This window comes from Sphingobium sp. TomMM15 (genome assembly GCF_055397045.1).
On the sequence record NZ_AP027316.1, the window covers coordinates 230041 to 286786 of the forward strand.

Sequence of the window (56746 nt, forward strand, 5' to 3'; positions counted from 1 at the left end):
GGAGGCAGGAACATTCCGGCTCATCCTGGCCGCCTACCTCATGGGCACGGCAGCCCTGTCCGCGGCTTGGACAGTTGAGATGGCCGCACTTGGCTGCTTCCTGATGGGGATCGGCACCGGCCTCTTCTCGCCGTTCTTCGCCAGCCTGCTTATCTCGCGCGCCGAACCCGCATTGCGCGGGCGTGCTATCGGGCTGATGTTCGGCGCGATATTCCTGAGCGAATTTTTAAGTCCGCTCATCGTCCTGCCACTGCGCGCCAGCTTTGGCGTGCATGGCGGCTTTGCGGCACTGGCGGTCACGCTGACGCTTGCGCTCGCCGCCGTTTTCATCCGGCGCCCATTTACGCTGGCGACCGCCGCCCCAGTTCATTGATGACGAAAGCAATAGCACAGGAGACGATGCATGCCTGACGAAACCGCAGCCCGCCGCCTACTTGAAGGCTGCGCATGGGACGACTTCTGCGAGACCATCCGCCTGACAGGGCATGAGATCGCTCGCTGGGGCGATGCAGTCGATGATCTTGATCGTACCGAATGGTTTCGCTACCTCTCGCGCCAAGTGCGCAACGGCCTAGAACGTTTCGTGGAGAATAGCGAACCCGACCACCCCCGCCTTCGCGACATACCGTTCAGGAGCTCTGTGAATGCGACCAGCCCGGATCAGGACCATCTTCTGTCCGAATGGTATGAGCCAGGTTATGAATATCGGATTTGGGGCAATCGCGGAACGGTCCCCTATTTCGTGATGGCCGTGTGGAAGGCCGATCAGGACAGGGACGTCGGATCGCGTGATTGGGCCGAGGCTGGCGTCGATAGCCTGAAGCAGTTCGATCCGGCGATGCTCTACACCACCGACTTTCTGCAAAGCGACGCCATCCACTTCGACGCTGACGGCAATTTCGAGGTCTATTGCACGCGTGAGAAGCCCGGGGGCAAGGACTGGCTGAAGATCGACGAAAACTCTGTCGGCATGCTGATCCGTGTCGTTCACCAGGATCGATCGAAGGAGGTCGACCCGGTCATGCACATCGAACGGCTGGACCGGCCCGCCCAGCGCCCGGTCCGGGCCCACGAGCTTGCCACCAACCTCGCCCGTGCCGCGCAGATGGTGCGCGGTTATGCGGAATTGCCGCGATCCTGGTGGTTCGATAATCTCGGCACCCGGATCAATCAGCTGCAATTCTCGCGCACGGTTTACCTTAGCAATGGGGGTGTCGCCGACCGGCACCACGCCTTTGGCGCGTGGGACAAGCCGCGCGATATGGCACTGGTGTTCCAGTTCGCCGTGCCACCCGCAGAGCATTGGATCTTCCAGCTTCTCAACGTCTTTCAGGAAAATCTGGACACCTACGAGCATCAGGGCGGCCACATCAACATGAACCGTGTGGTTCTGGAACCGGACGGCACCGCGCGCGTGATCATATCCGAGAGCGATCCCGGGATTGGGGGGAACTGGATCGACAGCTTCGATCACGTCCATGGCACGATGAGCCTGCGCTTCATCAAGTGCGAAGTACTGCCGATTGTGACAGCCCACCTTGTGCCGCTGGAGGAGCTTCGCACGCGCGGCGTCGCCGTCCTGACGCCGGAGCGAGCAATCATTTCGGGCGATCTGGTCGCCTGAAGGCGGGACGCTTCTCGCTCCGTTTAACCCTTGTCGATGAGCACGGCGCCCACGTCGCCGTGCTTACACTTGTCAAACCCGAGCCAGATCGAGCTAATTGATCGTGATTGCCGGGGGTGGCCATTCGCGGGAGGAGAAGTCCCGTTAAGATTCAACGATCAGCTTTTCGTATTGGGATATCGGGTCGGAAACGGTGGCTCGCCTCTCAAACGTTTTGAACGGTAGGAGTAATGATGATCTCGTCAATGCGGACACGGGCAGGTTGGCGCGCAACCCAAAGGGCGGCTTCGGCGCAGTCCTCCGGGCGAAGCAGTTGAGCACGGACATCAGGCGAGGGAGGATCAGGCAGGTTGTCGAGCAACGGCGTGTCGATGCCACCGGGCACGATCACAGTCGATCGGATGCCTTCCAGGGCGACCTCCAGATTCAACGCTTCGCTCATTGCCAGCAGACCGGCTTTTGCAGCTGTGTAGGCTGGGCCAGAAAAGGGACGCACGCGGCGGCCCGACCAGGACCCAATGTGGATCAGAACACCTTCGCGTCTAGGACGCATCGCGGCGAGTACGGCTGAACTGGCGTTGAAGGCGCCGGTTAAGTTGGTTGCTATGATGTCACTGGCTTCCTCCGGCTTAAGGTTGGAGAATTGGCGCCGGTTGATATTGTAGCCGGCGGCACCGATGTAGATGTCGATACGGTCCTGCTCTATCAAAATGGTCTGGACAACGTGCGCGACGGCATTCGGGTTCGAGATATCGCATCCAATCGCCTTGCAGCGCCCCCCTTCCTTCCGGATCTTTTCGACAGTATCGTCGAGCTGCCGAGCGCGGCGGCCGCTGACGTAAACATGAACACCCGCGCGCGCCAGAACCTGGGCGACCGCACGCCCCACTCCCGAACCGCCGCCGGTAACCCACGCAACCTTGCCTATCATATCGTGCCCCATCGATAATCCTTTTGTTAGGTCCGGGCTCGCGAAAGTGTGGCGCGCTCTTTGGCCAAACACAATGGATTTCGATAAGGAGCATCTTCGCTTCCACGACCGCCGAAGGCAGCGTTGGTCGCGCTTCGGCCGACATTTGATCGGTTGAAGTGAATGTCGACCAGGTGAGGGTTCCGGCGCGACCTCAGGAGCAGCCAGCTGCTGAAAGTAAACCGCGCAAAATGGTCTCCAGCTCCATCTTTCTGAAGGGGTTACCGATCACCGCGCGGAAGTGGCGGCTTTCAGGATCGACACTTGGCGTCTTCAACGACGGCTAAAGGGCGCGAAGCTGACGAGCCAGTTCACGTCCTAGCGCGTCCGCTATCCCGGTGAGCGATCCTGAAACGCGCCGTTCCGGATTGTCGAAGAGTTTCGGGCGCCGTCAGGCGTACGAAAGCCTGACATGTACGACCCGCGGTGCTGCAGGCGATACGTTATGGGGATTTCGGTTTTCGGTACAGCCTGGATGCCTCTGAGGCGATGACGGGGCATAGCGATCTGCCCATGGTCAGGTCAGTCCGATGGTCGTCAGGGATGGCAAGACGCCGCTTTCTGCCTGGTCGTAATCGTCCTTGCCCGCCGGAGATGGCGATAGGCACAGGGGCGATCCTGTCCCGCGAAGGCGGTCTCGCGGGAGAGATGACGGACGGGTCATGCCGGGTCATGACACAAGCTCCCGGGCAGGCAGAGTCTCCATCGGAGGAGCGCGCGGCTGTCGCCACCGCTCGAAGGTCTCGATGATGACCATGTGGCCGCCGCAGCATGGGCATGGTGGACGAGGATCGACCGGATCTTCGGTGCCGGGATCCTCGGGCACGGCCGCGACGTCGAGCAGCTGGCGGGCGAGAGCGAGGTTGGCCTTGCGGGCGGAACTGGCGAGCAGGCCATAATGCCGAATGCGGTGGAAGCCGCGTGGCAGGACGTGGAGCAGGAACCGGCGGATAAACTCGTCGGCTGGGAGCGTCATGACGCACTGGCGATCGGCGCCATCCTTGCGATAATCCTTGTAGCGCAGAGTGACGCTGTTGCCGTCAAAAGCCAGGAGACGCCGGTTCGATATGGCAACCCGGTGCGTGTAGCGCGACAGATAGGCGAGCACCGCCCCCGGTCCGGCGAAGGGCGGCTTGGCATAGACCACCCAGCGCTTCTTACGGATAGGGGCGATATGGCGCAGGAAGGCTCGCCGTTCGGCGAGCGGGGCAAGTGATCCGAAGAAGGCGAGCCTGCCAGCCTGGTGCAACTGGATCAGCCGAGCGAGGAACAGCCGGCGGAACAGCGCACCCAGAACTCGCACGGGCAGCAGGAACGTGGGGCGCGACGATATCCACCCTGTCCCGTCTGGCGCGATGCCACCACCCGGCACGATCATATGCACATGCGGGTGATGGGTCATCGCTGAGCCCCATGTGTGGAGCACGGCGGTGATGCCGATGCGGGCGCCAAGATGCTTCCGATCGGCCGCGATCGTCAGCATCGTCTCAGACGCCGTACGGAACAGCAGGCCGTAAAGCAGGGCCTTGTTATGGAAGGCGATGTCGGCGATCTCGGCTGGCAACGTGAAGACGACGTGAAAGTAGCCGACGGGCAGCAGATCGGCCTCGCGCTCCGCCAGCCAAGTACGCGCGGCTGCACCCTGGCACTTGGGGCAGTGCCGGTTCCGACAGCTATTATAGGCGATCCGCCAATGCCCGCAGTCCTCGCAGGCTTCGACATGACCGCCTAGGGCAGCTGTGCGGCAGTTCTCGATCGCCGTCATCACCTTGAGCTGGGTAAGACTCAGATGTCCGGCATGGGCGGCACGATAGGCCGGCCCGGCAGCGCGGAAGATGTCGGCGACCTCATGGTCACCGGGCAACGGCTCAGCCGTCCGGCGACACCTGTGGCTGTGGCGCCGGGAGCAAAGCCAGCTTGTCGAGCGGACTGATGACGGCGCGGGCAGTCCGGGTCGCGACCTTGGTATAAAATGCCGTGGTCTCCAGCTTCGCGTGTCCCAGCAAGGCCTGGATGACGCGGATGTTGACACCGTCCTCCAGCAAATGCGTGGCAAAGCTATGCCGCAAAGTGTGGGGGCCGACCTTCTTCGTGATGCCGGCCGAGCGCGCGGCTTCGGCGACGATCCGATGGAGATGGCGCGTACTGATCGGCTTCATCTCATGCTGCCCGGGGAACAGCCAGCCATCGGCATGCATCACGCCCTGCTGCCGTCCGACCCTCCACCACTCGCGCAACAGGATGAGCAGGTCAGCCGGGAGGATCGCATTGCGATATTGCCCGCCTTTGCCGCGTTCTACCCGGAGTAACATCCGCTCGCTGTCGATGTCGCGAACCTTGAGCATCGCCACCTCGGCGACGCGCAGGCCTGCGCCGTAAGCCACCGATAGCGCGGCCTGATGCTTGAGGCAGGTGGTTGCGTCGAGCAGACGTGCAACTTCATCGGGGCTGAGGACGACGGGCAAAGCGCGTGGGTGCTTGACTGTAAAGAGCTTGCGGGAAAGGTCAGGTCGATCGAGCGTATGCGTGAAAAAGAAGCGCAGCGCCGCGACGATGCTGTTCATGGTCGGCACGCCCATGCCCGAAGCCCGCTGATCGATCTGGAACTGCCGCAGGTCTTCGGCTGTCGCGGTGTCTGGCGGCCGCCCCAGATAGGTTGCGAACCGCGCGACATCGCGAACATAGTTGCGCTGTGTCTCCCGCGAATATCGACGCATGTTCATGTCGTCGATCATGCGCTGGCGTAGCGAGTTGGCGGGAACTTGGGAAAGATAGCTGCTCATCGTTCGGCTCCTTGGTTGAAAGGAGTCGCGATGCTCTGCCCAACCCGAGCAGTGCTCAACTGTAGTGCTGTTCTCAGATCATCAGCGGGACTTCAAATCCGGGTGCCCATCCCGCGTCAGCGGGTTCGTACAAGTCCAACAAAGCGGACATGCTGACCGGCCGGAGCGCGGTAATTAGACGTCCGCTGCTTGGGAGCGAAATTTGCCCGTTGAGCGGCGAGGAAGGGTCGATATTGATTAATCGCAGACCGACATGATGCGCGTGCGACTGCATTTTGACGCACCGGACCGTCGTAGCTAGTAGGCGACCATGATCACCCTGTTGTCCCCCGCTAAAACGCTTGATTTTGAGCGCCAACTGCCACCACTTGGGGTTACGACGCCGCATTTCGCCGAGGAAGCGCGCGGCCTGGCCAAATCAGCAGCGAACCTCTCGCAGAAGCGGCTATCAGAGTTGATGCACATCTCACCGCGCCTAGCGAAACTCAATACGGAGCGCTATCGCGATTTCGCCGACCTTCCCGAGCGGCAGGCGCTGTTTGCCTTCGCCGGCGATGTCTATACGGGCTTCGAAGCGTCCACGTTAGACGAAGCGGGCGTCGCCTTCGCTCAAGATCACGTTCGGATATTGTCGGGCCTTTATGGACTGCTCCGCCCGCTAGACGCTATCCGGCCGTACCGATTGGAAATGGGGACGCGCTGGGCGCCGCGGCACAAGAAGCTGACCGACTGGTGGGGCGATCGTATTGCGCAATTGCTGCTCGAGCAGATTGCGGCAGAGGGTTCAGGAGTGGTGCTCAACCTCGCCAGTCAGGAATATTTCGCAGCCGTGGAAGGCAAGCTGGCGGGCGTGCGGGTGATCGACGTCGACTTTCGCGAGCCTGGGCCCAACGGACCGCGCTTTGTGAGTTTCAATGCAAAGCGCGCTCGTGGCATGATGGCGCGCTGGCTGTGCGAGCATCATGTGATCGACGTGGACGCGATGCGCGGCTTCGATAGTGACGGATATCGCTTCGATGCCGATGAGAGCGACGCCGACCGCTGGCGTTTCACTCGAGCATGAGGGGCGCCGGCAACCCGAACTCAAGTTTATCGACGTTTTCATTTGCAAGCTGCGCAAGAAACTGGCGCTGGCCTGCGGCGGCGACAATTATATCGTAACTGTCTGGGGTCGCGGCTATATGCTGCGCGATCCCGAGAGGGAATTGCAGGCCGAGGCCGCATAGCCTCTCCATTTGATGGGAATGTCAGCTGACGCCAGCCGCCTTAGCTGCTAAGTTGATGGCAGCCCGAGCTGCGGTGGCGCTGGCGCCGCGCGCCATGGCTTCCCAAGTTTCAGCGGAACGCTCGTGCATTGCCTTGCGGTTAGGCAGCGTCGTCTTGACGGCAGCGTCACGCTGGGCTTGAGCGTTGGCGAGGTAGGTATCTATCAGGGACATGGGAGGCGCTTACAGCCTGACCGGGAGAAGAGCCAGCTTCGTTCGCGATCAATCGGGCCGGCCTGAGCGCGTCACATGCCAGCTTCGCGCCATACATTGCTCAATTTGACGGCCATGCACCTCACTAAATGCTTGCCCCTTGTGGACGATGGGTGTTTTCGGTGCAGTGACAGCGCAACGGTGCGGCGCAGTTTTGCAGTGGATCTCAAGATGAGACCGGCTGGGCGGTCTAAGCCAGTGAACATTCCGAATGGAACTCCGTCCCCACCACCTTGCGCGCGATAGCGGCGAGGTGGGGATGGTGGGTGAAAAACAGAACCTGGGTGGAGCGTGCCAGCTCGGCTAGCACCTGGAAGCCCGCCTCCGAACGCTGGTCGTCGAAGTTGACGAACAGATCGTCGGCGAGAAATGGCAGCCGGACGCCGGCGGCGACCGACTGCTCCACAGCTGCGAGCCGTAGGGCCAGGAACAGCTGGTCGGTGGTTCCCTCGCTCATCGCCCCGATTTCGATAACGGTCCGCCCGTCGTCGCGCAGGCCCAACAGCCGCGGAGATGCGCTGTCGTTGTCGATCCGCAGCGCTGCGTAGCGACCGGACGTCAGCGTGGAAAATATCTGACCGGCGCGAAGAAGCATCGGATCCTGGTGGCGCTCCCGATACTTCTCGATCGCCCAACGAAGGGTGACTGCTTGAGCCCTCTTGAGGATGAATTGCTCGGAGAGCACGCCAAGCTCCGCCCGGGCCTGCTCGGCGTCGGACGCTGCATCAGCTGCCGGATCCGCATCCGTCTCCAGGCTGGCGAACACCCGCTTTGCGTCTCCGTGCGCGGCCGCCGCGGCCGCCACCCCCTCATTGCGCTCCGATAGCTCGGCGGCCAAGCTTTGCGTCCGGGCGGCCAGACCGTCGACGTCGATATCAGCCATGACATCGAGTAATTCCTCGAGCGTCTTGCCGTCTCCTCCCGCCGTGATGGTCATCTCCGCTTCCGCCACTGCCGCGCGCAGGGCCCGCGCAGCCCGCGAGCGTTCGATAGCGCCGCTGAGTTCGCCAGGATCATCTGAGGCGGTTTCACTCAACAGCGGAAGAAGTGCGTCCATTGCGGCATCGATTTTCGCCGTCTCCGCCGATATTTCGGCCGTTCTGCTCGCGATCGTCTCCTGGAGCGCTTCGGCCACATTGGCGGCGGCCCTTGCCGCCGAGAGGCGCGTGCGCATGAGGCTGAGGCGATCGGCGACATCGCTCGTTGGGGCGATGCCGATTGCGTCAGCGATAGCCGCGACATCATCTTCGAAACCGCCGGCGTCCCGCGCCATGCCGTCAATGCGGCCCTGCAGCTCGGACTGCGCCGCGATCGCCACACGAAGTTCGTCAAGGGCGTCGAGCGTGGCAATTGCGCCGGAGATCTCCAGCTCGATCCCGACTTCGGACAAGAGCCGGCGCCACTGCTCCGCTCTCGCCACAGCTGCGTCGGCAAGCCGCTTCCGGCGGCGCCCGAGCATCTCCGCGTCGCGTTCGATCTGCAAGGCAGCAGCCTTTTCCAGCTCGTTGCGCTGCGCTGCCTTCTCACCCTCGCTGCGGACCCGCTCGGCGATCACGAGGACGGGAGTGAGTTCGGAACCCTCCTTTACCTCGGCCTCCGAACCCAGGCATCTTACCAACTCGGCACGAGCCGCATCGCGTCGCCCGATCGTCGCCTTGGCGTCGTCCGCTGTCGAAATGGCCTCCTTCGCAGCCGCTGCGACCGCATCCCGCTCGGCGAGCCAGCCGAGGAAGCGGGCCGGCTCCATCGCCGGGTAGCCGGAACCGATCAACCTTTCCTGCCAGGCGGTGCGGACCATTTCTCCACGCTCGGTCGCCGCGGCCGACCGAGATTCAGCCTGCTCGGCTTCGAGAAGGAGCCGCGCGCGGCGCTGCGCCATGTCGGTAAGGCGGCTGGACTCGTCCGCCGCCGCGAACCGCAGGTCACTCCTCTCATCCGCCTCAGCGATCTTCGCCTCGAAGGCCGCGACGGATTGTTCGGGGGAGGGGAGGGACGCTCGCGCTAGCACATGGTCGCGCAGCGGCTGCCAGTGCTCACTGCGCGCGGCCCGCGATGCTGCGATCTCGTCTGCAGAAATGGCTGTGCCTGACGACAGCTGTTCCATTTCGAGCGAAAGGATCGCTGCCTCCTGCCGGGCACGCGCGGCTTCTGCGGACTCTCGCCCGACTTCGGTTGCGATGTCGGCTAGCGTGAGGCGTGCGTCCTCCATCTCGGCCTGCGTCACGCTAGGCAATGCGAACAGCGCTTGGGTGTCGCCCGTCCAGGGGGCCAGTCGGGCCAGCGCCTGCTCGAGCGTGGATGCCGCCAGCTCGGCCTTACGTCGCGTCGATGTGCATCGCAGGTCGGCATCGGCACCCAGCGCCCTCGCCGCATCGACCGCCGCGATAATTGCGGAGAGATCGCGGGTCTGCGGCTCATCTTTGGCTTCCGCCGATGCGCGGCGGTGCGAAAGCTCCTCTTCGCTTACTTCGATCTGACGCAGCGCAGACGCGTCCTCCACGTGCTGCAGCGCGAGTTCGCGCAGCTTGGAGCTGGCGATCCTGGTGGGGGGATTGCCGATAGTCCCAGTCTCCTCCCGGAGCCTTGTTACCAAGACCGCTCCAGTTGCCAGCTCCGTTTCCAGACGGATCTTGTCCTGCCGCGCCTTCGACGCTGCACCCGAAGCCGCCAGGAGCCCGTCGATCCGCTCGGCCTGTGCCATAACCAACGGGTCGGCATCCAAGGCGTCAATCTTGTCGCCCGCTTCCGCCACCAGCTTCTCGGCGGCAATCCTGACCCTGCGCGCAGCATCGGCTTCGGCCATGGCCAGTTCCGCCGCCGCCTCGCGCTGGGGCGTGATGTCGATGGTGGTGGAATGTCCTTCGAGTGCCGTGAGGAGGTCAGCCCGCAAGCGAACCGATGGTCCGATCCGGCGGATACGCTCGATGCGGCTGAGCTCGGCGAGCAGCTCGTCCCGGGCGCGCTGCGCCACGGTCAGCTCTTCTTGCTTCGCGGCGACCGCGCTTTTCGCGTCGAGCCACGTCTTCGGCTTCAATGACTGGTCCCGGACTGTGCGGCTATGAGTCTCGAAGTCGCGTTGCGCCATGGTGAAAAACCGTCGGGCAGAGGCGCGCGGCCCCCAGATTGCGTCCGCCTCCGCCTCTAGTTTGGACAGCTCGTCGGACACACCGGTCAATCCAGACCCGGCAGCGAACAGAGCCCGGCCTAGGTCGTTGCGCGCCTCTACCATTGCGCGACCGCCCTCGCGCAGACCTTCTTGGTTCAGGCTGAAGGAAAGGCCGAATGTCTCCCGAGTCTGGCCGCGCAGCATCGCCAGCAGCGTGCCCTCGTCAAGTGGACGGTCGTCGCCATCGAGGAGCGTCGACGCCGTCCCCTTCTTGCGCCGGCATAGCAGCGAATTATCCTCCTCCTCGAGGATGGCGCCGACCCTGAGCAGCGCGTAATCATAGATGAAGTTGTAGGGTGAGCGGGTGGGGAAGCCGAAGAGCAGGTCCGACACCGCGGCCATGGAGGTCGTCTTGCCGGCTTCGTTAGCCCCGTAGATGATGTGCAGGTCGGGCGCGCCTGCGCGGAAGGATAGTTCGCAGTCCTCAAAGTGCCCATAGCGCTCGAGCGAGAGGCTGGCGAAGCGCATCTTACTGATTCCTCGTCAGGCGCGATCGAAGCGCGAGGGTCGCGGTGTTGAGCACCGCGGACCAGTCGCCCTCGCTCGCCGAGCGCCTCAAGTCGCTATCCTCGGCAGGGCCGAGAGACGTCTGCGCAGCGAGCAGGAAGGGCGCAAGGTCCTCGGCCACGATGGCCGCCAGCGTCGGATCTTTGCCGGCCTGGTCGATCAGCGTGGTAAGGTCGTCGCCAATCACGATGCCGCTGGACTGCCGGGGCGCGCTCACCTCGACTCTCACCTTCTCGATAAACAGATCTGGCGAGATGCTGCTCGCTATCGCGCGGGCGTCGTCGCGCAGCGTCGTTGCGCGGTCGTGCATCTCCCCTGCATCCTGGGTCAGTCCAACCAGAGTGACCCGCGCCACCAACGGCAGGCCAGCCGAATTGTCCTGCCACTTTGCCGTCAAGGAGGCGCGCAGGAGGTTTGACACGTCGTTCGCCGATTTGTCGGTACAGTCGACCTCGACCCTCGCCCAGCGCAGCACGTCGAGTTCGATCTGCTCGACCGAGGCGACCTGCAGATCCTCCACCGTGACGATGACGGCGCCTTTCGCGCCGGTTTCCCTGATGGAGCGCCCCTGGGTGTTTCCGGGAAAGACGACATACGGATTTTCGCTGACGATCTCATGCTCGTGAACATGGCCCAGCGCCCAGTAATCATAATGCTTCGACTTGAGGTCATCGATACTGCAAGGCGCGTATGCGGCGTGCCCCTGCCGCCCCGCTAGGGCACTGTGCAGCACACCGATGTTGAAGTGGTGGGGGACCGCGTGCGGATAGGCTAGGACAAGGTTGTCGGTTACCGCGGAAGTCGCGAAGCTCTGGCCGCTGACGGCAACGCGGATGTCCGGGACTAAGTGGGTCTGCGGCTTTCTGGTGCCAAAGAGCCGAACATTTGGCGGCCATGGCACGCTGCGGGTGAGGACCGAGGCGGCGTCATGGTTGCCAGCCAGCAGGAAGACCGGAATGCCGGCTTGGTCGAGCCGGCCCATTGCCTTGGCGAAGTACAAGCCCGTGCCCATGTCCTTCCATTCACCGTCGAACAGGTCGCCGGCGATAACGACGAACTCGACCGCTTCTTCAATGGCGCGCTGCACCAGGTTGTCGAAGGCCGCGCGCGTCGCCCCGCGGATCTCGGCGTCAGGCAGGCCCTCGTAGCGAGACAGGCCATGGAGAGGGCTATCCAGATGAATATCGGCAGCGTGCAAGAACCGGAAGCTGGTCATCATTGTCCCCCGACGCGCTGAGGTAGTGAGTTCGGCCAAAAACGCAAACGTGCCGGGTGTCTTTTTCCCGGCTACACCGGCACGATCCGCCAGAATTTTGTCTGAAATGCCAACGACCTTCGCATGTCAGGAGGTACGATTGACCTGTCCCACGCGGCGTGCGTCAGCCCGAGACGCGCACAACATCGCGTGTTGGCGTTCCCTCATGATGTAAGGCGCAATACCCGCCGTAAATGTCTCATGGTCATCACTCTCTTTGCTGGCATCAGCCTCTCCGTCCGTGTTCACAGGACAAGGCTTCTGCTGCAGTTGCTGACCCAAGCAGGTCTCCTAATTGACGCCGCCGACCCGGCCCGCTTGCCACCGGAACGGTGGCCCACTTCGCGTCGGGACGGCGGCCCACTTCCGTCGGAATTCGCACCGTAACGGGGTTGCCTTCGCTTAGGCTAAATTCCGCTATCATTGCCGTCCTCCGTTTCGGTGCTCAAACGCGTTAGGCCGGTTAATGATCCTGCGGGACGGCTGCCCTTTGGATGAGGTCGCCCAACACAGCCCGATGCAGAGGCTCGTGGAAGCTGCACCCTGCCTCGCCCCCCGAACCCAGACAACTTTGGGCCAACGGGCTTCAAGGCTCGCTACGGTGAGCATCCTGATAATGCCCAAAGCTGTTCCGGTGCTGGATGTCGGGCGCATCGGTTACACCGATCGCCTCGTACCACATTGAAAACAAACCTCAAATGTCGTATGGGTAAACGTTCGGAGGTTTGTTCAATGCTTGATCTCGATACCTACCTGACCACCAAGAACACTCCGGCACCGATCATTCGCCTAATTGAAAGCCCTGTCACGTGCGATAACCGTACGGGCGGCGATAAGAACCGCGAGTTCACGATCATCGATGTTATTGCACATGCGCTCGCGCTGCTACTGATTGCCGGCGTTCTTTTATACTTTTACTTCGTAAGGTAATTCACTCGTCCGGAGGACGGGTCTCGAAGAATTTCCGACTTGTCTCCCGGTTGACCCCACTTTGCACGCCCGCACCCGCCTCAATGCTTCCCGATCGCCGGACCTGAGCCGCTGCTTTGCCGGCCGCATAGCTTCTCTGCCCTTCTGCTATGATCTCGACCGCTACACTGGGATCACCCAACGCCGGCCCCTTCAGCAAGCTGCCGACACCGCCAGGATGATAGGATTTCCGCACGTCATCAAAGTCGCCCATCGCCCGATGCGGGACGTCAACCATGTCAGGCTCATGAAGTCGGCCTTGCACCTCAGCACGGATCGAATCTCTCTTCTCACCCATCCAACGATTGATCATGCTGTCACGGACCATCCGTTGATGGTCCGTCAGTTCGGTTGCCCATAGCTCCGGCGCGTCCAGTCCGGGATTGCTTGACTGCTCCTTGCGATACCACTGCGTCAGATCCTGGCTTAGATTTTCGCTCAGTTGCATCCCGTGCGTCTCGGCGTAGCTGGCGTCGCGCGAGAGCTGCTGGGAGAGTTCTTCCAGCTTTTCAGCTGATTCCTGGTAGGAGCGGGCCCGCGCAAGCGAATCTTCCCGTCCTTGCGACGAGGAACTGGTCGTCGATGCCCGGTCAAATGACCCGCCCTTTTCATATGTTCCCTCAGACGCCGAGGCACTGCTTCCGGTCGAATGTTCGTCACGAACGCCGCTGAAGGAACTATTGGATTCGTCGCTGGACCGAGATTCCTTGAAGCCTTGGCTCAACTGATCGTTCTGATTGGCGGTCATTCCCGCGCGTACGTCAAAGCTGCCGCCAAGCCCCCCTCGACCCAGACCAGCAAGATTACCTCCAACATTGCCGCCGATTTGCTCAATCCAATTTGTGGACCAATCGCGACCACGGCTTTCCGACTGGTTGAGGCCGGTTGAAGACCGCTGGTCAATGCCGCTCGAACTACTGCCGGTTTGCCGGGCGCTGTACTCGACCGATGTGCCCGAGCTTCGGCCTACGCTCGTGTCCCATCCGTTTGTTCGCTCGGACGACAGGCTGGACGAACTACGATCGGTATGGGTGGCAGTGAGGATATCGCTCGCCGCGGCCCGATAGGCCTGCGCCTGCCGATGCGCCTCATGCGCCTGCTCCCGCATTTCGGACACGAACCCGGTGTTGGCAGTCGGCGTGAACGCAAGCCGGGAGATGGCATGAGAAGTATCAATCACCTCCTGCCCATTGCCGAAGCTGGACACGACCCCGCCATTTTCATGACGCCAGCTATAAGCAGCCCCACCGGCCTGATAGGAGGCCGCCGTATTCCACTGGTCGCTCTGCCGCATATTGGACGTCTGGTTCGCCCAGCTCACATTCCCATAGGCATAATTGCCGGTGGTCTCCTCCAGCGCCGCCGCCTCCGCCGCGTTCTGAGCCGGTGCCAGCATCGACATGGACTGCCCGGCGATCGACATGGCCCCGCGCGCCAGACCCGCGGCAAGGAAAGGTACGCTCATGAGCATGAACCCCGCGATCGTCGCAGTTTCCGCGTTGACCGCGCCGATCCCGGCATAGGTACCAAGCGTCACGCCGCCCTTGGCAACGCCGGTGGCGGCAACCTCCGCCCGCGTCATGCAGATCATGTGCAAGATTACATAAAGTGGACCCCAGGCAGCGAGATAGAAAAACCCCGTCGCATATCCCTTCAGCGCCGACAGCCCGGTCTGCGGCATCAGGAACAGTGGAAAGATGACCGGGAACATGGCGAAAAACACGACCGTCAGCACGATATTAAGGATCGGCACCCAGGTCATCGCCTGCTGGGCAATGCTGTTATAGGTGTTGCGCGCCTGAATGTCGGCGCGGGTTTGCGCAAAGGCGTCGATCGCGCTCCCGCTCATATTGTTGCGGGCCTGCATAAAGGCATTGATTGCCGTGTTCTGCCGCATCGTTTCGACAAAGCCGGCGGTCGATTGGGTAAAGGCCTGATTGGCGATCGGCAGGTCACTGCGGAGCTTGGCTTGCGCGATCGCTTCCGAGAGCTTGGGATAGAGTTCCAGCCCCCAGATTTTGGAGTTGGACTCGATCATCGAGGCCCATTGGGCATCGAGCATGGAGTAAGCGTCCTTGCACGTCACGATATAGGGCGTGACCGTGCCGCCGCTGCGCTCCAGCCATTCCTGCGACCGGGATTCCGCATCCGACGCGATCGCGCCCCACAGGTTGGTAGCGTTGGCAAGGTCAGTCAGCGATTTTTGGTACAGCATGATGTCGCCGAAGACGCACTGCTTCATATAATGATCGAGATTGGCGGAAAACTCCGCATCACGGATGATGAAATTGCGCGTCGCGTCGAACAGCCGGGCGCCGTAGATGAGGCCATTGCTGCTATAGTTAAGTTCGCTTGGGCTCACGAACACGGTCTCGGCCGTGCGGGTCAGATAGTCGCCAATCTGAGTCGTGAAGCTTGCGAGCACCCCAAGGCCTAACGGCACGTTGGCGACCGTTGCCGGCGCCAGGCTTGGATTGACCCGATCAGTGACCTTGATGTCGACGGTTGGCACCATCAGGCACAGGTAGATCGCGGTGGCCTGAAGGAACCAGTTCAGCCAGGCTTTATAGTTGAGCGTGAACGCCACCACGAGCAGGGAGTAAATGAGGCCCATCACCATGACCACCCGGATCATGGAGCGATAACCGCCACCCCCGGTCCAGGCCGCAACCGCGTTGAACGTGTTGACGAGATATTCCCCGCCGCCGACCGTGAAGACCTCCAGCATCCGGTTCGTCTCTTATCGGATGCCTTGCGCGTTCAGGCCGCGCGAGAAGTTGAGCGCTGCCGCCATGCCCGGCGACATCGTATTTTGCAGTGTGGACTCCAAAAACACGCTTCGGTTGATGACCTGATAGGTGAGCTGCAGCTTGTTATTGAGCTTCACCTCGCGCTGCGCGAACTTCTGCCGGGTGGCAGCGATCTGCGCCTTCCACTGCTCGGCCGTTGCCTGATCGGCCGTCTGATAATGGACCTTGGACTGCTCAACCCGATCGAGCATATTATCGAGCATGGCATTCAATATGTCGACCGCCACGATTTCGGAGAGGGCTTCAATCTCTCCATCGGTCAGCGCGTTATGCGCGAACGCCTGCACCGTCAGGATCTTGTAAAGGGGGATCGTCGCCATGTTGAGCAGCTGCTTCTCGGCAGCCGTCAGCGTGCCGTTGGTGCGGGCCTTCATGCTCATATTGCTGATCATCTGCCGGATGCGGGGACGCAGCGCTGCGGATGCGGGAACCGAAAGGGTGGTTTCCCCCACATCATAGCAATTGCTGTCATTGCATTTGAGCACCTTGACCGCCGGAGCATTCTGCGTCCCGTCAAGCAAGGCGGTGACCACGGCGTCTTCGGCCGGGCCGAACATTACGACATTGCCGCCGGCGTTGGCGCTGGTCGATGGCCGGGTGACGATGGTGCCGACCAGGGTCATGATATATTCCGAGAAATCCTGATCGAAGGCGCCAAATTTTGCGGATTTCTTGAGCGCTTCCCAGGTGTAATTGTGGTTTTCGCCCACCAGCTGGTCCTTCATGGCGGCGTCGCTATTGCCCGCGATCGTGCTGTCACGACTGCCGCCATTGTTGCAGCCTTGCCGGGAGGCGGCCCAGTCGGAGAAGACGCCTTGAGAATTACCCACGGCCTCGCAGATCGTCGCTCGGGTGGTGTCCATGGTCGGCCAGATGCCGCCGACCAGCGCCTGCGCCGTTTCGCAGCTGGAGATGTTCATCTGATTCAAGAGCTGCGCCTTCTGACTAAACTCGTCCATCACCTTGCCGATCTCGGGGGAGACGGAGTCGATCGCGAGCTTGAACGCGAACCCCAGCGCATTATTGGCCGTCGCCTTCAGCATCGCCACGATCTCCGAGGCATTTATAAAGGAGAAGGAGCCTGAGAAGAGATCGATGCCGCCGCAGCCTGCCCGCGCACTGGGAAGCTGGAGGTTGAAGGGCGACACGCTTTTCTGCGGGAACCGCGTCCAGACATTGCCCATGGAATAATAGCCGGCTGACTGGCCCTGGAAGGCAGAGGGGCCAGTGACATTGGCAGCGCCACCCGCTTCGCTGAAGAAATTGTTCATTTCCGAGGCGACATTGGCGTTAGCTACGCCAGTCACAGCGAAATGCGCGGCGGCCATCATCCCGACGGTCGATCCCGCGCTGGTCAGCAAACGGCGAACGCGGCCGGGCTTGCAATCCTGCTCCATCAGAAGTCGCTCCCCACCTTGGTGTTGGTCAGCATGAAGATGCGGTCCATGATCTCGTCGCCCGAAAGGATGCCGAACCCGACCGGTATGGCCCGCTTGGTCGCCGTGTCGAACAGCACCAGCGCCGGCGTTTCGCTGCCGGGTACGCCCATGCGCGCGCGCTGCCCGGTATCGACCACATAGTTGGGGAAATCGCGGCTAGGCCCGCCATCCATCGAAACTGCCATCACCGCCATGCGGTGGCTATCGGCGACCGAGCGCAGGATCGGTGCGAATATGTCGCAGGCACCGCAGCTCTGGGCGTAGAAATAGAAGAGGCCATAGCGCTGCCCAAGATTGGTGAGCACCGCATCGCGGTCGGCCTTGCGGTTGTCGAGCCAGGCGCGCTTGCCCACCGTGCTCACTGGCCGCTGAAGGGTATAGTCGAGGTCGGGATTCTGCCACAGCGCGCGCTGCCAGGTGTCGGAGAAGGTCGAGGCGCGATCGAGCTGCTCGCGTTGGAACCGGACATAGGCGATCACATTGGCCTCTGTCGGTTCCAGGATCGCCTTGGCCTTGAGCTCATCCAGTTCCTTGGTGATCGCAGCCATGCGATCGGCAGCGCTTGCCTTCGGCGCCTCGGATGCCTTGCGTTGTGGGGCCTTGGGCTTGCTGCAATAGAACCAATGGCCGAGCCGGCGCTCACCGCAATAGAAGTCGTCGCCCTGGCCCTGCCTGTCGGCGGCATCAACACCGCCAGCCTCCTGCGCGCGCGCAGGCGCTGCCAGCGGCGCAAGGGCCAGTAGCAGCATCGTCATTCCCATCGCTTTCATGAGCGGTCCTCCGCAACCGGGCTGCCTAGCTGGTCATGGGTCAGCCGCAGGATGGACAACATCAGGGAGACGTCGAGCAGGCGTGTGCCCTGATCCAGCATGCGAATGAGCCCGTTCATCAGCGGCCGGGCGATGGCGCGGCCCTCATTGCTCGCGCGCAACCGAACGCCGCGCTGGAGCAGCCATCCGCGTGCGAGCATATGATCGAGGCAAGCCTTGAGTTCAGCTGGAGCCACCATGTGCTCAAACCAGAGGCTCACTTCCTTGCGCTTTTTGTCGCGCCAGAGCGGCGCGTTGTTGCGATAGATGCAGACAAACACAGCCAGTTCGAAGGCGGTCATATTCCGCCCGAAGGGCTGCGCGCGAGAGCGGAGATCACCGACTATGCAGTTCATAATAGTCCTGTATCTTCTGTTGAATGTCGTTCATCGTCTGGACTTCGTCGGGCATTCGCGCCGCGTCCATGAAGTCGGAATAGACATCGGTGAAGTCCATCACCGAGAGGTCAAGTCGCGAGAACTCCTCGACGGTGAAGCCCTCGCACTGCTCGGCCTTAGGTTTGCCGAACGGCTTGCTGATCTGCGGTCGGCCCTGCTCCTGGAGAATGCGCGAGAGCTTGCTTTCAAAGCAGCAATAGGTCTTCCGCTTCGTCTCGCAGACCCCCAGGATGCTGGAGGAGCAATAGCTGCCAACGAAGGTGCAAAAGCCCATGCGATCCTTGACGTCGAGCATCTTTTCTTCGGTCGAGCATAGGAAGGTGGTGAGAAACTGCGTGGCGACCCCGGCCAGTGCGGCGACATTGCCGCTGATCGCGCCTGCGAGCGCGGCGCCGCCAATCCCCAAGGGCAACATGCCGGACACTTTGCCTGCGCAGCAATTGACGACGCCGAAAATGGGTTTGTGGCAGGTATCGCGGGTGCCCGGGAACACATGCATGTCGTCAGGATCGAAATCCTTGCCCGCCATATCGATCGCGTGCAGCGCGGTGAGCGCGTCCTTAAACTCGCTCGATGCCTCCCGGTTGATCGCCTCGCAATCGCCATTGATGCAGTAGACATCATCGCCGCAGACATATTTGGGCGGTTGCTGGACCGTCCCGCCCGGCACCGGGCAGCGATAGACTTTCTCCATCATCTTGCAGCCGTCGGCCGAGGGGTTGTCGTCAAGGCAATTGTCATATTTCCAGCTGCACTGGGGATTGGCCTGGAGCGCGCCGCAGTCACTTTGCGGATCTTCGGTATAGCAGCTGCCGCCGGGGTTGGTGTTGGATCCTTCCGGACATTGCTGGTGCGAGGAAGCGGGCTGGCTGTGGGTCTGGGAGCAGCTCTGGCCGGATAGGGTGAAATTGGCCGGGCAATAATAGGTGGGCTGCGCGGCGACGGTTGCGGTGCATTGCGATCCCGACAGCACGAACCCAGTCGGGCAAGAATAAATCGGGGAAGCCGCCTGATCTTCGACACGGGTGCAGGTCGTGCCACTTAGTGCATAGCCGGTTGGGCATACATAGACCGGCGTGCCGGGCATGCTGTACGTGCGAGAACAGGCTGTGCCGCTGAGGTCATAGCCAGCAGGGCAAGAATAGCTGACCGATGCTGCGATCTGCTCGTTCACACTGCAGGTCGTGCCCGACAGCGTGTCGCTGCTCGGGCAGCTATAGTGGACGTTGGCCTGGCGGAATTCAGATTTCACGCATGTTTGCCCCGATAACGTATAGTCGGGTGGGCAGACATGAGTGACGGTCGCGCCGGTCACGTTGGTGCGATAGCAGGTCGTGCCCTGTAAGACACCGCCCTGCGGGCAAGTGTAGGTCACGACGCCGTTTTGAACGACGTTCGAGACGCACTGATTATAGGCGGGATCGAAATTCCACAATGCACTCGGACATGTATAGGTGGTCAGCGGCTTGTAGAGGCACCAGCTGTCGCCATATTTCTTCTCTTCGCGCAGAAATTCGATGCTGCCCGGATTGGTGCTGGTAGGGGCGCACTTCCTGTTTGCAAACTCGGCCTTGCGCATGACGCAGTGCGGACCGCCGGCAAAGCCTGATGGATTATAATAATAATAGGGGCAGGCATAAGCGGGCGTTGCCGACGTGGTGTTGGTCGTCACACATTGGCTGCCCTGGACGGTCCCGCCATTGGGGCAGCTATAGGTCGCGGTCGCCGCATAATTCGCGCTTTGCGAGCAGGTCCCATTCTCAAGGCTATAGCCCGGCGGGCAGGAATAGCTTTCAGCAGCCGGCTGCGACACTTGGCGGCTGCAGGTCGTACCGTTCAAAGTCCATCCCGCCTCGCAGCTATAGATTGCCGTGGCCGCGTAGCTGAAGTTGCGGACACACAGCGTGCCCGACAGCGAGAAGTCGGCAGGGCAGGAATAGAACGGGGTTGCGCCGGTGATGACGGTCGTCTGGCAGACCGAGCCGACCAAGTGATAGTCGCTTGGGCAGCTGAAGCCAGTCTGATCGGCGCTCTGCGTGAGGCTCCGGCTGCACCGGCTGCCATTCAATGTCCAACCGGAGGGGCAGCTATAGGCGCTGACGTTGGCTTGCTGGGTCTGCGCGCATTGCGACCCCGTCAAGGTCCAGTCCGCATCGCAGCTATAGCGGATACCGGCGGGGACGGTCTCGACCATCGAGCAGTTCGTGCCGCCCAGCGTCCAACCAGGTGGGCAGCTATAGACGGTCTGCGACGGCACCGAATTGACGACGGCGCCGGTGTCGCATGTCGCGTCATAGAAGATCTGGCTTTCATCGGCGGGCAGGGGTTTGCACTCGCCACTGCCGCCGCTGATGCTCTCGCCGCCCAGCTGCGTGGAGGGATCATTCTCGATGGCTGACGCTTTGGCCGTAACCGCCTTGATCTCCTCAGCTGAGAAGCTGGGGCGGCTTTTGTTGGCGTCGGTCGTGATCTGGTAGACCTCACTCGACCCTTTAAGTGCGGCTGCCTCACTGGCTAGCCTTTGGGGATCGCTGAAATAGTCCGCCTGCGGCAGGTCCGTGCCCTGATAGCCGGGCACGATCGCTGCTTGGCTATCGTCCTTGGGAATCCAAGCTTCATCGCTGCGCATCGCGGTGCCGAGCGCCTTGCCCTCGTCACGCGCTTGCCTGCCGGTCATCTGCGCAGGCGTGGGCACAGCCGCGCCCAACAGGACCAAGGCAAGTAGGGAGGCGAGCCGTTTCATCGCCGGCCACGCTTCATGTTGGCCAGGGCGATCGCGGCGACACGCGCGCCAGGGCCATTGCCATCGACGAAACTGCCCAGCGCATATTGCGCGGTCACATTGCCGGTCATCCGGTCATAGGGCGGAACGGCGCTCACGCAGTGGAAGCCCGAACAGGGATCAAAATCGGATGACACAGCGACATAGGTCGGCACGGCCTGCACATCGAAGGCGCGGAACAGCCGAGGATCGATGCCGATATTGGCGAGGTCGCTCGCGTCGACGACATTGGCCAATGCGGTCGAGAAGGTCTTCATGCTGTTATTGGGGAAGCCCCGGAACACGACGATGCCCCCGGCCTCGGCGACATCGTGGACCATCTGCTTCAATGACGCAGGCGGCATGGAGAGGCTGGCAAAGGCAATGAACTGCGGCGCTTCACCTGGCTTGCCCTCGAGGTTGGTCGCAGCGCCGGCAACGATCGCATCGAAATCGATCGCGCCGTCCGGCCCCTTGGGCAGATCGCTGGAAGCGACCCGGCGCATATTCTCGGTGCCGCCCTGCTGAACAGCCAGAGCCTCATCGCGGAACGCGTCGCCGCGATCCTTGACGTGGTTGACGAAGGCTTCCGCATCGCTTTGGAGTTCGGCGGCGCGCGCCTTGATGGCCTGAACATCGAGGCCGTTGACGGTCTGCGCCAGCAGCGCCGAAATCCCGGCTGTGCCAAGCAGCGCGCCGACGCCGATCCGCGCCCAGGTTCCGCTCATTGTGCGCTTCCCTCGCCGCTCGGGCGAACGCTGCTTAGAAGACACAGCAATTCCTCTTCCTCCAAACGAGATAGCCCATATCCTCCCCGCCGGCGGGATAGGCGCGCCCGGCACCAGGGGGCATGGTGGACGTACCGATGGAGGAGCAGGCGTAGCGGCCCGACACCGTCGGGATCGGGTTCACCATCTGAAAGCGATATTGCTGCTTGCGCATGATCGGCATGACATATTTTTCGCACAGGCCCTTTGATCCCATCGTTCCCCATGCGAGCGCCTGACGATGCATCTTGTAGGCAAAGCGGGAGAGCGCGAGCCGCGAGGACTGAACATGGCCGATCGAGGAAGGGATGTTGCCGTTCATGGGGTACATGCTTCCCTGGCAACCCGCGCACCAGAACAGCGTGTCAATCGGCATGGCGGCAGTCGCGGTCACGCAGTCAGCGGCGCAGGCGGCTTGCGCGATGGGATTGGCAAAGACGATGGCTTCAGGATTGATGAGGCCGGAGAGCGCATCATCCTGCCAGAGCGGATCGACCTCGGTCATATAGGCGATGTCGAAGCTCGCCTGCTCGAAACAGACGAAATCCGTGAGCAGCTCCATCCAGTAGAGCAGCGGATAGACATACCAGTGGACATGCCATTTGGCGGTGCTTTGTGAACGACCGCCAACCACCGAAGGCCCCGCCATATAGCCCTGGCCGATGTCGAACCCCGGGGCAATGCGCACGCCGCCAAGATTGGGGAAGCACCAGGGCTTCATCGTGACATCGGCGAGCCGCGCAGGCTCCCAGAAGCCAACCGAGATGCCAATGCGGGGAATCGGATCAGTGCAAGCGCAGATCGGGGAGGAGGGGTTGGACGCATCCGGGCGGTTGCCTGGCCAAATCTTCAGCCCCCCGACCGACAGCGGAAAGAGGCAGGACCAGCACACGTCGGTGATGGGATTGACGAACTTGCCGTTGCATGTGGGCGCGGCCTGCGCTTCGGGCGATAGGGCAAAGCCCAGCAGGGCGGCCGAGAGGACCAGCATGGCGCGCCGCAGCAGCCGGGTCATTCCGACGGCTCCTTCAGATCAAGAAGGGCGTTGTCCGCGCGCTGCTTCGCCACCCAATAGACCAGGCTCTGGATGAGGGTAAGCACGATCAGTACCGCGGCGAGACCAGGGGCGCCTTGGCCAAGCACCGCTCGCAGCGGCCCAATAAGTTCCACGCTTAGCGCGGTGAAGAGGCAGAGGAGTTGCCAGGCGATCCGCATCCGCTGCAGGCGGCGCGTCTCGGGCGCCGCCATGGGCGTGCGCATCAGGTCGAGCCAGAGCGGCATCAGCTCGCCTGTCGCTTAGGCAACAAGATTTCGCTTACGCGCATAAGCTTGCCCGCTGGCTTCACCACCGCCGGGACATGCTCGATCCCGAACTTGTCGCAGAGGCGGCCTTCCTGGTCGAAATAGAAGCGGCGCTGGCGGCGGGTCATTTCCTCGATCGGCGATCCGGCAACGAGGATGATCTTGGCCTGGCTATCGCTGTAGCGGGCTGTCGCCCAATCCAGTTGGGCTATATTGTCACCGTCGATGAACACGAGGTCCTGGCGGATGGTCACGAAATCGAGTGGGTTGATCCGCTGTCCAGCGGCCGCGATCAGCTGGCCCTGCTGATCCCGAATGTCCTGCTCCAGCGTGACGGATGGGTCATAGTCCCAGGTCCGAGCCCGCTCTGTCGTGGTGATGCCGGCCACCGGATCGGGCCGTCGAACCTTGGCCGCCGCGCGCTTGGCAAATTGCGCGTTTATCCGTGCCATTTCCCCTGAAGCCTCTGCTCGCTTCAACCGGGCTTCGATGGTGGCGAGCAGATCGGGCTCGATCACAGGGAAGGTCTGCCCGGCCAGGCCATAATCCTTCGCCTGTCCCCGCATCGGCTCGATCACCAACAGCGCGCCCAGCAGGGCGGTCGCGCCCGTCATTCCCGCCAGCGCTGTTCTCATAGGATTGGGACCCCCGTGCCGATAATCTGACGGGCGCAGACAAAGCCGATCTGCGCATAGCGACTGTCGAACCCGTCCTTGTGCGGCGTACCGACATAATAGCAGCCGGCCGGAACCGGCCCGGTCGCACCGGGAATCAAAGGCTCGCCCAGCCGCGTCTTCGGCTTCATCCGCGCGACGGGCTTCCCGTTGATGGCGACGGCGGAGCCGTCATGGCTCACCACATCACCGGGGAGGCCATAGACAATCTTGCCAAAAGGCTGCGGCCTCGCCCCAAAATGCCGCCGCACCAGCGCGGTCTGCGGGGGTATGAAGAAGATATGGTCGCCTCGCAGCGGGACCTTGGTCTTATGGATGACGAACGCCCAATTGGGCAGGGAGTCCGTCCTGTTGATCAGGAAGGCATGGGCATCGCGCCATTGGCTCATCGCCCTGTAGCCGCAAACCGCCACGAGGCTGAGGCCGATGGCGCCCCACAAATCCCAGCGTGGTCGCAAGCGAGTGGCCCGCGCTTCACTGACCGCTTGTGCCATCAAAGCCTCCATAGGCGGGAGCTGGCGGAGCATCCGCGGGGGAAGGGGTAAAGGGCGACGCGCTCGCGTCGTCCGCCGTCATGGCGATCGGCGCGGACGGGAGAGGCGCGGCGGAGGGGATGGCGCTTGGCTGGCGCGACATCGCCTGCATCTGCTGCGCGGAGGCCTGGCGCGGATAGGGAACGCCTGAGGCATAAACCGCCTTCTTGATGCTGTCCGTGATGTCAGGAACATTTTTGGTCAGCACCGCTTCTCCGACCATGACAATCTCGCCTCTGTCGGAGCGGCGCTGAACCTCCTTGTCGAGCGCTGCCATGAACCGCCGCATCTCGCCTTCGACCCGATCGGGCGTCGTGGCGGAGCGGGCCTGCGCCTGAACGTAATCGCCGACAATCGCGGACAGGCGCGCGGATACGATATGGTCTTGGGCAGGCGTCAGCAGCGTCTTGGTGACCCACATGCCCCAGACCACTGCAGCCACGATGAGGGCGCCAGCGGCGATCTGGGATCGGGTGAGACCGGCAAAGATCGCCTGGGGGCGCGGCTGTTCGTCTGGCGCGGGCGTAGCTTGAGGAACGGGAATATGGGGCAAGTGGAGTTGGTCTTGCTCAGGCATAGGGATGGCTCCTGCGCGGCGCGCGGCGCGGCATGATCGAATGGCGGCGGAAAAGGAGGAGGCAGACGACCAAGAATAGCTGGACAAGGCCAAAGAGCGCAAAGAAGGCGGCCGCGCGCGCGCGATCGGCAACGATGTAGCGTGAGGTCAGATTATGAAGCTGGTGCATCAGCCCGTCGAAGCTGAAATCCCCGAGCATCAGGAAGAAGAGGACAAGGAGGCCCCAGCTCATGAGCAGCGTGGACGCGACCATACCGGTGACATGCAGCAGGCAATAGGCCGCGTGCCGCCAATCAAAGGAGTGAGGCTGTTCGAAGGGTATCGCCATGCCTTCACTCCGCCGCCAGGGCGAATGCCGCTGGGGTGCTGCTCGTCCATCTTTCAGGACTGTCGGGATAGGCCATGCGCTCGATCGCTTCCTCCATGGCGAGCCCGCGCTGCATCATCGTCTCGATCGCCGCGAAGGTCTTTGGGCTGGAGGAGAAGAGGGTGGCGGAATAGGGGTCGAGCACCAACCGGCCGACTGCCAGCGTGTCCGGCCCTTTGATCATGATGTCGGAATATTCAAAGCCGTTGCGCTTTAGGGAGCGCAGCAAGGCGTCGGTATAATCGTCCATCTCGAAGCGATCATGCTTTTTGAAGTCCGCGATGGTTTCCGGCTTCTGCTGGAGGATCATGAACCAGTCACTATTCTCGAGCGCAGCAATCGAGCCAGCAGACTTATAATAATCATTGAGCGATTGGGTCGCGGTCACCAGCGAGGCTCCATATTTACGACAGGTGCGCGCATAGGTTTCGATGAAGTCAGCCATCGCGCCCCCGCGCAACATCTGCCAGGCTTCGTCCAGCAACAGCGCTTTAGGCGTCGCGCGATCGACCTTGCGCATCATCTGCTGCGCCATGAACATGATGGCGGTCAGCACCACGCTGCGCAGTTCTTCCCGGGAAGAGAGATCGGAAAGTTCGAACACGGTAAGCTGCGCTGACAGTTCGAACGACGCCTCGCCTTCGAAGAATTTGCCGTATGTCCCTTTCGAAGAGAAGGGCCGCATGGCGATGGCGAGATTGGTGGCAAGCTCAATGCCGGTTCGCTCCAGCGCCGCAATGACGGCGTCGATCGAGCCGTCCCGACCCTCCGCTTCCCACACCTCATTGACCGCGCCGTCGATCAACCCGCGCTCGGTGTCGTTGAGCGTGTCGATATGCCGAGCCATCTGGTTTACGATCGCCTTCAGCATCGCCATGCAATCGAGCAGATAATCCTCGTCCCGCGCAGCGAGCTCGATGTCGATCATGCTGAAGGGGTTAAGGCAAAAGCCCGACGACATCGTGAATTCGACAAAGGCGCCGCCCTGGAGCTTGGCGGAATGCTCAAACGAGCGTCCGTCATCGATCACAACCACGCGCGCGCCCGCGCCGCAGAGCGATGCACACAGCTCTTGTAGCGCGACCGACTTTCCCGACCCCGATTTGCCGAACACCGCGACATTGTGATTGCCGGCGGCATTTTCGAAAGGAGACCAGAAGAAGGGCTGGCCGCGCCTGCCGATCAGCAGCATGTGCGGCACGCTGCCACCAAGATATTCGCCCTGGATCGGCGCGAGGGTCGCGGCGGTGGTGGTGAGCATGGTGCGCATCCGCTTCATGCGGGCGAGATCCTTGGCGAGGCCGTTAGCCATGGTCATCGGCATGGCGCAAAGCAGCCCCATGATCTGCAGATAGCGGTCGTCGAGCAGATCCCAGCCGCAAGCGCGGTACACGGATTTCAATACCCGCTCATGGGCATCGCCCTTGCCCTGCGGCGAGAAGGCGGTGACCGAATAGAAGAGTTTGACGAGCTTGCTGCCTTGCTTGAGCTCCTCATTCACGCGAGCCCATTCCTGGCTCTGCTCCTTGAGCTGGGGCAGGAATCGGGCCGACTTGCTGTCAGCAAGGCTAGTGGTGCGCATAAATTTCATGCCGGCCCTGCTGGAGGCGGCTTCAATGTCGGGAAAGTCGATGCACAGGTTCGTGGCAACCGGGCAGGGCATGCGCAGCTTGTCGGTAAACATGTCGCCAATGAGGCGGGTCATGTCCCAGGGCGCCCAGCGCTGCGGCAGGTTGCGGACCGAGAAGGAGCGCACGTCGAACGTGTCGGGATAGATTTCGCCGATTTCGGGCATTCCGTCGATTTCTTTGCCGGTCGGACGGAAGCGCTCGGTCCGCAGCAAGATCTTGTCGGCTTCGATCCGCATTTCGATGTCGCGGCGAATGGCCTGGTCGGCAATGCTGTCATAGGGACTGTAGCTCACCGCATCGTCTCCTGGTGCGGTGGTGGGCGAAGTGATGTCGTCGATCCAGGCGATGAGCTTTACCGGGTCCATCTTGCGGGCGGTGACGTTGATCGAGGCGAGGGCGGAGATCATCCCGTCCATGACGCCGACAATCTCTTCATTCGATACGGTCGAGGACTCTGGCGTCGAATAGGAAATGGCCACGCGGTGATCGCGCAGGTAAAAGGGCGCATCGCCCGAAAGCGAGGTCCACACGCCCTGCGTCAGATGCTCGACCCGATGCTTGGCCATTCGCTCATAGACGCCGCGGGCAAGATAGCGAGGGACGTTCCATTTCGAGAGATGCTCGCCCACGCGTGGGCTCATCCATTGGTGAAACTGGAGGCACCCAGGGGTTGGAATGCCCTCGGAGATGAACTGCGCGAGGATTTCGCCGGTGCGCTCGTCCGCGCCTACCATCGGCGCGACCTCCAGCACGAAGCCGCGCGAGGCGCTGTTGTAGAAGATGCCCGTCTTGGGGTCATAGCTGCGATAGGGTAGCCAATGGGCGAGCATCGGCACGCCGATGTCGGGCCGATCAGCGTCGGGTTGGTCGGCATCGCCCAGGACATTGGCCATCAGGCGCTGGAGGAAACCTGCCATTACTGATCCTCCGCGACAGCTGCGGGGAAGGAGGCGGCGCGCACCGTCGGGCCCACGGCGGGCGTTGCAGGCCCGGGAGCGTCGGTGGACGGGGCCTGACTGCTCGCAGCCGGCGCGGCGATGTTGGTGGCGGCAGCAGCACGCGGCGTTGGTTTCAGTCGCTGCGACACATCCGCCTTGATAGCGGCCACCGGATCCGCCTTGCGCGCTCTGGCAGCTGCGACAATGGCGGGATCGGGGAGGTTGGGGTCAACTTCGAGAGGCGCAGCCTCCTTGCTGGACATCGCTTCGGCGAGGCTCGGCATTTCTGGCGCGGCGGTCATGGCATTGCGCGCTGTCGCCGCGCTCTCATCGGTCCAGGTCAGCCACTCGCCCTGCGAGACGACGGCATGGACGGCGCTGGCTTCATGCAGCCGCCCGCGCTCATCGATATGAGCGGGGAAGACGATCCGCAGCACGCGTTCGTTTGTCCGGCCCGGTGTTGGGTTGATTGGCCTGCGAACGGGTAGCACCGCAGCGACGCGCGGCGACCGTGGCTTGACCTCGTCGCGATAGGGGCCGGCGGGCGCCGGCATGACCGATGGATCATCGCTGATCAGTGCGAGGGCGCGGTCGTCGATCACGGCACTGGGCGCGCAGATGCCATCGGGAGCCTGGCAGGCGAAGCTGCCCTTGATGTTTCCGCCCAGGCCCACGCAGCCGGACAGCGCGGCGATAGCGAGCAGGCCGGCAAGGGCCTGCGCCCCGCCAAGCGGCCGCGCCGTTGTGGGCCGCATCATGACCGGCCTTCCTTCAGCCAGTTTTCGAGGAACTGCTTGGGTCGATAGCCTTCCAGCACAGCGCCATCGCCGCGCACGATCACCGGCGTGCCATTGAGGCCATGTTTGCGGGCAAAGGCTTCATTGGCATCGAGCCCGCTGGTATTGCAACCGGGACCTGCTTTGATCGGCTCGCCGGCATAGGCGGCGTGCAAGGCTTCTTCCCTGTTGCGTGCGCAATAGACACGGTCGGAGAGGTCACGGCTGCCGAGCGATGAGATGGGTCGTTCGATCACCCGGACATTCATTGAGCGCAGGACGGATGACAGGGCGCGGCAATAGCTGCACCGGAAATCTGAAAAGACCGTCACCGCAGGCGCCGTCGCTTTACCCCAGACAATCGCACCGTCCCTGGGAAGTTCGGCAAGCGACAGGATGCGCGGGGTGTCCGGCACGACATTGTCGCTGCGCGCAGCGCCGGCTGCGGCCTTTTGCACTTCGCCGCTGGTTGCCGCTGCATTGGCGGATGCCGCTGCGCCAACCAGCATGTCCGGGTTCATCTCCAGCAGGCGCGCTGCCGTGACGTCCTGCCGCGTTTCCATGTCATAGACCCGGCCGATGATGAGATAGCGCGCCGACCTGTCGACATAAAAGAGGTTGGAACCGGCGGTGATTTCGCACAGGCCCTTGACCTTGGCGCAGTTGACGTCACTCACCTGGGTCTTGGGCAGGCGGGCCTTCAGCAGGGCGCCAACTGCACTATTGTCGTTGCTGACATCAGTGGCGAGTGCGAGGCTGGCAAGGCCGACGCAGGCAGTGGCAGCGATGACAACGCGCGAGGGACGGACAAGCCCGCCGATGCGGCGGGCCAGCTTAGTTGCGGACATAGACACCCTCCAGGAAGACGATCTCGACATCGATGCCGGTCGGCATCTCGATCACCGGCTGATATTGCTCGGCGCGCTCGATCAGATATTTGGACACCATGTCACCGGTCTGGGCGACGCCCTCGCCAATGCCGCCCTCGAGGATATCGCCGGTCGAAAGTTTCGCGCGCTTGCCGTCGGTGGCGATATTGGTGCCCTGAAAGATGCTGTTGGTGTTGGCAGAGAAGCCCCGACCGAAGCCGCCCATCAAGCCGGCGAGAAACGCCTGGGTGACGAGCGAGCCTTCGCGCGACACCACGCGGCCGCGCACGCCGGTTTTGCCGGCGAAGGCGATGAAGCCCTTGACCTCTGACACCGCATAGCGCCCGCCGGGCTGCGGGCAGGTCATCTTCTGGAGCTTCACATAGACCTTCTCGCTGGAGAGATCACCGCGCGCAGCGCCATTGACGAGGCAGCCCTCGATCTTGGTCGTGAGAAGCTTGCCATTGGCGAAGACCGAGCGGGCAGGGCCGGTGACGCGCAGCACCACCGGCAGCGGGTCAGTCTGGCTGTTCACCCCGGCGCTGGCATCCACGCCGACGATCACGCGCGCACGGGCAAAGCTGTTGGGTGGCAGATAATTGGGGCTGTCGGTATAGACGGTGTTGCCCCGCTCGACCTTGGAGGCAGTGCCGCTGTCGCCGCCGGCGAAGCTCACCATCTTGACTTCATTGGAACGGGTGAGCGCCAAGGCCCCGCCTTTAACGTCAGGACTATCGGGGCGCTGATAGGCTTGGGTGCTGCCCGGACCATAGAGCGCGGAGGGCCCCGCTACCGGGGCCGGTGCAGGGCGGCCCTGCGAGAGCTGGCGCTTAAGCTGATCATTCTCCGCCTGATAGGCAGAGAGCACGCGCTGCCCATCTGCCTGCATGGCTTGGTTCTGGCCCTTGAGGGCCTCGACCTGCGCGGTCAGCGTATCCATCCGTTCCTGCTGTCCGCCAACGGCCCTGAGCTGGTTTTCCTGGGCCTGGAACTGGTTCTCCGACATCGCCATCCACTCCTGTTGGGAAAGATTGCGGTTCACGAGATCCTTGGTGGACACATCCACATCGGTGACGCTGTCGGTTTCGACGTCGTCGGTTTTCTTGTCGTCGTTGAAGATCCAGAAGCAGGAGGCGATAAGGCCGACGCCGGCCACGCCGGCGAGCAGGGTCATCTGCTTGCGGCGTACTTCCTCATTGCCGTTGAGGTCCGCGGCGACGGGCGAAACACCATCACTCGCCATGTTGATGGATTTCGCTTTACGCGAGAACAGATCGGCCAGGGCCATTATTGCCTCCCATTGTGCGATACGAGATAGGCCGTGGTGACCTTGCCCGGGCCAAGCTTGGGCTCAGCGATCGAGACGGCGAGCGCGCTCGCTGGCGCAACCGTCGCTTCATTAAGTTCGATGTGTGCGGCGCCCTTATTCTCGATGCGCAACACCTTGCCGGTCAGGTCGGCGCCTCGATATTCCGCGATCATCTGCACCTTGAGGCCACCGACATAAACGGGGCGCAGCGAACGCTGGACCATGTCGTACCCTGCAGTCGCGCCGCCGGCATACATGGCCTGCATCAGCTGGACGGCGGCCTCCTGGGGATCGGGCGCGGCGTTGCTGGACGCGCTTTCGGCCGCTTTCTCCCGCGCAATCGCGGGATTGGAGACAAAGACCTGCACGGCTTGCTCGCCGCCGATCCGGCAAGCGAACTTATAGACATAGCCGCGCTTGCTGGTCCCGAAAAAGGAAAGCATCGGTCGCTTGAACCCGTCAGGCACGGAGAGATAAATGTCGCCGCGCACCGGTTCATTGACCACAGAAAAATCGTCGGAAGTGTTGCCGGTCGAGATTTTGGAGACGCTCGCAAATTCATCCTCGACGAGGCTGATGCGAGTGAGGTCCTTGGCCGAAGCCTGGCAATCCACCTGCGCGCTGTCGGCGGCGATGATATTCTGGTCGGCCCATGCGGGCGTTGTTACCAGCGCTGCCGCGAGCAAAAGCAGCGACGCGCCGAGCGTCCGGTGGCCAATGCACTGGCGCGAGAGAAATGCAGTGCCGGTAGCAGCGCTGCCAATGGCATAATAAGCCATCATCAATCCTTGCCTTCTGATTTTTCCACGACGCCAAAGCCGATCAGCTTCAAGCTCAGCCCAGAATATTCCCAGTCGTAGCGGAAGGTGCGCGGCTGTCTGGAGACCACTTTGCTGCCGACGATGGTCGTGAGATCACCTGCAACTTCCGAGTGGAGACCGGCGGGGTCGAGCTTCATTGACTGAATGGTGAAGAATTGAGCGATGGAGGAACCGCGCTGTTCTTCCACGATCTTGAGGAGATCGGCCTTGATCTTGCCGTGGACGCGCGGGGCTGTGATATTGAGCACCGCATTCATCCAATAGTCGAGATTTTGCGGGCTACGATCCAGCGTCAGCACCACGACATCGCGCGTAATCATCTCAAGATACTCGCGGCTGACGCCGGCGCTGCTCACCGTTACCGGCGAACGCAGCACGGGCTGCAGCACGACCTCACGGTCGCGCGACAGGCTGATGAAGACGAGCAGAAGCGCAAAACCTCCAAGAATAAGGCTGACGGCTGCCAGAAGATTGCGCTGGCGCAGGATGCGCTGCGCTTGGGCATGCTGAAATGAAAGGTCCATGTCACCCTGCCATCAGGCGGAGATAGGAAGGTGGTGTGGCCTTCAGCCCGGTAAGTCCGGACGGAAGATGCCAATAGGCCAGGTGCAACAGCCACGAGGCGGTGCGGCCTGCCTTAGCCTTTCGTAATCCCCACCAGCCAGCGCCGCCAGACGCTATGCCAATGATGATGTGCTGAGACAGGATCCCCCAGATGAAGGGAGCCACCATCGCCAGGAACTCATCTACTGTCCACAATCCAATCAGTTCAGGATCGTCTAGATGAGAAGGTATGACATATTTATCCTGGGCCATAACACCACCCCCATGGCAGTGCCGGTGCTGCTACTGCCGGCCCCGCCAAAATGCGTCAGATCGTCGCGGTCACCGTCGAGGTGACGATCGGGATGCCGGTTCCGGCCCCCACGCCAACGCCCACGGGGATGGCAACCTGCCCGAGGCTGAAGCGGCCGCTGGCCAAGCCGACGATGCCGCCCGCCAGAGACAGGACGGTGATGATCTTGCCACCCGAGCCTTCGAGAAAGCCGGTGAACTGATTGAGGGCGGTATCAAAAGTGGCGTCAGCGCCGGCAAAGGCAGGGGAGGCCATGGCCGCAATGCCAATAACGCAGGTGGCCATGCCAAGCGCTGCGACTTCGCTCTTTCGAGCGAATTTCTTGAGAGACTGCATAAGCAATTTCCTTATTGAAGGACGGCACATCATTCGTGCCGAGAAGGAGATTGCGGCGGTCGGATTTCATTCGCCAAGGGAAAGCCGACCCGATAGATGGAGGGTCGAGAAAAAAACTCTGTTCAGGCGGTCTTAAGTCGTCATGCGTCCTTGTAGCCGGGACAGCTTGTCCCGAAGGTTAAAACGGCTGTCCCGGCGACCGGGACCGCTTGTCCGAGCATTCGGGACCGAATATCAGAGTTGTGCAGGGCGATGTAATGCCGAGCCGAATCGGCCCGGAGACACATGCTCGCATGGTGTTGAAACGATAGACTAAAATATCGCTCATGGATGTAGGGACTGAGAATGACATCGGGTAAAGTCGCGTTGAAGTTCGAGATCTCAGTTCCCCTTCATGGACTTGCCCTCGCAAGCTTCAAGCTCTTCTCGTCGGAAACAAAAAAGGAGGATCCAGTCACCTCCATCATCACCAATCGACTTCATAATCATGACCGCGCGATCACGCAGACTTCGGCAACAGACCTGCGGGATTATCTCGTCGTCGCCAGTGGTGACGCAACCTTGCCGGTGCGGCTCGATCTGCCGGAGGCGGATCACGAAACATTCCAGCTGCACAAGACAATCATCGCCGAGCATCTGGGCCAGGATATCAGCGAGGCTCAAGCCGTCACAGTGATGCTGATCGACTATGTAATTGAGCACACCGCGGTGTCTTTGGTTGACGCGATGGAAACCAAATAGTGACATCAAATCAACTTCATATTGACCTAGAATCAACAGTTTATTGCAGGAATGGGGTCTTGCCACGGGCCCAATGATATGCTTTGCGAGTTGCGATCAGTTCGCAACAGGGGCATAGTGATGGACGCTAGTGTACGGGATGAGGGCCAACATTCTGCGGTTTTCGCCGAAATGGACCGCTACATTCCAGTGATTCACGGCATGCTGGACGAGCGGAAAATGACGCTGCGGGATCTTGCGATCCGCTCCCAAATCTCCAAGAGCCGTCTCGGCATCATCCTGCATCGGCAGCCGGCGAAGCGCGTCATCATGCAGCTACCGGAATTCATCGGCATCCTGCGCGCCTTGGGTTTTGAAATGATCCATGCGTGGGCCGGCGCCAAGAAGCGGGAAACCGCGGACATGACGCACGATAAGAGCTTTGACGCCTTCTATGCGTTTCTGATGGAGTTCAATGCGACCTTCCCGGAGATGATGCTGAATACGCCCGAGCTGGAAGGCGTGGAGTTCCGAAGGGAATGGTCGCGGCCCTTGGCCGAACTGCTGATCAAGCGCGTGCTCGCCGAGCTAGACCGGCGCCGCCGCATCCGCGATGAATTTGCGCTCGGGGAAGACTGACGCCCGCTTCAGAAGGTTGACACCGCGGCGCTACGGCTGACTCTCGCTCCTGAAGTGCGCGACAATCTCGGCTGCGCCTGGACTGGTCCGCTCAGCCTCTGCCAAAAATCAAGGATGCTGGCGACATAGCCGCGCGTTTCGCGGAATGGAGGTAGCCGGCCATTCTGGACGTTTCCTGGACCTGCATTATAGGCCGCTAGCGCGAGATCATAGCGGCCGAACTGAGCGAGGTGACTGCGCAAATATCTGGCGCCGCCGCGGAGATTTTCGATCACGTCAAACCGGTTGACGCCGAGCATTGCGGCGGTACCCGGCATGAGTTGCGCGAGGCCGAACGCGCGCTTGGGGGAAAGCGCGAGCGGATTGTAGCGGCTCTCCTGGATGATCATGGCGTCGAAGAGGCCGATCGGAAGGCCATGTTCGCAGGCGATCCTGCTCATGAGCGCAAAATAGGTCTGGCGTCTGCTTTCTGCGTCGGGAGTGAGGAAGCCGGTTGGACGGTACCGCAGCGGGTGACAGCCAGACATATCGCTTGGCAAACTGGCCGAGGGGAACGGAGAACCACCGCGCATCCAGGCAGGGATGACGAGACCGTCCGTCATAGAGACGGCAAGCTTAGCCGGGACGGGTGGCTCTTGAGGTTCAGCAAGGCTGCTTGCCATCTGGAACTCTACCCAACGGCGGCTGAGGTCATGAACGCGGAATGCCAAAGCACTGGACGCGATTTTGGGCTCGGCGGTGGCGCGGTGCGGGCTTTCAGCCTGTGCAGCCGAGCTTGGCTGCTTAGCGGCGTTTGGCGGGCTGCCCGTCAGATTAATCAGCTGCACTGCGCGAGCCGAATTGTCTCGCGCGAGCGTGGGCGGGCTAGCGATTGCCGCGATCGCCGCGCCCAACGCCATTATCCGTTGCATGATGTGTCTCCCTGCATTCAGCTAGAAGCCGAGAACAGGAGAGCGAGCTTGTCAACTGGACGCTTGTTCGCCGCGGAGGGCCGTCACCGCAATAACGAACGGATTTGAAGTGCTGGTCGATGATGCATCGGCGGGGCTTATGCCCGCCAAATTTTAAGCCTCAGCGCGGCATGCTCCCCAAGGATCGCGATAAGCGGCTGTGCGGCAAATGATCGGCCACGGAGCCTATGTGATCCGGGCAGGCCAGGCGAAAAAAAAGGGCCGATCGAACGACCAGCCCACTAAGTCTTAGGAGAGGATGCCTGAAAGGCAGGCCTCCTTTCGCATCGCACCTTGCCTTCGACAACTGCGAACGGCGACAGGGCGATTGCAGAAAGTGCAATCAGCGGCCTCGCGCAAGCTACTGGCACCGACCAACTGAATGCCAGAAGTGTCACTTTACCCGCTTCGAAAAAGTGACACCAGGATCGAAGATAGAGCGCCGGCGCGTCCGGCGGCGCTCCTTTCTCAGCCGTTCAGCTGGTCCTTGACAGCCTTGGCAGGCGTGAACGTCAGCTTCTTTGACGCTGCAATCTGGATCGTTTGACCATTGGCAGGATTGCGGCCTTCACGAGCAGGGCTATCCTTCACCTTGAACTTGCCAAAGCCATTCAAGCTCACCTCATTGCCACTGGCAGCGGCGGTAGCAATGGCATTGAACACCGCGTCGACATAGCTGCGGGCGTCGGCTTTGCTAAGGCCATGCTCGGTCGCGATGGCTTCGGCGAGAGCGCTATTGTTCATGAAGATCTCCGAAAAAATGGAGCGCCATATCTATCGGATTTTCCACTTTGGGCAACGAGATTTGCCAGGCGAGAGAGCCCTGCGCCTCACGATAAAGTGACACGTGTGTTTTTTGTCGTTTGCCACTGGTGCAGGGGATTCACATGCGGGCAGCTTGTGCTAGATTCCTGATATGTTCCAGCAGGCCGATCTTTTCGCACCCTATGAAGCAGCGTCCACCTTGGGTTCGCTGCCTGATCTCATCGAACGTATTTCGCAGGTTTCCAAGCGACCCCGTTATGCTTTCATGGTGCTGAACCTCATCTACAAGGCCGTAGGCCAGGGTGACAGCGTTGGACCTTATGTCCGCTATGGCGGCGCCCTGCTTCCGGTACGCGATTGGCTCTGCGAGGCGTTGATTCCGCTGGCGCAGCGTGACGGTCGGCGGCGCACGCTTATTGAAGCGGTGCGCGTGGACCTGGTCGCCAAAGGTCAACTGCCGGAGGATCTTGCTGCCGCGGAGATCGTGCTCGCTGATGAGGTGAAAGCGCGGATCTTGCGGTCCGGACGGACAAGCATCAGCCGCGCCGCGTCGGACCTGGTGCGGGCGGGTTTACTGCGGCGCCACTATAAGGGGTATCGTGTCGATCACGTGAACCGCGGCGCGCAGCGGGAGGCGGTCTACACGATCACGCCGGAGGCGAGGAGAGCTTTAGGCCGCGTGCACTAGAGTGAGGCCCCGTCGGATCGGCCCGCTTCAATCATCCGGTGGAATATAATCCGGCCAGAAGCCGCAATCCGGGTCGGCTTTGCTCTCATGCAATTCGTCTTCGGTCGTGACTGGTTCAGGTGGCCGCGGCGGTAGGGTGGGGGTGCCGCCATCGAGATGCACCCGAATGATTGCACCGTCCTTCGTCGCAGCCTGGAAAATGGCGCGGACATCCTGACCTTCACCAATTTTGGAGCCAATCCAGCCGCACCGTTCAGCCGATAGATAACCGATCTGCAATCCGCGGAATGAGAACACCGCAACGGCGGAGCTGTCGGCCTTGTTGTTGGGCTCCTGCACCAGCGAAATAGCATCGCCGGGATTGAGCATGCGGATTTCGAACTGCCGGTTCGTGCCGTCCGGGTTGGGGTGCAGTGCGCCGACAACTGCAAGACTGAGTTCTTGCGGCATCGGATCCGCTTAACGGAAAGGCCGCTGCGGTGTCCAGAGAGGCTGGGAGGGCGATGCGACCATCAGATTCGCCGTCAGGCAATTGTCCCCAAAAAGGATGTGCAGCCCCACTCGATCGCAGGGCTGCACATCCTTCGATCAGTTAGTTGTTGGCTCGGGTACCTTTGCATTCACATTTGCAGCAGCGGCCGTTGTAGTGGTTTTCGACGATTTCGGCTTGTCGGCGGCCTTGACCTTGGGCGCAGGCATTGCCTTCGCGGCGCTTGCCTTGGGCTTGGCGGTCTTGTTACCCCCGCTCATCACAGTGTCCGGGCTCTCCGCTTTCTCAATGGGCGGAGTGGGAGATTTTTCTTCCTTGGAGAATGCAATGGAAAGGCGCTTGCGGGGGGCGGCCTTGGCGGCTGCAGGCACCTTTACTTCGCCCTTTTCAGCCGATGCACCGGGCGCCTTCGGCTTTGCGGCCTTGGCAGGTGCTTTGCCGGCAGCGTTTTTGCTCTCGGCAGCAGCCGGTGCCTCAACAGCCGGGACATTTGTGGGAACAGAAGCGGCGGCCGGCTTCCTGCCAAGACCAAGCCTCTCCGCTACAGCGCGACGCGCATCTGAATAGCTCGCGGCCACCAACGGGTAGGACTTGGGCAGCTTGTAGCGTTCGCGATATTGTTCTGGTGTCAGCCCATGCGTGGCAAGATGCCGCTTCAGCGTCTTATAGGGCTTGCCATCAATGAGACTGATGACGTGATCTGGTGAGGACAAGCTCTTGCGGACGGAAACTGCTGGCACAAATTCCTGTGCTGGCGCTTCGTTGGCCGCCGGCGAGAGGTCTTCTGTCAACGCGGCTCGCGTGGCCTTGACCAGCTCAGCAAGACTTTCGCTGGAAACCGTGTTTTTGGATACGAATGCGCTCAAAAGTTGAACAGTGAGCGCGGTAATGTCGGACTTGCTTTCGTCTGCCATGAGGATCGACCCGTTAATCAGTGAGAACGTCCTTTTTAGACATATTTGTAGACATGTAAATGTTGCGTTTTTGATGTGACACTCAGTTCAATGCAGAATCTAGACAGTATCAATCAACCAAGTGACATGATCGCAGAGGATCGCGGCAGCATCTACAGCGAGATCAATCCAGCAGCCTTTGGGACGAAAGTCATGTCTCCACTTAGAGAACTTCGGTTTCCACTTCGTAACGTTGCGACGTTCACCTCGCTCGCGATTGTTGACGGCCATAAGAGCACTGGCTGCTAATGCTGGATCAGTTTGCAGCCAACCAACTCGCTCACGACGCGCGCATCATAGGCGCCGGGAAAATCCTGACTACCGGTCGGGAGCTCGCCCTTGGATTTGTCCTTGGGATCAGCCTCAACCAATAAGAGGAACGGCTGAATTTTTAGACCCTTTGCGATCCTCTCGATATTGATCGAGACGTTGCGCTCGCCGCGTTCAATCCCGCCGAAATAGGTTCTGTCCCATCTAGATTTCATAGGCAAAATCTTGCTGGCTGAGGCCGGTCTCCATTCGAAATCGGCGAACATTCGTGGCCACGAGTGAGAACGACGAGGATGTGACGCTGCGGCGCTTTTCTCACCCAGATCATGGGTAGGAACAATTCGCGTAAGTACTTTCCTGGCCACGAACGACGGAACGATCATGCGGTTCTGGGCCATCGCCGGCCTTGGCATCATCGTCCGGTTGGAATGGGATGTCGCAAGCGACATTGCGGCTACCAGCCTGGTACAAATTCTGCCGGATCGGAGGGCGCCCGAGGCCGATGTGGTCGCATTGCTGAGCGCACGACATGGGCGGACGCGGCGAGCCTGCTTCCTGGATATGATGAAACATTCCCTCACACCGCTACCATGGCGTCCAACTGGTTGAACGACGTTCAAGTACCACTGATAGTCAAGCACGAGTTCGCACCGCAAATCACGACCTGATCGAACAGAGGGATTCGGCTCGTCTGCAAGCAGGAAATGAGGTGGCAACCAATCAGTCTGCTTTAGCGTATCCGGTCTCATCGGTGCCCACGGGCAAGCGGACCGTTACTTCTTGCCTGCTGGACAACGCTCCTACATCAAAGAAGGGAGAAATTCGGCAGCCGAACGCAATTGGTATTTGTCGTAGGCACGCTGCCGGTAGGTCAGCACCGTGCCCGAACGCATGCCGAGCGAGTCGGCTATCGCTTCAGCCGTCCATCCCGCGATCGATCTGGCGAGGACCTGCCGCTCCCTGAGCGTGAGCCCCTTGAATTCCAGTGCGATGCGGCCTTCCAACATTTCCACAAAATCAGCGGGATCCGTGCAACGGACCCTTCTGTTCAGCGCGGCAAGCGCCAAATCCGCGAGGCTCTCCAATCGGGCGGCGGCCGCATCGTCGGTGCATGACCTGACGTAAAAACTTAGAACAAGCGTCTCGGCCCGTCCACGCCAGCCGAAGCTCAACTTTTCGAAGAAACTGGGCTGTTCGAAGCATATCCTGCGATAGTCGGGAGCGACGATGTCGCAGCTATTCACATGGTGCACAAAGCCGGTTTCCTGTGGCAGCGCATGGGCTTCACACATCAGCGGATCGTGCCGGAAAAAACGCTGCAAGTATCCGTATACGCGAATATCTTGTTTGTCCAAGCAACTGGCGCTGACCAGCGGCACCGGCTTGCCGCCCTGCGTCGTCCGGTATCCGAATATCTCATCGACATCAACGAGCGAACGGGCAGCTTCGAGCAGCTTTGGTCCAAAAACCGGAGAGCCGGCAAGATCGATTAGCGACCCGCCGGCAAAGGCGCTCAGCGGCCGAATGCCAAACCCACGCACATCCTCCTCCTTGCTTTGCCAGACGGCCAACCGGTTCGTCCATCTTGTCCATAGAACGATGGACACACAGGGGGAAGCGTTTCGGTTATCCAGTCGTCGAAAGATTCACGAATGTTCAGGAGAATATGATGTCGAAGCCCTTTGCGTCCTCCGCGGATACGCAGCCGAAGACGGAGACATTGGAAATTCTGGCCGACGGCGTCTATGCGCTGACTGCGGAAGGAGATCCCAATGTCGGGGCGGTGGAGGGCGAGGATTTCATCGTCTGCATAGAGGCCCGCGCGACGCCTGCAGCCGCTAGGGACTGGCTGAAGCAATTGCGCCAGCATACGCAAAAGCCGGTCAAGCACCTCGTCTTGACACATTATCACGCGGTTCGCGTGCTGGGCGCGAGCGCGTTCGACGCGGAGAACATCATCACCAGCGAAAGGACCCGGCGGCTGATCGAAGAGCGCGGTCTGCAGGATTGGGCCAGCGAGTTCGGCCGGATGCCCCGCCTGTTCAAGGAGCCGGACGAAATTCCGGGACTGACGCGGCCGACGATCACCTTCGAAGATGAGATGCGCATCGAACTGGGCGGCGACCGGGGTCATTTGCTACTCAAATTCTGCGGACGCGGGCACACCGCCGGCGATATCGTGGTCTGGCATGAGAAATCGGGGACCTTGTTCGCCGGTGATCTGGTTGAGGCGGAAGCGGCGCTGTACACGGGCGACGCATTTCATTTCGACTGGTCATCGGACACGCTCGACGCCGTCAAGGCGTTCCGGTCGACCAATCTGGTTGGTGGCCGCGGCGCTGTGGCGCGCGGCGTTGACGCAACCGATCGGGCGGTCGAGCAGACGCGCGATTTCCTGAAGTCGATGATCGAGAATACGGGCCTTGTCCACCGCCAGGGCGGAACGCTCAAACAAGCCTTCGACGCCTGCCACGCTGCACTGGAACCGAAGTTCGGGCGTTGGCCCATCTTCGAACATTGCCTGCCGTTCGACGTCAAGCGCTTGTGGGACGAGATGGACGGTAAGGACTGGCCCGAAATCTGGACGATGGATCTGGACCGGGCGGTCTGGGCAGAACTTCAGGGCTGACCGGTCATGAGCGCGCGTATGCGTAAGGCCGTGCATGTGTGGCGGGAAATGGAACCCACCCCGCTTCCTATGAGTGCGGGGAAAGAGAAAGCGCCTGTCGTGATCGTGGGGTCTGGCCCGGTCGGTCTGGCGCAAGCGATTGACCTTGGCCAAAGGGGGCATGAGGTCATCGTCCTCGCCCGGTTCGACTTCGTGCCGGCAGGATCGAAGGCGATTTGCTTTTCGAAGCGCTCGCTCGACATCCTCGACCGTCTGGGCGTGGGGGAAAAGGCCGTCAGCAAAGGCGTGGTCTGGAACGTCGGCAAGGTGTTCTGGAAATCCAGTCGCGAACCGATCTATCAGTTCGACATGCTTCCTGTGAAGCAGCAGAAGATGCCTGGCTTCATCAACATCCAGCAATATCATCTGGAGGATCTGCTGCTGGAACGGCTGGCGGAATTGCCGGCCGTCACCATCCGCTGGGGCCACGAAGCCGTGTCGGTCGAACCTCATGCCGACGGGGTGGATGTCGGCGTCCGCACGGAAATGGGATCCTACACGATAGCGGCTCAATGGCTGATCGCCTGCGATGGCAGCAAGTCGCCAGTGCGAGCCATGCTCGGGCTGGACTTTGAGGGACGGGTATTCGAGGACAATTTCCTGATCGCGGACATCCGAATGAAGGAGGAACGTCCGTCGGAACGCTGGTTCTGGTTCGACCCGCCCTTCAATCCCGGTCAATCGGTACTCATGCACAAGCAGCCCGACGATGTCTGGCGTCTCGATTTCCAACTGGGTTGGAACATCAACCGGGAAGCCTGCATCAAACCGGAAAATGTCGATCCGCTGGTGCGGGCGATGCTGGGCGATGATGTCGAATATGAGCCCGAATGGTATAGCGTCTACACCTTTCAGTGCCGCCGCATGGCGCGCTTTGTTCACGGGCGGGTGATCTTCGCAGGCGACAGCGCGCATCTCGTTTCGCCTTTCGGCGCCCGCGGATGCAATGGCGGCTTCGCCGATATCGACAATCTGGGGTGGAAGATGGACCTGGTGCTTGGGGGCAAGGCGGATGTCCGCCTTCTGGAAAGCTATGACTATGAGGTTATCGTCACTGCGGACGAGAATATCCTCAATTCAACGCGATCAACCGATTTTCTCACTCCCAAGAGCGCGATCAGCCACGCCTTTCGCGATGCAGTGCTGGAACTGGCAACCGATTATCCCTTCGCCAGACCCTTTGTTAATTCGGGGCGCCTGTCTACGGCGGTCAGCTATCCGGAAAGCCGGCTCAATACGATCGATGCCGATGACTGGGAAGGCGAGGGCGTGCCGCCCGGCCATCCGATGCTCGATGCTCCGCTCGATTGCGGCTGGCTGTTGGAACGGCTCGGCAGCCGGTTCGTCCTGATCACGAGCGGCGCGATCGCGGCGGCGCCCGATGGCGTCGATTTACTCGATCTTGCCGCGGTGGACAGCTCCGGCGTCGCGGCGCGGCGGCTGGGTATCAAGCCGGGCAATGCATGCCTGGTGCGGCCGGATCAATATGTTTGTGCGCGCTGGCGCCGGCCGGATGCCGGCTTGGTCGCAAGAGCGCGGGATAAAGCGATAGGGCTGACCCAATGTCAATGATCCTTGAATCCAATCTATCTGATCACGACCGGATATATCAGTCCTTGATTGATCTGCATGCGGGAAAGACCGCGGCGGAGAGCGACAGGATCAACGCCAAGTTGATCCTGCTTCTTGCCAACCAGTTGGGCGATACTTCGCTGGTGCTGGAGGCGATCGCCCTGGCCGCAGCACCACCGGGCGCGACGCCGGCGTAGATGATGCTGCGGCCGCCGGCACGCTGGATCAGCCGCCAGAAGCGGTCCGTTTGGTCATGCCGGGCCGACATCCGGCTGAACCGAGGGATGCGCCGCCTGGAATTCGGGAAGCGCCGATGCCCTGGCCCCCGCCGCCACGAGTTTGGGGTAAGCGGATAGATCCACACCGAACCGCTCCGCCGAATAGAGTTGGGGCACGAGGTAACAGTCCGCGAATGTTGGGTGGCTGCCATAGGCAAATCCACCACCATGGCGCTCGACCATGGTCTCCAGGGCCGTAAAACCATCGCCCATCCAACGCGCGATCCATGCATCAACCTGCGCGGCATCGGCGCCAAGATCGTGGCGCAGCGCTTTCAACACCCGCAGATTGTTGAGAGGGTGGATATCGCATCCGATCAGCGATCCCATGGCGCGGACGATGGCGCGACCGGCGGCGTCGGCCGGCAGCAGCGGCGGCGCCGGCCAAAGCTCCTCGATCCATTCCAATATTGCCGGGCTCTGGCTGACGATCACGCCGTTGATTTCCAGCGCTGGAACCAGCCCTTGCGGTGCGATTGCGAGAAAGGAAGGGTCGTGCTGCTCTCCTATGCGCAGGTCATGCGACACCTGCGCATAGGATATCTGCTTCATGTTGAGGGCGATCCGGACGCGATAGGCCGCGCCGGATCGCCAGTAGCCGTGAAGGACGGGGTTCGTCATGGCGCGGGCAGAACGATGGCCCGGCACTCGCCAAATCCGATGGAGCGATATCCATCTCGCCGGGCGATTGCCTTCAGCAGCAGTTCGTCCCCGTCCTCCAGAAAAGTGCGCTCTTCTCCGGTCGGCAAAGCCAGGCTTTTGGCGCCTCCTCCGGTCAGTTCCAGCAAGCTGCCATAACTGTCAGGCGACGCCCCGGAGATGGTGCCGGTGCCGAGCAGGTCCCCCGGTCGCAGGTTGCAGCCGTTGGACGCATGATGAGTGACGATCTGCTGCGCCGTCCAATACATGTTGCAGGCATTGCCGTGCGAGAGCCGCTGCGGGGGCAGGCCGGCTTGCCGCATTTTGGCGCTGGCCAGATAGACTTCCAGATCGACGGCGAGCGCGCCGGTCTTCTGGTCGGCTTCATCCAGAAGATAGGGAAGGGGGGATGGATCACCGGCAGGCCGGGCGGGTTGCGCGGTGCGGAAGGGCGCCATCGCCTCCGCAGTCACGATCCATGGCGAAATGGTCGAATGAAAATTCTTCGCGAGAAACGGACCTAGCGGCACATATTCCCACGCCTGGAAGTCGCGTGCCGACCAGTCGTTGAGCAGACAAAAACCTGCAATATGATCGGCGGCCTGCGCGATCGGGATGGGCGTGCCCAGCTCGTTACCTGGGCCGATCCACAGGCCGAGTTCCAGTTCGTAATCGAGGCGGACGCTCGGCCCGAACACGGGTGCTTCGGCGTCCGGTGGTTTGCGCTGACCGGCGGGACGCCGCAAGGGCACGCCAGACGGCCGGATGGACGAGGCGCGTCCGTGATAGCCGATGGGAACATATTTATAGTTGGGAAGCAGCGGATTGTCGGGACGAAAGAGCTTCCCCACATTGGTTGCGTGATGAATCCCGACGTAAAAGTCCGTATAATCGCCAATCGCCGCAGGCAGATGGAGCGTGCAGTCGGCGGCCGCATGCAGCAACGGGCTAACCGTGCGAGCATGCGCAGGATCACTTAACAGGGCGCTCAACGCTTTACGCAGCGCGAGACGGGCCTGAGGGCCGCGGCCCAGCAGCGCGTTGAGATCCGGCGCCATGAGCAGGGCGGCCAGATTTTGGGGCAGGAGCGACGCCTCGGCAGCTGCCGGCAGATCGAGGACGAACTCGCCTATCGCCGTACCCGGACGGGGGGTATCGCCACCCACGGAAAAAATGCCGAGCGGAAGGTTCTGGATCGGGAAGTCATCGTGACCGCCGGCGCCTTCGACCCAGCTTGTGAGCTCCGGGTCATGCGTTTCGTCAATTGAGGGAAAGGTCACGCCACTCCACCTCTCAGATTGTCCGCAGGTGGAATCTGCGCTTTTTGAAATCCGCTCCAGCAATCGTCATAGTCGGATTGGCCAAGCGGGGTGGTGCTGGCAAAATGTGTCGGCCGGAAAATATACCGCGTTTCGAACATGAAGGCCATGGTTTCCTCTATCTTGTGCGGATGCAGGTCCGCCCGCACGGCCTGCTCATAACTCTCCCGATCGGGACCATGGCCAGACATGCAGTTATGAAGCGAGGCGCCGCCGGCCGCAAACCCGCCCGCCTTGGCATCATACTCGCCATGGACCAGGCCCATGAACTCGCTCATCACGTTACGATGGAACCAGGGCGGACGGAAGGTAGCCTCCGCCACCATCCAGCGAGGGGGGAAGATGACAAAGTCGCAATTGGCGGTTCCCGGCGTGTCGGTAGGGGAGGTCAGGACCGTGAAGATCGATGGATCCGGATGATCGAAGCTGACCGTGCTCATGGTATTGAAGTGGCGCAGGTCATAGCGGTAGGGGGCCAGATTCCCATGCCATGCGACAACGTCGAAGGGCGAATGCGGCAGTTGCGTCGTCCAGAGGCTGCCGCTGAATTTCTGTACGATCTCGAACGGATGGTCATCATCCTCAAACCATGCGACCGGCGTCTCGAAATCCCGAGGGTTGGCAAGCCCGTTGGAGCCGATCGGTCCGAGATCGGGCAGCCGGAAAAGCGGGCCATAATTTTCGCATACATAACCACGGGCGACCCCGTCCGGCAAGGTAACCCGGAAACGAAGGCCACGCGGAATGACGGCGATCTCCTGCGGTTTGACCGTCATCACCCCCAGCTCGGTCGTGATGTGCAGGGAACCCATCTGCGGTACGATCAGGAGTTCACCGTCGGCATTGGCGAAGGCCCGGCGCTCCATCGGCATATTGGCGGCGTAGAGATGCACCCCCAGCCCGGTAGCCGCAGCGGGATCGCCAGCGCCGCCATAGGTGACAAGGCCGTCGATGAAGTCGGTTGGCTCTTGCGGGATGGGAAGCGGGTCCCACCGCAAGCGGTTCGGCGTCGCGAGTGACTCGCAAAATGGGCCGGTCCGCAGGAGCGAATCGCGTTGATAAGGCTTAAACGCGGGATGGTTTGCAGTCGGCCGCAAACGATAGAGCCAACTCCGGCGATTTTCAGCACGCGGCGCGGTGAATGCCGTGCCCGAGAGCTGTTCGGCATAAAGTCCATAGGGAACCTGCTGCGGCGAGTTACGCCCTTTGGGCAAGGCGCCCTGAACCGCCTCGGTCGCGAAATGATTGCCGAAGCCAACCATGAAAGGCTGTGAACCGCCCGCACCGGGGGCGGCCGTGCCTGCAGTCGCGTCGCGTTGATCATTCATGTCAGTTTTCCCGCCTCCCACGCGTCAACCGCCAGACAGATCGGCCGTTGATATGGTAACATATGAGACTAATATGCGGGATTGCCGCACTGGTGTCAAATGTTACTATATGCACATGGTTGCTACATCGCTTCAGCTCGACGCCTTCATCCCCTACCGGCTGTCCTTCACCTCCGGTCTTGTGAGCGATACCATCGCGGCCATCTATGAGAGCATGTTCCAGCTGACGATACCGGAATGGCGTATCCTGGCGTGGGTGTCGGAGAAGGATGGCATCACCCAGCAGGAAATTTGCGCTTTGACTCGAATGGGCAAGGTGACGGTCAGCCGGGCCGCAATTTCCCTTACCAAACGCGGCCTGTTGCGAAGTTCGCCCAACCCGGATGACCGGCGATCCCATTTGTTGGTGTTGAGCGAAGAAGGCCGTAAACTCTATGCATCGATCGCGCCGAAGGCGCTCCAGATCGAGCGCCAGATTTTTCAGAGTTTCGACAAGGACGAACTTGCTCGCTTCGTGTCCATGCTTCGGCGGATCGACGCCATTGTTCTGGATGCCAGCGCACTGAACAGCGAGAAGGCCGGCCAGAAAAAGCAGCGGGCATTCGATACCGGTTGAAGCTCAGGCCGTCCTGAGATCGGAAGCCGCAGGCATAACAAGGGCGCAGACCGCTGCACCAGAGCAGGTTCCGATCCGGTTGCATCGGATCGGCTGCGCTAGTCTTTTGATTTGACGCGTTTTCCGAGTCAGCAGGTGATACCGGCTGCTTCGAAAACGCTCTATCCGGCAAGATTGTTTGAAAAAGCGTGCGGGGATCGTTTTCTATGTTCGCGCGGCGTGCATCCAAAAATGGTGCGAAAACTGCGTGCGAAGTAAGTCAGGTCATTAAATCCTACATCCATTGCGACTTCTGTAATGGAGCGATCGGTCAGTTCCAACTTCCTCGCGGCTTCGTTAATGCGCAAGCGCAAGATATAAGCCGACGGCGTGGTGCCGCGCATTGCAAATATTTTCTGTATATTCCGGAGCGACAATCCTGTTTCCTCAGCAATTTGCTGTACCCCGAAGCCAGGCGACATAAAATTGATCTCGGCGCACTGGATAACCCGCCGTTCCAACCTTCCTTCCTTTGCGGCCGGTTCCAGGGCCAGCATGGGTCCGGCGCACATTGCGACGAATTCCGCGCATACCGACGCCATCCCATTCCAGTTTTCGTGGGACTCTATTTGTCCGGCTTGCGCCTGGAGGGAGCGCAGGAAGGATAGAAACAGCGCGGTTTGTCCCGACACGCCTGGGATTCTCAAACCTACGGCATCGTCAATTGTTGGAAACCGCCGGCGCAATTGGGCCGCAGGCAAGCGCACCACCAGGAAGGTTGCCGGTTCGGCAAAGCCCAGCATATATGGCCGGGTGGTATCGCACATGGCGAAATCGCCCACCTGAAGCACGGCTTCTTTGCCACCCTGCCTGTTGATGCTCCGCCCCGAAAGTTGGAAGTGCAGCAGGAAATGGGGATCGTCTGCGTTATTCCTCACATGATCACGGGTATGGACGACATGCGACGCTGCAGCCGCAGCTTCAGCGATAGCAATGTCGCCGATGCGAATACGCTCCAGGCTGGCCGAGAAGGAATCCGGATGGTCGGCATCAATTGTCAGCCCGGTAAAGGTCTGATTGGTCAGGTCGTTCCAAAATGTCAGCCGTTGCTCAGACTCGACGCTGCTCGTTGCAAATCGCTCGATCAAAACGGGTGATTTAGTGCACTCATCCAGACGCAAAGCCGAAAACCCTGCCATTACGTCCTCCCCACGGTTGTCCCTGCTTTCGGCGGAGTAGGCCGCAGTTTGTTTTGCCTTGTCAAGTTTATCGGCCGGCAGCGGCTTCACCGAACGCTTCAGTCCTAATTTGGTTCGCCTGGGGCCGAGCACGCATTGCTTCCCTGCGATATCCGAAGTCAACAGGCTGCACAAAACAGCATTTGAATGTTGAGGGGAGAGAAACATGAATAGAATGATTCGCTACGCTTCGGGTGTCGCCATGACTGCCCTGGCGTTTGCAGGGGGTGGCGCATGGGCGCAGGATAGCTCGCCCCCAGCGGCGCAGGTTCAGGAAACCGGCGACGCGACCGGACTGTCCGACATTGTCGTTACTGCCCGGCGCCGTTCCGAAAATCTCCAGACAGTTCCCGTCACCGTTTCTGCATTCAACAGCGATACGCTAACGGCGCGCGGTATTTCGGACACCATCCAGCTTGCGCAAACGGTGCCCAACGTCGTGTTCGATTCCACGTCGTCCTTTTCCGGCGCAGCATCGGCCTTTCAGGCGTTCGTGCGCGGCATTGGCCAGTCCGACTTTGCCGTCAACACCGATCCCGGCGTCGGCGTTTATGTGGACGGCGTCTATATCGCGCGCACCGTGGGCGCCGTTACCGACCTGATGGATGTGAGTGGCGTCGAAGTGCTCAAAGGGCCACAGGGCACATTGTTCGGCCGCAATACCATTGGCGGCGCGCTCAATGTAACCACGCGCGATCCCGGCGGCGAATTCGCCTTCAAGGGCATGGTGCAATATGGCCGTTACAACCAGATCCGCACCGGCGGAACCCTGGATATACCGATCAGCGACAATGCCGGAGCGATCTTCTCCTTCCTCACCAACAGCCGCGACGGCTATGTTGATCGCATTCCCTTCCCAGGACTGCCTGGAACCACGGGATCCCAGCTGGGCCAGATTCTCGTCGCCGATAAGAACAGCACAGGAAAAGCCGGCGCGGAAAATAACCAGACGCTGCGCGGGAAGTTCCGCTGGCAGGGCGATGCTCTGACCGTGACGCTGGCGGGCGACTATGTGCGCACGCGCGATGCAGCGCCACCCAATACATTGCTGAGCGCATCGCTCGACCCCATCAATTCTCTGTCCGCCGTCTATAATGGCTGCCTGTTGGCCCTGGCGCCCCAGCCGCTGTGCGCGGTGTCCGCCTATATTCCTTATGGCGCGAATGTCGATGCCAATCCGAACAACGACCTGCCGCTTTATGACGATCGCTTCCTGACTGGAGACAAGGACAAGACCTACGCAACCGGGGCCAATTTCTCCAACATCGACGCCTGGGGCAGCGCGCTTACGCTGAACTATGAATTGTCGCCGCTTGCATCGATCAAGTCCATTACGGCCTATCGTGAACTTCGTGCAAAATTTGGCACCGATGTGGACGGATCGCCGCTCGACATCGACCAGACTACCTTCGCCATCAAACAGCATCAGTTCAGCCAGGAATTCCAACTCAATGCGAAATCGTTCGACATCCTGACCTATACGCTGGGCGCATATTATTTCCGCGAAGGCGCGTTGCAGACCGACTTTGTGCCATTGGGTCAGGGCCTGTTGCAGATCTTTGGGCCAAACAAGCAAAAAACCGAGAACTGGGCTGTGTTCGGCGAAATGAATGTCGCCGTTACGGATCGCCTTAATCTCGTGCTGGGCGGACGATATACGAGCGAGGTCAAAAAGCTGAACCTCAACCAGCAGAATCTAACTGATTTCTTCGACATCATCCTGCCGCCGGAAGCTTTCCCCCGCGCCGACCACAGCTTCCTGGGCCCGGAAGGAACGCAACGGCTGAAATTCACCAACTTCTCTGTGCGGGCGGGCTTGAATTATCAGATCACCAATGATCTGTTCGCCTATGCGACCTTCAGCCAGGGTTTCAAGTCCGGGGGCTTCACCACCCGGCTAACCGCACCATATAATCCGGCGTTTCCAGGTAATGTCGGGCTTCCTTCACTGACCTTCCAGCCGGAAAAGGCTGACAACTACGAAGTGGGCCTGAAAACGCAGATGTTCGACCGGAAAGTCCGGCTGAATCTCGCAGGTTTCTGGAACAACTACACGAATATTCAAGTGGTCGTACAACGGGGCATCACCCCGGCGAACGAAAATGCAGCAAAGGGCAGGATACGTGGGTTTGAGGCGGAGCTGGACGCTTTGCCGACGCCGGATCTGCGCCTGGGTGCATCGGTAGGCTATCTTGATGCTGAATATACCGAACTGAACTTTCCCGCGGGTGCAGCCCCCTTTGGGCTGGACGCACGCTTTCAGAAAACGCCGGAATGGACTTTGAGCGGGTCGGTTAATTATACAATTCGCCTTTCCCAGGGCAGCCGCATCGATCTCAACGCAAACAACAGCTATCGCACGACCGTATACAATGATGCCGAAAATACACCCTTGCTGAAGCAGGGGCCGGTCAATCTGACCAATGCGTCAGTCGCGTACACCACTGCCGATGAACGATTGAAGCTGACGATCGGCGGCAAAAACATCTTCAACAAACGTTACCTGATCGCAGGATTTAACACGGCGAGTGTTGGCTTTGCCGAAGGAACTTACGCACGGCCGGCTGAATGGTACCTGCGCGCCGATTTCTCGCTCTGATCAGCGCCAAAGGGTAGATCATGCCAGATAGCTATGACTATATCATCATTGGTTCCGGTTCGGCAGGCTGCGTTGCAGCCTGCCGCATCATCGAGCGGACGAACGCCAAGGTGCTTCTGCTGGAAGCGGGCGGATCGGACGACGATAAATTCATTCGGATGCCCGCAGGCGTGCCGCGGGTCATTCCCACCAAGACATGGGCCTATGAAACGGAAGCGGAAGCGCCGACACTGAACCGGCGCATGTTCGTCGGGCAGGGGAAGGTTCTGGGCGGCAGTTCGTCGGTCAACGGCATGATATATATTCGCGGCCAGCGCGAAGATTACGACGGATGGCGTGACGCATATGGGTGCACCGGCTGGGACTATGACAGCCTGCTGCCCTATTTCATTCGTTCGGAGGCAAATGAAAGCCTGTCGAACCAATATCATGGCACCTCCGGGCCCCTGCCGGTCAGCGAGAACCGCTTCCGCCACCCCCTGTCCATGGCGTTTATCCGGGCGGCGCAGGAAAGCGGCCTGCCCTATGTTGTCGATTTCAATGGCGCATCCCAGGAGGGTGCCGGCTGGTATCAGACCACGACGCGAAACGGGGAACGCGCCAGCACCGCCCAAACCTACCTGAAACAGGTGGCGAACAGTGCGAACCTCGACCTGCAACTTGATGCTTTGGTACAGCGGATCATCATCGAGGATGGGCGTGCCACCGGCGTCGTCTATAGCCGTAAGAACGGTCCGCCGGTCACCGTCTTTGCAAGGGCTGAAGTCATACTGGCCGCCGGCGCCATCGGCAGTCCCAAGGTGCTTCTGCTCTCTGGCATCGGGCCGCAAAGAGAATTGCAACAAATGGGCATCGCGCCCGTCGCCGATCTGCCGGTAGGTGAAAATTACCATGACCACCTGCATTTGTCCGTCAACTCTGCGACGCCCGCACCCACAACTCTCGATGGGCAGGACAAGGGTCTGAAAGCGCTCCGAAACGGCGTGGAATGGATGTTGTTTCGAAGCGGGGTAGTATCATCGAACATATTGGAAGCCGGCGCGTTTATCGATACCGCCGGGGATGGGCGCCCAGACGCCCAAATTCATTTCCTTCCCCTGCTCGACCGCTGGGACGACCCTGACGGTATCACGAATAACTATCGCCACGGGTTGACGCTCAAGGTCGGCCATTTGCGCCCCAAGGCGCGAGGACGATTGAGGCTGGCCAGCCGTGATCCCCACGACATGGTGAAGATCCACGCCAATCTGCTGGGTCATCCCGATGATGTCGCTGGACAGATTCGTGCGGCCAAGGCCGCGCTGAAGATCGCGCATTCACCCTCACTGCAAGCAGTAGCGCCAGAGACATTCTCTCCCGTGCCGACATCTTTCGACGCTGGCGGCGCGCCGGTTTACGCCGACGCTGATCTGGAAACGTGGGTGCGGCGGACATGCAAGACGGTTTATCATCCCGTCGGAACATGCCGAATGGGCACGGACCCGGCCGACTCGGTGGTCGACCTGTCGCTACGCGTTCATAAAATCAGCGGGCTGCGCGTCATCGACGGGTCGGTTTTCCCGCACGTCACCAGCGGCAACACGAACGCGCCTGTTATCGCAGTAGCAGAAAAGGCCATGGATCTGCTTTTGGGAAATCGCTGATCCTGGGTGTTTGTGTATTTCGGGTAAACTGAAGAATTTTGCTGGCGGCAGATTTTTTACCAGCCAGCTTGAACGGGAGAGTTGCGATGACAGTCGCGGGCGCAGTGATCGGCGGAGCCTCTATCGGCGGGGGGCATCCGATGACCGTAATCAATCCATCGACCGGGCAGCCTGCCGGCACGGTCGATGGCGGCGGCGAAAAAGAAGTGCTTGCGGCGGTCGCAGCCGCCAAAGCCGCCTTTCCCGCTTGGGCGGCGCTTTCAGACGCTGATAGACAGGAACTGCTCTGCCGATGCGCCGATGTCATAGAAGAGCATACCGAAGAGCTTGCCCGTTTGCTCACTTCTGAACAGGGCAAGCCGCTTGGCGGCATGGGCTCACGCTTTGAAATCGGCGGCGCGGTGGCTTGGACCAGGGCAACGGCGGCTCTCCAGCTATCGGTAGATACTATCCAGGATGATGCGAGCGCCAATGTCACCGTGCAGCGCAGGCCACTTGGCGTGGTCGCGTCAATAACGCCGTGGAACTGGCCAGTGATGATCGCGATCTGGCATATCATGCCAGCTCTGCGTGCCGGCAACACCGTGGTTATCAAGCCGTCGCCTTACACCCCGCTCGCCACGCTCCGCATCGTCGAGAAGCTCCAGCAGGTGCTGCCTGCCGGGGTGCTCAACGCGGTGGCGGGCAGCGATGCAATCGGGCCTATGCTCACTGCCAATCCTGACATCGCGAAGATCACCTTCACCGGCTCCACCCCGACCGGGCAGAAGGTGATGGAAAGCGCCGCTTCTACGCTGAAGCGCCTGACGCTTGAACTGGGGGGTAACGATGCGGGGATTGTTCTGCCGGATTGCGATCCTGCGACGATCGCCGAGGGCCTCTTTTGGGGTGCGTTCCTGAACAACGGACAGACGTGCGCCGCGTTGAAGCGCCTCTATGTACATAATGATATCTACGATGCCGTTTGTACCGAACTGGTCGCTTATGCCAAAACGGTGGCGGTCGGCGATGGGCTGGACGAGGCCAGCCTGCTTGGTCCGATCCAGAACCGGATGCAGCTTGAGAAGGTGGCAAAGCTAGTCGATGCCGCCAAAGAGGATGGCGCAAAGATCCTGCTGGGTGGAACACGGAATGAAGGCGCCGGATTTTTCTATCCGGTCACCCTTGTCGCCGAAGCGCGCGACGGCATGGCGCTGGTGGATGAGGAGCAGTTTGGGCCGGCATTGCCGATCATTCGCTACGACGATATCGGCGAGGTCATATCCCGAGCGAACCGTCTCGACTTCGGCCTGGGTGGATCGATCTGGTCATCGGACCAGGCACGCGCGCGCGAACTGGCACTGCAACTGGAGTGCGGCACCGTGTGGGTGAACAAACATGGCGCGCTGCGACCGGATATACCGTTTGGCGGCATCAAGGCATCGGGTTTCGGAGTCGAGTTCGGCCAATATGGCCTGGAAGAGTTCGTCTCGTTACAGGTGGTCCACGATTAGGCCGGATCTGTAATCCACGGCGCAAAGGTCGCCGCCGATATCGCCCCGAGGCGGCGGATAGCCGCCGGGGCCTGCACATCTACGCTATGAAATTCATGGGCGCGGGTTGCGCGCTCACGGCCACCGTCGGCGGCAAGCAAGTCGTTCAAGGCGATATTGGCTACAGAGCGTTGACCTGGGCCGGAATTGTCGAGCCGCTCGATCCCGCAGGGATATGGGCGCGCCCGTCGTGAACTATACTCATGGGTAAAATCCACCTGATCGATTGCCCGGCGGCGTAATCGAAACCGCAGGCGGCGGCGCATGCCCGGTCACCTGTTGCGTCCCAAATCTGCAGCAGAAATTTCACCACGCAGGCAGGCTCCTAGCCTCCCAAAACGTACCACGTGGAACAAAAAAATTGACATCATCGACTCAGAGGTTTAATCAATTGCCCATCCCAGCCGAAGACTGGAACAATTAGGGAGGACCGCAATGTTTCGCCATAGCATGTACCGATTGGCTCTGATCACTGGAACCAGCTTACTGACGTGGGCGACGGCGGTACAGGCGCAAGAACAGTCACCGGTATCTTCCAGCGAAGCGAACGACAGGACGCAACTGGAGGATATAATTGTTACTGCGCAGAAGCGCGGTGAGAACTTGCAGGACACACCGGTCTCGGTCTCGGCAATAAGCGGAGAGGCTCTTACAAGGCAGGGTATTGACGATACGACACAGCTGACCGCGGCAGTCCCGAGCTTAGTATTTTCTCGTACAGTGAACGTCGGGAATTTTTATCTCCGGGGTGTGGGCACCAACCTGTTCGATCCGAGTTCGGAGCAAACAGTCGGGGTATTTGTCGATGGCGTATACATGCCCAATCCCACCGCAAACCAGTTCAAGCTGACGGATATTGAACGGATAGAGGTTCTTAAAGGGCCGCAGGGCACACTCTTTGGCCGCAATACGACGGGTGGTGTGATCCAGGTGGTCACCAGAAAGCCGTCACAGGAGCCTGCACTCGAAATCAGCGCAGGGTACGACAATTACCGGACGGCATCGGTAAGCGCCTATGCCACGACGGGCATCAGCGACGATGTGGCTATCAGCTTGTCGGGCTTTTATGAAGATCAGGACAGGCCCTATGGGCGCAACCTGGTCAACAACAAGCCGGCAGTCGCGGCGGATGGCAATTTCGGCGTCAGAGGCGTTCTGTTGTTCGAGCCCACTCCGGCTACCGAAATCAAGCTTTCTGCTGACTATATGCGCTCAAAGAGCAGCCTATATTATCACATACCCAAGGGATTGGTGGGGCCGGATGGCGTCACAACATACCAGGGCCGATATAACTACTCTGTGTCGCAGGATGCGTTCAACCTGCTCCGGACGGGCGGCGTTTCGCTGCATGTCACCCAGGATCTGGGCGGAGTGTCGCTCGTCAGCATATCTGCGTACCGGAAGGCAAGGTCGCACACGGGACTGGACCAGGATGTCACGCCAGCTGTCATTTTGGACGCCAACATAAAAACTAAATCGACCGAATGGACCCAAGAGTTGCAACTGCAAAGCGACAAGACGGGAGCATTTAAGTGGATTATCGGCGGCTATTACTTCAATTACAAAGCTGGATATGATCCGGCGGTCATTAACAGCACGATTGTTGTGAAGGATCATCAGCGTACTGAATCCTATGCTGGTTTTGCGCAAGCTTCCTATGATTTAACCGAACGAACCACCGCAACTGCCGGAATCCGGTACACCTACGAAAAACAAAAATATGTGCTGCCGGCTTTTACTGCGCTCAACGATAGCGCAACAACCAATCGCGTTACTTGGCGGCTATCGCTCGACCACCACTTCACTGATGACGTGATGGGCTATGTTTCGTGGAATCGCGGGTCGAAGAGCGGCGGCTTCAACTTGCTCGTCCCGGGTACTCCGCCATTCGGACCAGAAACCGTCGACGCCTATGAGGTGGGGTTGAAATCGGAGTTGCTGGACCGGCGCGTCCGTTTGAACATGGCGGCCTTTTATTACGACTATCGAGACATTCAAGTTCAGACCCCGATTTCGGGTGCCACTGCGACCAGCAATGGCCCCAAGGCGAAGGTGCAGGGGATTGAGGCAGACTTGCAGGCCCTCGTTACGGATGGCCTGACGATCAGCAGCGGATTTGTCCTGCTCGACAACAAGTTCACAAAATTCCCCAATGGCGTCGCCATTTCGGCAAATGGCGTGGGCGCTAACTGCGCGCTCACCCCAACCCTGTGTGATTTCAAGGACAATTACCTCCCCGCCAGTCCAAAATTTTCTGCGAACATTGGCGCGGAATATGAGATCAGGACCGATTGGGGAACGATCACGCCCAGTGCGACTTTGCTGTATAATGACGGCTATTATTATTATCCGGACAACCGCGTGCGGCAGCCGAGTTACTTTTTGCTCAACGCGTCACTAACATGGCGATCGAAGAATGATCGATACGGCATAACGATTTATGGCCGGAACATAACGGACACGAACTATTTCGAAGCTCGTGCTGAACAACTGGGTCTGAGCGATGTGGACTTCAACGCAGCGCCCGCAACAGTGGGTGTAACCTTCAGTGCAAAATATTGATTGCTGTATAGGGCTCGGAACGGCCCTCATTTGCGACTGAATGCGATGGGAGACCTTACCGCGACGTAGACTTGCGGCAAGGTCTTCCGTCATGAGTTCGATATTCCGCCTGGCCAAGGAGACCGTCGTGCGCGATTTTACAAAATTCTATATAAATGGCGAGTGGGTTGCCCCCGTTGCTCCCAGGCCGCACGACGTCATCAATCCGGCAACGGAAACTCCCGCTGGTCGCATCAGCCTCGGTTCGGCAGAAGATGTCGATCGTGCCGCGCGGGCTGCTCGCCAGGCGTTCCCAAGCTTTTCATCGACGACCCGGGAGGACCGCATCGATCTTCTGCAAGCTATAATCGCCCAATATCAGGCGCGCTATGCCGATATGGCCGCAGCTATCACCGAGGAAATGGGCGCCCCGGCCAAGCTCGCGACGGAGGCGCAGGCAGCTATCGGCCTCGCGCATCTTCAGACTGCGATCGCGGTGCTCAAAGACTATCGGTTTGAGGAACGGCGCGGCTCTACCTGGATCGTCAAGGAGCCGATCGGCGTCTGCGGCTTTATCACGCCCTGGAACTGGCC

Annotated in this window: 51 protein-coding genes and 2 pseudogenes (2 of these 53 running past the window's edge); 17 read left to right on the plus strand and 36 right to left on the minus strand. The window is 60.7% G+C overall.

Annotation, left to right across the window (positions count from 1 at the left end; genetic code table 11):
- Both ACZ51H_RS18025 and ACZ51H_RS18030 read left to right on the plus strand, forming a co-directional pair.
- On the plus strand, positions 1-373 hold the final stretch of the coding sequence (locus tag ACZ51H_RS18025) for an MFS transporter (RefSeq protein ID WP_097093759.1). 848 nt of this gene lie to the left of the window's left edge; the window shows 373 of its 1221 coding nt (coding positions 849-1221); its start codon lies off the left edge, out of view; the stop codon is at positions 371-373.
- A gap of 30 nt (positions 374-403) precedes the next feature.
- Positions 404-1624, plus strand: coding sequence for a hypothetical protein (locus ACZ51H_RS18030; protein ID WP_464803554.1), 1221 nt, complete (start codon positions 404-406; stop codon positions 1622-1624).
- A gap of 205 nt (positions 1625-1829) precedes the next feature.
- Here the strand turns inward: ACZ51H_RS18030 and ACZ51H_RS18035 are convergent, their stop codons facing one another.
- The 3 genes from ACZ51H_RS18035 to ACZ51H_RS18045 all read right to left on the minus strand — a co-directional run bounded on the left by ACZ51H_RS18035 (position 1830) and on the right by ACZ51H_RS18045 (position 5377).
- Positions 1830-2567 (minus strand): SDR family oxidoreductase, encoded by a 738-nt coding sequence (locus ACZ51H_RS18035; RefSeq protein ID WP_097093757.1) that lies wholly within the window; start codon positions 2565-2567, stop codon positions 1830-1832.
- Between the two features lie 697 nt (positions 2568-3264).
- The gene (locus ACZ51H_RS18040) at positions 3265-4458 is read right to left on the minus strand and encodes an IS91 family transposase (RefSeq protein WP_464803527.1); all 1194 of its coding nucleotides are present in this window, start codon (positions 4456-4458) and stop codon (positions 3265-3267) included.
- Positions 4459-4462: 4 nt separating this feature from the next.
- A complete protein-coding gene (locus ACZ51H_RS18045; RefSeq protein ID WP_464803526.1) occupies positions 4463-5377 on the minus strand; it encodes a tyrosine-type recombinase/integrase in 915 nt (304 codons plus the stop codon).
- Positions 5378-5687: 310 nt separating this feature from the next.
- On the opposite strand from ACZ51H_RS18045, the gene yaaA reads away from it, so the two are divergent.
- Complete coding sequence (yaaA, locus tag ACZ51H_RS18050; RefSeq protein WP_464803555.1) at positions 5688-6440, plus strand: peroxide stress protein YaaA; 753 nt, start codon at positions 5688-5690, stop codon at positions 6438-6440.
- A 7-nt stretch (positions 6441-6447) separates the two neighbouring features.
- Positions 6448-6603, plus strand: a pseudogene (locus tag ACZ51H_RS18055) (winged helix-turn-helix domain-containing protein); the annotation flags it as partial.
- A gap of 21 nt (positions 6604-6624) precedes the next feature.
- Here ACZ51H_RS18055 and ACZ51H_RS18060 read toward each other — a convergent pair.
- From ACZ51H_RS18060 to ACZ51H_RS18070, 3 genes are all read right to left on the minus strand, one after another.
- On the minus strand, positions 6625-6816 hold the full coding sequence (locus ACZ51H_RS18060; protein ID WP_464803556.1) for a hypothetical protein: 192 nt from the start codon (positions 6814-6816) through the stop codon (positions 6625-6627).
- Positions 6817-7045: 229 nt separating this feature from the next.
- Entirely contained in the window at positions 7046-10489 is a 3444-nt protein-coding gene (locus tag ACZ51H_RS18065) for an ATP-binding protein (protein WP_464803557.1), read from the minus strand.
- Between the two features lies 1 nt (position 10490).
- Positions 10491-11744, minus strand: a complete 1254-nt coding sequence (locus tag ACZ51H_RS18070; protein WP_464803710.1) for a metallophosphoesterase family protein — start codon at positions 11742-11744, stop codon at positions 10491-10493.
- Between the two features lie 771 nt (positions 11745-12515).
- On the opposite strand from ACZ51H_RS18070, the gene ACZ51H_RS18075 reads away from it, so the two are divergent.
- Complete coding sequence (locus ACZ51H_RS18075; protein WP_464803558.1) at positions 12516-12713, plus strand: hypothetical protein; 198 nt, start codon at positions 12516-12518, stop codon at positions 12711-12713.
- 1 nt (position 12714) lies between these two features.
- Here the strand turns inward: ACZ51H_RS18075 and ACZ51H_RS18080 are convergent, their stop codons facing one another.
- The 20 genes and pseudogenes from ACZ51H_RS18080 to ACZ51H_RS18175 all read right to left on the minus strand — a co-directional run bounded on the left by ACZ51H_RS18080 (position 12715) and on the right by ACZ51H_RS18175 (position 32674).
- On the minus strand, positions 12715-15480 hold the full coding sequence (locus tag ACZ51H_RS18080) for a conjugal transfer protein TraG N-terminal domain-containing protein (RefSeq protein ID WP_464803559.1): 2766 nt from the start codon (positions 15478-15480) through the stop codon (positions 12715-12717).
- 12 nt (positions 15481-15492) lie between these two features.
- The gene (locus tag ACZ51H_RS18085; protein ID WP_464803711.1) at positions 15493-16893 is read right to left on the minus strand and encodes a conjugal transfer protein TraH; all 1401 of its coding nucleotides are present in this window, start codon (positions 16891-16893) and stop codon (positions 15493-15495) included.
- A gap of 65 nt (positions 16894-16958) precedes the next feature.
- A complete protein-coding gene (locus ACZ51H_RS18090) occupies positions 16959-17750 on the minus strand; it encodes a conjugal transfer protein TraF (protein WP_464803712.1) in 792 nt (263 codons plus the stop codon).
- A gap of 17 nt (positions 17751-17767) precedes the next feature.
- Positions 17768-18112, minus strand: a complete 345-nt coding sequence (locus ACZ51H_RS18095) for a hypothetical protein (protein WP_464803560.1) — start codon at positions 18110-18112, stop codon at positions 17768-17770.
- A gap of 34 nt (positions 18113-18146) precedes the next feature.
- Positions 18147-19016, minus strand: a pseudogene (locus ACZ51H_RS18100) (conjugal transfer protein TraN); the annotation flags it as partial.
- Between the two features lie 1931 nt (positions 19017-20947).
- The gene (trbC, locus tag ACZ51H_RS18105; RefSeq protein ID WP_464803561.1) at positions 20948-21697 is read right to left on the minus strand and encodes a type-F conjugative transfer system pilin assembly protein TrbC; all 750 of its coding nucleotides are present in this window, start codon (positions 21695-21697) and stop codon (positions 20948-20950) included.
- Positions 21698-21731: 34 nt separating this feature from the next.
- Positions 21732-22727, minus strand: coding sequence for a conjugal transfer pilus assembly protein TraU (traU, locus tag ACZ51H_RS18110; RefSeq protein ID WP_464803713.1), 996 nt, complete (start codon positions 22725-22727; stop codon positions 21732-21734).
- Between the two features lie 20 nt (positions 22728-22747).
- The gene (locus ACZ51H_RS18115) at positions 22748-23017 is read right to left on the minus strand and encodes a hypothetical protein (RefSeq protein ID WP_464803562.1); all 270 of its coding nucleotides are present in this window, start codon (positions 23015-23017) and stop codon (positions 22748-22750) included.
- The gene (gene traW / locus ACZ51H_RS18120; protein ID WP_464803563.1) at positions 23017-23673 is read right to left on the minus strand and encodes a type-F conjugative transfer system protein TraW; all 657 of its coding nucleotides are present in this window, start codon (positions 23671-23673) and stop codon (positions 23017-23019) included. Before traW ends, ACZ51H_RS18115 begins: the two co-directional genes overlap by 1 nt.
- Positions 23670-24206 carry a S26 family signal peptidase gene (locus ACZ51H_RS18125; protein ID WP_464803564.1) on the minus strand — a complete coding sequence of 179 codons (537 nt, stop codon included), beginning with the start codon at positions 24204-24206 and terminating at the stop codon, positions 23670-23672. The genes traW and ACZ51H_RS18125 overlap by 4 nt, the downstream gene beginning before the upstream one ends.
- The gene (locus tag ACZ51H_RS18130) at positions 24187-24822 is read right to left on the minus strand and encodes a type-F conjugative transfer system protein TrbI (protein ID WP_464803565.1); all 636 of its coding nucleotides are present in this window, start codon (positions 24820-24822) and stop codon (positions 24187-24189) included. The genes ACZ51H_RS18125 and ACZ51H_RS18130 overlap by 20 nt, the downstream gene beginning before the upstream one ends.
- Positions 24815-25150 carry a hypothetical protein gene (locus tag ACZ51H_RS18135; protein WP_464803566.1) on the minus strand — a complete coding sequence of 112 codons (336 nt, stop codon included), beginning with the start codon at positions 25148-25150 and terminating at the stop codon, positions 24815-24817. Before ACZ51H_RS18135 ends, ACZ51H_RS18130 begins: the two co-directional genes overlap by 8 nt.
- A gap of 4 nt (positions 25151-25154) precedes the next feature.
- Positions 25155-27737 carry a type IV secretion system protein TraC gene (gene traC, locus ACZ51H_RS18140; RefSeq protein WP_464803567.1) on the minus strand — a complete coding sequence of 861 codons (2583 nt, stop codon included), beginning with the start codon at positions 27735-27737 and terminating at the stop codon, positions 25155-25157.
- Positions 27737-28516 carry a TraV family lipoprotein gene (locus ACZ51H_RS18145; protein WP_464803568.1) on the minus strand — a complete coding sequence of 260 codons (780 nt, stop codon included), beginning with the start codon at positions 28514-28516 and terminating at the stop codon, positions 27737-27739. The genes traC and ACZ51H_RS18145 overlap by 1 nt, the downstream gene beginning before the upstream one ends.
- Complete coding sequence (locus ACZ51H_RS18150) at positions 28513-29382, minus strand: DsbC family protein (protein ID WP_464803569.1); 870 nt, start codon at positions 29380-29382, stop codon at positions 28513-28515. The genes ACZ51H_RS18145 and ACZ51H_RS18150 overlap by 4 nt, the downstream gene beginning before the upstream one ends.
- The gene (locus ACZ51H_RS18155) at positions 29369-30691 is read right to left on the minus strand and encodes a TrbI/VirB10 family protein (RefSeq protein WP_464803570.1); all 1323 of its coding nucleotides are present in this window, start codon (positions 30689-30691) and stop codon (positions 29369-29371) included. The genes ACZ51H_RS18150 and ACZ51H_RS18155 overlap by 14 nt, the downstream gene beginning before the upstream one ends.
- Complete coding sequence (locus ACZ51H_RS18160) at positions 30691-31494, minus strand: type-F conjugative transfer system secretin TraK (RefSeq protein WP_464803571.1); 804 nt, start codon at positions 31492-31494, stop codon at positions 30691-30693. The genes ACZ51H_RS18155 and ACZ51H_RS18160 overlap by 1 nt, the downstream gene beginning before the upstream one ends.
- A complete protein-coding gene (locus ACZ51H_RS18165) occupies positions 31494-32057 on the minus strand; it encodes a type IV conjugative transfer system protein TraE (RefSeq protein WP_464803572.1) in 564 nt (187 codons plus the stop codon). The genes ACZ51H_RS18160 and ACZ51H_RS18165 overlap by 1 nt, the downstream gene beginning before the upstream one ends.
- 1 nt (position 32058) lies before the next feature.
- Positions 32059-32349, minus strand: a complete 291-nt coding sequence (gene traL / locus ACZ51H_RS18170) for a type IV conjugative transfer system protein TraL (protein WP_062121731.1) — start codon at positions 32347-32349, stop codon at positions 32059-32061.
- 55 nt (positions 32350-32404) lie between these two features.
- Positions 32405-32674 carry a hypothetical protein gene (locus ACZ51H_RS18175; RefSeq protein ID WP_443019038.1) on the minus strand — a complete coding sequence of 90 codons (270 nt, stop codon included), beginning with the start codon at positions 32672-32674 and terminating at the stop codon, positions 32405-32407.
- Between the two features lie 396 nt (positions 32675-33070).
- Between ACZ51H_RS18175 and ACZ51H_RS18180 the strand changes: the two genes are divergently transcribed.
- On the plus strand, positions 33071-33466 hold the full coding sequence (locus ACZ51H_RS18180; RefSeq protein WP_464803573.1) for a hypothetical protein: 396 nt from the start codon (positions 33071-33073) through the stop codon (positions 33464-33466).
- A 171-nt stretch (positions 33467-33637) separates the two neighbouring features.
- Positions 33638-34084: a hypothetical protein gene (locus ACZ51H_RS18185; RefSeq protein WP_062121728.1), complete on the plus strand. Its 447-nt coding sequence runs from the start codon at positions 33638-33640 to the stop codon at positions 34082-34084.
- An 8-nt stretch (positions 34085-34092) separates the two neighbouring features.
- Here ACZ51H_RS18185 and ACZ51H_RS18190 read toward each other — a convergent pair whose 3' ends face one another.
- Together ACZ51H_RS18190 and ACZ51H_RS18195 are read right to left on the minus strand one after the other, a co-directional pair.
- Positions 34093-34995 carry a lytic transglycosylase domain-containing protein gene (locus ACZ51H_RS18190; RefSeq protein WP_464803574.1) on the minus strand — a complete coding sequence of 301 codons (903 nt, stop codon included), beginning with the start codon at positions 34993-34995 and terminating at the stop codon, positions 34093-34095.
- 507 nt (positions 34996-35502) lie between these two features.
- Positions 35503-35778, minus strand: a complete 276-nt coding sequence (locus tag ACZ51H_RS18195; protein WP_464803575.1) for an HU family DNA-binding protein — start codon at positions 35776-35778, stop codon at positions 35503-35505.
- Between the two features lie 172 nt (positions 35779-35950).
- Here ACZ51H_RS18195 and ACZ51H_RS18200 point away from each other — a divergent pair, with 172 nt between their 5' ends.
- A complete protein-coding gene (locus ACZ51H_RS18200) occupies positions 35951-36487 on the plus strand; it encodes a hypothetical protein (protein WP_464803576.1) in 537 nt (178 codons plus the stop codon).
- A gap of 27 nt (positions 36488-36514) precedes the next feature.
- Here the strand turns inward: ACZ51H_RS18200 and ACZ51H_RS18205 are convergent, their stop codons facing one another.
- From ACZ51H_RS18205 to ACZ51H_RS18220, 4 genes are all read right to left on the minus strand, one after another.
- Complete coding sequence (locus ACZ51H_RS18205) at positions 36515-36937, minus strand: HIRAN domain-containing protein (RefSeq protein ID WP_464803577.1); 423 nt, start codon at positions 36935-36937, stop codon at positions 36515-36517.
- 138 nt (positions 36938-37075) lie between these two features.
- Positions 37076-37891, minus strand: coding sequence for a Ros/MucR family transcriptional regulator (locus tag ACZ51H_RS18210; protein WP_464803578.1), 816 nt, complete (start codon positions 37889-37891; stop codon positions 37076-37078).
- Between the two features lie 284 nt (positions 37892-38175).
- Complete coding sequence (locus tag ACZ51H_RS18215; protein ID WP_464803579.1) at positions 38176-38598, minus strand: hypothetical protein; 423 nt, start codon at positions 38596-38598, stop codon at positions 38176-38178.
- A 402-nt stretch (positions 38599-39000) separates the two neighbouring features.
- Positions 39001-39579 (minus strand): helix-turn-helix transcriptional regulator, encoded by a 579-nt coding sequence (locus ACZ51H_RS18220; protein WP_464803580.1) that lies wholly within the window; start codon positions 39577-39579, stop codon positions 39001-39003.
- A gap of 287 nt (positions 39580-39866) precedes the next feature.
- Between ACZ51H_RS18220 and ACZ51H_RS18225 the strand changes: the two genes are divergently transcribed.
- From ACZ51H_RS18225 to ACZ51H_RS18235, 3 genes are read left to right on the plus strand one after another with little or no spacing between them, the layout of a single operon-like run.
- A complete protein-coding gene (locus ACZ51H_RS18225) occupies positions 39867-40829 on the plus strand; it encodes an MBL fold metallo-hydrolase (RefSeq protein ID WP_464803581.1) in 963 nt (320 codons plus the stop codon).
- Positions 40830-40835: 6 nt separating this feature from the next.
- Positions 40836-42440 carry an FAD-dependent oxidoreductase gene (locus ACZ51H_RS18230; protein ID WP_464803582.1) on the plus strand — a complete coding sequence of 535 codons (1605 nt, stop codon included), beginning with the start codon at positions 40836-40838 and terminating at the stop codon, positions 42438-42440.
- Positions 42437-42637 (plus strand): DUF2783 domain-containing protein, encoded by a 201-nt coding sequence (locus ACZ51H_RS18235; RefSeq protein ID WP_464803583.1) that lies wholly within the window; start codon positions 42437-42439, stop codon positions 42635-42637. Before ACZ51H_RS18230 ends, ACZ51H_RS18235 begins: the two co-directional genes overlap by 4 nt.
- Positions 42638-42691: 54 nt before the next feature.
- Here ACZ51H_RS18235 and maiA read toward each other — a convergent pair whose 3' ends face one another.
- The 3 genes from maiA to hmgA are packed head-to-tail and all read right to left on the minus strand — an operon-like array spanning position 42692 to position 45938.
- Positions 42692-43339: a maleylacetoacetate isomerase gene (gene maiA, locus ACZ51H_RS18240; protein WP_464803584.1), complete on the minus strand. Its 648-nt coding sequence runs from the start codon at positions 43337-43339 to the stop codon at positions 42692-42694.
- Positions 43336-44637 carry a fumarylacetoacetase gene (gene fahA / locus ACZ51H_RS18245; protein WP_464803585.1) on the minus strand — a complete coding sequence of 434 codons (1302 nt, stop codon included), beginning with the start codon at positions 44635-44637 and terminating at the stop codon, positions 43336-43338. Before fahA ends, maiA begins: the two co-directional genes overlap by 4 nt.
- On the minus strand, positions 44634-45938 hold the full coding sequence (gene hmgA, locus ACZ51H_RS18250) for a homogentisate 1,2-dioxygenase (RefSeq protein WP_464803714.1): 1305 nt from the start codon (positions 45936-45938) through the stop codon (positions 44634-44636). Before hmgA ends, fahA begins: the two co-directional genes overlap by 4 nt.
- 280 nt (positions 45939-46218) lie before the next feature.
- Here hmgA and ACZ51H_RS18255 point away from each other — a divergent pair, with 280 nt between their 5' ends.
- Positions 46219-46620, plus strand: a complete 402-nt coding sequence (locus tag ACZ51H_RS18255; protein WP_464803586.1) for a MarR family winged helix-turn-helix transcriptional regulator — start codon at positions 46219-46221, stop codon at positions 46618-46620.
- Positions 46621-46781: 161 nt separating this feature from the next.
- Here the strand turns inward: ACZ51H_RS18255 and ACZ51H_RS18260 are convergent, their stop codons facing one another.
- Entirely contained in the window at positions 46782-47888 is a 1107-nt protein-coding gene (locus tag ACZ51H_RS18260) for an AraC-like ligand-binding domain-containing protein (protein WP_464803587.1), read from the minus strand.
- A gap of 115 nt (positions 47889-48003) precedes the next feature.
- Here ACZ51H_RS18260 and ACZ51H_RS18265 point away from each other — a divergent pair, with 115 nt between their 5' ends.
- The 5 genes from ACZ51H_RS18265 to ACZ51H_RS18285 all read left to right on the plus strand — a co-directional run.
- Positions 48004-50436, plus strand: a complete 2433-nt coding sequence (locus ACZ51H_RS18265) for a TonB-dependent receptor domain-containing protein (protein WP_464803588.1) — start codon at positions 48004-48006, stop codon at positions 50434-50436.
- A 20-nt stretch (positions 50437-50456) separates the two neighbouring features.
- Entirely contained in the window at positions 50457-52079 is a 1623-nt protein-coding gene (locus ACZ51H_RS18270; RefSeq protein ID WP_464803589.1) for a GMC family oxidoreductase, read from the plus strand.
- An 86-nt stretch (positions 52080-52165) separates the two neighbouring features.
- Complete coding sequence (locus ACZ51H_RS18275) at positions 52166-53572, plus strand: aldehyde dehydrogenase family protein (protein WP_464803590.1); 1407 nt, start codon at positions 52166-52168, stop codon at positions 53570-53572.
- A 474-nt stretch (positions 53573-54046) separates the two neighbouring features.
- Entirely contained in the window at positions 54047-56173 is a 2127-nt protein-coding gene (locus ACZ51H_RS18280) for a TonB-dependent receptor (protein ID WP_464803591.1), read from the plus strand.
- Positions 56174-56300: 127 nt separating this feature from the next.
- Positions 56301-56746: the 5' end (the start) of an aldehyde dehydrogenase family protein gene (locus ACZ51H_RS18285; RefSeq protein WP_464803592.1), read on the plus strand. The gene runs 988 nt beyond the window's last position; the window shows 446 of its 1434 coding nt (coding positions 1-446); it begins with the start codon at positions 56301-56303; its stop codon lies off the right edge, out of view.

Excerpts from the sequence above, each read along its gene's own strand:
- ACZ51H_RS18030 (WP_464803554.1), top strand. The coding sequence starts at position 404 with ATGCCTGACGAAACCGCAGCCCGCCGCCTACTTGAAGGCTGCGCATGG.
- ACZ51H_RS18035 (WP_097093757.1), bottom strand. The coding sequence starts at position 2,567 with ATGGGGCACGATATGATAGGCAAGGTTGCGTGGGTTACCGGCGGCGGT.
- ACZ51H_RS18045 (WP_464803526.1), bottom strand. The coding sequence starts at position 5,377 with ATGAGCAGCTATCTTTCCCAAGTTCCCGCCAACTCGCTACGCCAGCGC.
- yaaA (WP_464803555.1), top strand. The coding sequence starts at position 5,688 with ATGATCACCCTGTTGTCCCCCGCTAAAACGCTTGATTTTGAGCGCCAA.
- ACZ51H_RS18060 (WP_464803556.1), bottom strand. The coding sequence starts at position 6,816 with ATGTCCCTGATAGATACCTACCTCGCCAACGCTCAAGCCCAGCGTGAC.
- ACZ51H_RS18065 (WP_464803557.1), bottom strand. The coding sequence starts at position 10,489 with ATGCGCTTCGCCAGCCTCTCGCTCGAGCGCTATGGGCACTTTGAGGAC.
- ACZ51H_RS18070 (WP_464803710.1), bottom strand. The coding sequence starts at position 11,744 with ATGACCAGCTTCCGGTTCTTGCACGCTGCCGATATTCATCTGGATAGC.
- ACZ51H_RS18075 (WP_464803558.1), top strand. The coding sequence starts at position 12,516 with ATGCTTGATCTCGATACCTACCTGACCACCAAGAACACTCCGGCACCG.
- ACZ51H_RS18080 (WP_464803559.1), bottom strand. The coding sequence starts at position 15,480 with ATGCTGGAGGTCTTCACGGTCGGCGGCGGGGAATATCTCGTCAACACG.
- ACZ51H_RS18085 (WP_464803711.1), bottom strand. The coding sequence starts at position 16,893 with ATGATGGCCGCCGCGCATTTCGCTGTGACTGGCGTAGCTAACGCCAAT.
- ACZ51H_RS18090 (WP_464803712.1), bottom strand. The coding sequence starts at position 17,750 with ATGCTGCTACTGGCCCTTGCGCCGCTGGCAGCGCCTGCGCGCGCGCAG.
- ACZ51H_RS18095 (WP_464803560.1), bottom strand. The coding sequence starts at position 18,112 with ATGACCGCCTTCGAACTGGCTGTGTTTGTCTGCATCTATCGCAACAAC.
- trbC (WP_464803561.1), bottom strand. The coding sequence starts at position 21,697 with ATGAGCGGAACCTGGGCGCGGATCGGCGTCGGCGCGCTGCTTGGCACA.
- traU (WP_464803713.1), bottom strand. The coding sequence starts at position 22,727 with ATGCTGGTCCTCTCGGCCGCCCTGCTGGGCTTTGCCCTATCGCCCGAA.
- ACZ51H_RS18115 (WP_464803562.1), bottom strand. The coding sequence starts at position 23,017 with ATGCCGCTCTGGCTCGACCTGATGCGCACGCCCATGGCGGCGCCCGAG.
- traW (WP_464803563.1), bottom strand. The coding sequence starts at position 23,673 with ATGAGAACAGCGCTGGCGGGAATGACGGGCGCGACCGCCCTGCTGGGC.
- ACZ51H_RS18125 (WP_464803564.1), bottom strand. The coding sequence starts at position 24,206 with ATGGCACAAGCGGTCAGTGAAGCGCGGGCCACTCGCTTGCGACCACGC.
- ACZ51H_RS18130 (WP_464803565.1), bottom strand. The coding sequence starts at position 24,822 with ATGCCTGAGCAAGACCAACTCCACTTGCCCCATATTCCCGTTCCTCAA.
- ACZ51H_RS18135 (WP_464803566.1), bottom strand. The coding sequence starts at position 25,150 with ATGGCGATACCCTTCGAACAGCCTCACTCCTTTGATTGGCGGCACGCG.
- traC (WP_464803567.1), bottom strand. The coding sequence starts at position 27,737 with ATGGCAGGTTTCCTCCAGCGCCTGATGGCCAATGTCCTGGGCGATGCC.
- ACZ51H_RS18145 (WP_464803568.1), bottom strand. The coding sequence starts at position 28,516 with ATGATGCGGCCCACAACGGCGCGGCCGCTTGGCGGGGCGCAGGCCCTT.
- ACZ51H_RS18150 (WP_464803569.1), bottom strand. The coding sequence starts at position 29,382 with ATGTCCGCAACTAAGCTGGCCCGCCGCATCGGCGGGCTTGTCCGTCCC.
- ACZ51H_RS18155 (WP_464803570.1), bottom strand. The coding sequence starts at position 30,691 with ATGGCCCTGGCCGATCTGTTCTCGCGTAAAGCGAAATCCATCAACATG.
- ACZ51H_RS18160 (WP_464803571.1), bottom strand. The coding sequence starts at position 31,494 with ATGATGGCTTATTATGCCATTGGCAGCGCTGCTACCGGCACTGCATTT.
- ACZ51H_RS18165 (WP_464803572.1), bottom strand. The coding sequence starts at position 32,057 with ATGGACCTTTCATTTCAGCATGCCCAAGCGCAGCGCATCCTGCGCCAG.
- traL (WP_062121731.1), bottom strand. The coding sequence starts at position 32,349 with ATGGCCCAGGATAAATATGTCATACCTTCTCATCTAGACGATCCTGAA.
- ACZ51H_RS18175 (WP_443019038.1), bottom strand. The coding sequence starts at position 32,674 with ATGGCCACCTGCGTTATTGGCATTGCGGCCATGGCCTCCCCTGCCTTT.
- ACZ51H_RS18180 (WP_464803573.1), top strand. The coding sequence starts at position 33,071 with ATGACATCGGGTAAAGTCGCGTTGAAGTTCGAGATCTCAGTTCCCCTT.
- ACZ51H_RS18185 (WP_062121728.1), top strand. The coding sequence starts at position 33,638 with ATGGACCGCTACATTCCAGTGATTCACGGCATGCTGGACGAGCGGAAA.
- ACZ51H_RS18190 (WP_464803574.1), bottom strand. The coding sequence starts at position 34,995 with ATGCAACGGATAATGGCGTTGGGCGCGGCGATCGCGGCAATCGCTAGC.
- ACZ51H_RS18195 (WP_464803575.1), bottom strand. The coding sequence starts at position 35,778 with ATGAACAATAGCGCTCTCGCCGAAGCCATCGCGACCGAGCATGGCCTT.
- ACZ51H_RS18200 (WP_464803576.1), top strand. The coding sequence starts at position 35,951 with ATGTTCCAGCAGGCCGATCTTTTCGCACCCTATGAAGCAGCGTCCACC.
- ACZ51H_RS18205 (WP_464803577.1), bottom strand. The coding sequence starts at position 36,937 with ATGCCGCAAGAACTCAGTCTTGCAGTTGTCGGCGCACTGCACCCCAAC.
- ACZ51H_RS18210 (WP_464803578.1), bottom strand. The coding sequence starts at position 37,891 with ATGGCAGACGAAAGCAAGTCCGACATTACCGCGCTCACTGTTCAACTT.
- ACZ51H_RS18215 (WP_464803579.1), bottom strand. The coding sequence starts at position 38,598 with ATGGCCCAGAACCGCATGATCGTTCCGTCGTTCGTGGCCAGGAAAGTA.
- ACZ51H_RS18225 (WP_464803581.1), top strand. The coding sequence starts at position 39,867 with ATGATGTCGAAGCCCTTTGCGTCCTCCGCGGATACGCAGCCGAAGACG.
- ACZ51H_RS18230 (WP_464803582.1), top strand. The coding sequence starts at position 40,836 with ATGAGCGCGCGTATGCGTAAGGCCGTGCATGTGTGGCGGGAAATGGAA.
- ACZ51H_RS18235 (WP_464803583.1), top strand. The coding sequence starts at position 42,437 with ATGATCCTTGAATCCAATCTATCTGATCACGACCGGATATATCAGTCC.
- maiA (WP_464803584.1), bottom strand. The coding sequence starts at position 43,339 with ATGACGAACCCCGTCCTTCACGGCTACTGGCGATCCGGCGCGGCCTAT.
- hmgA (WP_464803714.1), bottom strand. The coding sequence starts at position 45,938 with ATGGTTGGCTTCGGCAATCATTTCGCGACCGAGGCGGTTCAGGGCGCC.
- ACZ51H_RS18255 (WP_464803586.1), top strand. The coding sequence starts at position 46,219 with ATGTTCCAGCTGACGATACCGGAATGGCGTATCCTGGCGTGGGTGTCG.
- ACZ51H_RS18265 (WP_464803588.1), top strand. The coding sequence starts at position 48,004 with ATGAATAGAATGATTCGCTACGCTTCGGGTGTCGCCATGACTGCCCTG.
- ACZ51H_RS18270 (WP_464803589.1), top strand. The coding sequence starts at position 50,457 with ATGCCAGATAGCTATGACTATATCATCATTGGTTCCGGTTCGGCAGGC.
- ACZ51H_RS18275 (WP_464803590.1), top strand. The coding sequence starts at position 52,166 with ATGACAGTCGCGGGCGCAGTGATCGGCGGAGCCTCTATCGGCGGGGGG.
- ACZ51H_RS18280 (WP_464803591.1), top strand. The coding sequence starts at position 54,047 with ATGTTTCGCCATAGCATGTACCGATTGGCTCTGATCACTGGAACCAGC.